At 60.3% G+C, this 43,333-nt stretch carries 51 protein-coding genes and 1 tRNA gene (1 of these 52 cut by a window edge); 28 read left to right on the forward strand and 24 right to left on the reverse strand.

Features of this window, described 5'->3' with window-relative positions:
• Positions 1-1,409, forward strand: partial view of an L-aspartate oxidase gene (gene nadB / locus DXT77_RS18930; RefSeq protein ID WP_119428751.1) — the 3' portion only. It extends 208 nt beyond the left edge of the window; the window shows 1,409 of its 1,617 coding nt (coding positions 209-1,617); its start codon lies off the left edge, out of view; its stop codon occupies positions 1,407-1,409.
• On the opposite strand, the gene DXT77_RS18935 is transcribed toward nadB, so the two are convergent.
• A complete protein-coding gene (locus tag DXT77_RS18935; RefSeq protein ID WP_119428752.1) occupies positions 1,378-1,830 on the reverse strand; it encodes a protein YgfX in 453 nt (150 codons plus the stop codon). The two genes, nadB and DXT77_RS18935, sit on opposite strands and share 32 nt — an antisense overlap.
• The gene (locus DXT77_RS18940; RefSeq protein ID WP_065257636.1) at positions 1,814-2,068 is read right to left on the reverse strand and encodes a succinate dehydrogenase assembly factor 2; all 255 of its coding nucleotides are present in this window, start codon (positions 2,066-2,068) and stop codon (positions 1,814-1,816) included. Before DXT77_RS18940 ends, DXT77_RS18935 begins: the two co-directional genes overlap by 17 nt.
• 149 nt (positions 2,069-2,217) lie before the next feature.
• Between DXT77_RS18940 and DXT77_RS18945 the strand changes: the two genes are divergently transcribed.
• Together DXT77_RS18945 and DXT77_RS18950 are read left to right on the forward strand one after the other, a co-directional pair.
• Positions 2,218-3,159: a folate-binding protein YgfZ gene (locus DXT77_RS18945; RefSeq protein WP_119428753.1), complete on the forward strand. Its 942-nt coding sequence runs from the start codon at positions 2,218-2,220 to the stop codon at positions 3,157-3,159.
• A gap of 35 nt (positions 3,160-3,194) precedes the next feature.
• On the forward strand, positions 3,195-4,016 hold the full coding sequence (locus DXT77_RS18950) for an HDOD domain-containing protein (protein WP_119428754.1): 822 nt from the start codon (positions 3,195-3,197) through the stop codon (positions 4,014-4,016).
• A 3-nt stretch (positions 4,017-4,019) separates the two neighbouring features.
• On the opposite strand, the gene DXT77_RS18955 is transcribed toward DXT77_RS18950, so the two are convergent.
• Together DXT77_RS18955 and DXT77_RS18960 are read right to left on the reverse strand one after the other, a co-directional pair.
• Positions 4,020-5,405: a sensor histidine kinase gene (locus DXT77_RS18955; protein WP_119428755.1), complete on the reverse strand. Its 1,386-nt coding sequence runs from the start codon at positions 5,403-5,405 to the stop codon at positions 4,020-4,022.
• Positions 5,398-6,069, reverse strand: a complete 672-nt coding sequence (locus DXT77_RS18960) for a response regulator (protein WP_085710230.1) — start codon at positions 6,067-6,069, stop codon at positions 5,398-5,400. Before DXT77_RS18960 ends, DXT77_RS18955 begins: the two co-directional genes overlap by 8 nt.
• 238 nt (positions 6,070-6,307) lie before the next feature.
• On the opposite strand from DXT77_RS18960, the gene DXT77_RS18965 reads away from it, so the two are divergent.
• The 5 genes from DXT77_RS18965 to DXT77_RS18985 are packed head-to-tail and all read left to right on the forward strand — an operon-like array spanning position 6,308 to position 11,674.
• Positions 6,308-7,600 (forward strand): OprD family porin, encoded by a 1,293-nt coding sequence (locus DXT77_RS18965; protein WP_119428756.1) that lies wholly within the window; start codon positions 6,308-6,310, stop codon positions 7,598-7,600.
• Between the two features lie 39 nt (positions 7,601-7,639).
• Entirely contained in the window at positions 7,640-8,617 is a 978-nt protein-coding gene (locus DXT77_RS18970; RefSeq protein ID WP_119428757.1) for a tripartite tricarboxylate transporter substrate binding protein, read from the forward strand.
• Positions 8,618-8,675: 58 nt separating this feature from the next.
• A complete protein-coding gene (locus DXT77_RS18975) occupies positions 8,676-9,134 on the forward strand; it encodes a tripartite tricarboxylate transporter TctB family protein (RefSeq protein ID WP_119428786.1) in 459 nt (152 codons plus the stop codon).
• A gap of 1 nt (position 9,135) precedes the next feature.
• Positions 9,136-10,650 carry a tripartite tricarboxylate transporter permease gene (locus DXT77_RS18980; protein ID WP_119428758.1) on the forward strand — a complete coding sequence of 505 codons (1,515 nt, stop codon included), beginning with the start codon at positions 9,136-9,138 and terminating at the stop codon, positions 10,648-10,650.
• Positions 10,643-11,674, forward strand: a complete 1,032-nt coding sequence (locus tag DXT77_RS18985; RefSeq protein WP_119428759.1) for an AbrB family transcriptional regulator — start codon at positions 10,643-10,645, stop codon at positions 11,672-11,674. The genes DXT77_RS18980 and DXT77_RS18985 overlap by 8 nt, the downstream gene beginning before the upstream one ends.
• 3 nt (positions 11,675-11,677) lie before the next feature.
• Here the strand turns inward: DXT77_RS18985 and ung are convergent, their stop codons facing one another.
• Positions 11,678-12,373: a uracil-DNA glycosylase gene (gene ung, locus DXT77_RS18990; protein WP_119428787.1), complete on the reverse strand. Its 696-nt coding sequence runs from the start codon at positions 12,371-12,373 to the stop codon at positions 11,678-11,680.
• Between the two features lie 132 nt (positions 12,374-12,505).
• Between ung and DXT77_RS18995 the strand changes: the two genes are divergently transcribed.
• A complete protein-coding gene (locus DXT77_RS18995; RefSeq protein ID WP_119428760.1) occupies positions 12,506-13,618 on the forward strand; it encodes an enoyl-CoA hydratase/isomerase family protein in 1,113 nt (370 codons plus the stop codon).
• A 51-nt stretch (positions 13,619-13,669) separates the two neighbouring features.
• Here DXT77_RS18995 and DXT77_RS19000 read toward each other — a convergent pair whose 3' ends face one another.
• Together DXT77_RS19000 and DXT77_RS19005 are read right to left on the reverse strand one after the other, a co-directional pair.
• Positions 13,670-14,071: a hypothetical protein gene (locus tag DXT77_RS19000; RefSeq protein ID WP_096819427.1), complete on the reverse strand. Its 402-nt coding sequence runs from the start codon at positions 14,069-14,071 to the stop codon at positions 13,670-13,672.
• 178 nt (positions 14,072-14,249) lie between these two features.
• The gene (locus DXT77_RS19005; protein ID WP_119428761.1) at positions 14,250-14,513 is read right to left on the reverse strand and encodes a hypothetical protein; all 264 of its coding nucleotides are present in this window, start codon (positions 14,511-14,513) and stop codon (positions 14,250-14,252) included.
• A gap of 207 nt (positions 14,514-14,720) precedes the next feature.
• Between DXT77_RS19005 and DXT77_RS19010 the strand changes: the two genes are divergently transcribed.
• The 10 genes from DXT77_RS19010 (at position 14,721) to DXT77_RS19055 (ending at position 21,006) form a co-directional block, all read left to right on the forward strand.
• Complete coding sequence (locus DXT77_RS19010) at positions 14,721-16,208, forward strand: sensor domain-containing diguanylate cyclase (protein WP_119428762.1); 1,488 nt, start codon at positions 14,721-14,723, stop codon at positions 16,206-16,208.
• 5 nt (positions 16,209-16,213) lie between these two features.
• Positions 16,214-16,432: a cysteine-rich CWC family protein gene (locus DXT77_RS19015; protein WP_119428763.1), complete on the forward strand. Its 219-nt coding sequence runs from the start codon at positions 16,214-16,216 to the stop codon at positions 16,430-16,432.
• Positions 16,433-16,465: 33 nt separating this feature from the next.
• Positions 16,466-17,158 carry a pseudouridine synthase gene (locus tag DXT77_RS19020; RefSeq protein ID WP_119428764.1) on the forward strand — a complete coding sequence of 231 codons (693 nt, stop codon included), beginning with the start codon at positions 16,466-16,468 and terminating at the stop codon, positions 17,156-17,158.
• Positions 17,159-17,470: 312 nt separating this feature from the next.
• Complete coding sequence (locus tag DXT77_RS19025) at positions 17,471-18,358, forward strand: alpha/beta fold hydrolase (protein WP_085710215.1); 888 nt, start codon at positions 17,471-17,473, stop codon at positions 18,356-18,358.
• A 169-nt stretch (positions 18,359-18,527) separates the two neighbouring features.
• A tRNA-Gly gene (locus tag DXT77_RS19030) sits at positions 18,528-18,601 on the forward strand.
• A 269-nt stretch (positions 18,602-18,870) separates the two neighbouring features.
• Entirely contained in the window at positions 18,871-19,281 is a 411-nt protein-coding gene (locus tag DXT77_RS19035; protein ID WP_039772722.1) for a PaaI family thioesterase, read from the forward strand.
• Positions 19,282-19,504: 223 nt separating this feature from the next.
• Positions 19,505-19,684 carry a type II toxin-antitoxin system HicA family toxin gene (locus DXT77_RS19040; RefSeq protein WP_085710214.1) on the forward strand — a complete coding sequence of 60 codons (180 nt, stop codon included), beginning with the start codon at positions 19,505-19,507 and terminating at the stop codon, positions 19,682-19,684.
• A 34-nt stretch (positions 19,685-19,718) separates the two neighbouring features.
• On the forward strand, positions 19,719-20,126 hold the full coding sequence (locus tag DXT77_RS19045; RefSeq protein WP_085710213.1) for a type II toxin-antitoxin system HicB family antitoxin: 408 nt from the start codon (positions 19,719-19,721) through the stop codon (positions 20,124-20,126).
• Between the two features lie 218 nt (positions 20,127-20,344).
• Complete coding sequence (locus DXT77_RS19050; RefSeq protein WP_085683209.1) at positions 20,345-20,647, forward strand: type II toxin-antitoxin system HigB family toxin; 303 nt, start codon at positions 20,345-20,347, stop codon at positions 20,645-20,647.
• A complete protein-coding gene (locus DXT77_RS19055) occupies positions 20,647-21,006 on the forward strand; it encodes a type II toxin-antitoxin system HigA family antitoxin (protein WP_065257616.1) in 360 nt (119 codons plus the stop codon). Before DXT77_RS19050 ends, DXT77_RS19055 begins: the two co-directional genes overlap by 1 nt.
• Before the next feature lie 80 nt (positions 21,007-21,086).
• On the opposite strand, the gene DXT77_RS19060 is transcribed toward DXT77_RS19055, so the two are convergent.
• Positions 21,087-21,455: a DUF6124 family protein gene (locus DXT77_RS19060; protein WP_119428765.1), complete on the reverse strand. Its 369-nt coding sequence runs from the start codon at positions 21,453-21,455 to the stop codon at positions 21,087-21,089.
• Between the two features lie 518 nt (positions 21,456-21,973).
• Here DXT77_RS19060 and DXT77_RS19065 point away from each other — a divergent pair.
• Positions 21,974-22,702 carry a bifunctional 2-polyprenyl-6-hydroxyphenol methylase/3-demethylubiquinol 3-O-methyltransferase UbiG gene (locus DXT77_RS19065; RefSeq protein WP_119428766.1) on the forward strand — a complete coding sequence of 243 codons (729 nt, stop codon included), beginning with the start codon at positions 21,974-21,976 and terminating at the stop codon, positions 22,700-22,702.
• Positions 22,703-22,744: 42 nt separating this feature from the next.
• Here DXT77_RS19065 and tam read toward each other — a convergent pair whose 3' ends face one another.
• Positions 22,745-23,515 (reverse strand): trans-aconitate 2-methyltransferase, encoded by a 771-nt coding sequence (gene tam, locus DXT77_RS19070; protein WP_119428767.1) that lies wholly within the window; start codon positions 23,513-23,515, stop codon positions 22,745-22,747.
• A 162-nt stretch (positions 23,516-23,677) separates the two neighbouring features.
• Positions 23,678-24,763: a type I restriction endonuclease gene (locus tag DXT77_RS19075; protein WP_119428768.1), complete on the reverse strand. Its 1,086-nt coding sequence runs from the start codon at positions 24,761-24,763 to the stop codon at positions 23,678-23,680.
• A gap of 213 nt (positions 24,764-24,976) precedes the next feature.
• Between DXT77_RS19075 and DXT77_RS19080 the strand changes: the two genes are divergently transcribed.
• Positions 24,977-25,387: a low affinity iron permease family protein gene (locus tag DXT77_RS19080; RefSeq protein WP_119428769.1), complete on the forward strand. Its 411-nt coding sequence runs from the start codon at positions 24,977-24,979 to the stop codon at positions 25,385-25,387.
• A gap of 46 nt (positions 25,388-25,433) precedes the next feature.
• On the opposite strand, the gene DXT77_RS19085 is transcribed toward DXT77_RS19080, so the two are convergent.
• From DXT77_RS19085 to DXT77_RS19120, 8 genes are all read right to left on the reverse strand, one after another.
• Positions 25,434-25,937 carry a DUF4142 domain-containing protein gene (locus tag DXT77_RS19085; protein ID WP_119428770.1) on the reverse strand — a complete coding sequence of 168 codons (504 nt, stop codon included), beginning with the start codon at positions 25,935-25,937 and terminating at the stop codon, positions 25,434-25,436.
• A 75-nt stretch (positions 25,938-26,012) separates the two neighbouring features.
• Complete coding sequence (locus tag DXT77_RS19090) at positions 26,013-26,168, reverse strand: KGG domain-containing protein (RefSeq protein WP_082302357.1); 156 nt, start codon at positions 26,166-26,168, stop codon at positions 26,013-26,015.
• A gap of 117 nt (positions 26,169-26,285) precedes the next feature.
• Positions 26,286-27,635 carry a bifunctional diguanylate cyclase/phosphodiesterase gene (locus tag DXT77_RS19095; RefSeq protein ID WP_085710207.1) on the reverse strand — a complete coding sequence of 450 codons (1,350 nt, stop codon included), beginning with the start codon at positions 27,633-27,635 and terminating at the stop codon, positions 26,286-26,288.
• 77 nt (positions 27,636-27,712) lie between these two features.
• Positions 27,713-28,351 carry a LysE family translocator gene (locus DXT77_RS19100; RefSeq protein ID WP_085729973.1) on the reverse strand — a complete coding sequence of 213 codons (639 nt, stop codon included), beginning with the start codon at positions 28,349-28,351 and terminating at the stop codon, positions 27,713-27,715.
• 60 nt (positions 28,352-28,411) lie between these two features.
• Entirely contained in the window at positions 28,412-28,828 is a 417-nt protein-coding gene (gene fos, locus DXT77_RS19105) for a fosfomycin resistance glutathione transferase (RefSeq protein ID WP_119428771.1), read from the reverse strand.
• A 3-nt stretch (positions 28,829-28,831) separates the two neighbouring features.
• On the reverse strand, positions 28,832-29,551 hold the full coding sequence (locus DXT77_RS19110; RefSeq protein ID WP_119428772.1) for a hypothetical protein: 720 nt from the start codon (positions 29,549-29,551) through the stop codon (positions 28,832-28,834).
• 35 nt (positions 29,552-29,586) lie between these two features.
• Positions 29,587-30,324 (reverse strand): hypothetical protein, encoded by a 738-nt coding sequence (locus DXT77_RS19115; protein WP_119428773.1) that lies wholly within the window; start codon positions 30,322-30,324, stop codon positions 29,587-29,589.
• An 18-nt stretch (positions 30,325-30,342) separates the two neighbouring features.
• On the reverse strand, positions 30,343-31,254 hold the full coding sequence (locus DXT77_RS19120) for a LysR family transcriptional regulator (RefSeq protein WP_178083478.1): 912 nt from the start codon (positions 31,252-31,254) through the stop codon (positions 30,343-30,345).
• A 78-nt stretch (positions 31,255-31,332) separates the two neighbouring features.
• Between DXT77_RS19120 and DXT77_RS19125 the strand changes: the two genes are divergently transcribed.
• The 3 genes from DXT77_RS19125 to DXT77_RS19135 all read left to right on the forward strand — a co-directional run bounded on the left by DXT77_RS19125 (position 31,333) and on the right by DXT77_RS19135 (position 34,452).
• On the forward strand, positions 31,333-31,821 hold the full coding sequence (locus DXT77_RS19125; RefSeq protein ID WP_119428775.1) for a DMT family transporter: 489 nt from the start codon (positions 31,333-31,335) through the stop codon (positions 31,819-31,821).
• A 217-nt stretch (positions 31,822-32,038) separates the two neighbouring features.
• Positions 32,039-33,268, forward strand: coding sequence for an aminotransferase class I/II-fold pyridoxal phosphate-dependent enzyme (locus tag DXT77_RS19130; RefSeq protein WP_372238680.1), 1,230 nt, complete (start codon positions 32,039-32,041; stop codon positions 33,266-33,268).
• 17 nt (positions 33,269-33,285) lie between these two features.
• Entirely contained in the window at positions 33,286-34,452 is a 1,167-nt protein-coding gene (locus tag DXT77_RS19135; protein ID WP_119428777.1) for an MFS transporter, read from the forward strand.
• On the opposite strand, the gene yiaY is transcribed toward DXT77_RS19135, so the two are convergent.
• Entirely contained in the window at positions 34,449-35,597 is a 1,149-nt protein-coding gene (yiaY, locus tag DXT77_RS19140; protein ID WP_114881759.1) for an L-threonine dehydrogenase, read from the reverse strand. The genes DXT77_RS19135 and yiaY overlap by 4 nt on opposite strands.
• Before the next feature lie 154 nt (positions 35,598-35,751).
• Here yiaY and DXT77_RS19145 point away from each other — a divergent pair, with 154 nt between their 5' ends.
• Positions 35,752-36,771, forward strand: a complete 1,020-nt coding sequence (locus tag DXT77_RS19145; protein ID WP_119428778.1) for a DUF4917 family protein — start codon at positions 35,752-35,754, stop codon at positions 36,769-36,771.
• Positions 36,772-36,873: 102 nt separating this feature from the next.
• Here DXT77_RS19145 and DXT77_RS19150 read toward each other — a convergent pair whose 3' ends face one another.
• Positions 36,874-37,416: a helix-turn-helix domain-containing protein gene (locus DXT77_RS19150; protein WP_119428779.1), complete on the reverse strand. Its 543-nt coding sequence runs from the start codon at positions 37,414-37,416 to the stop codon at positions 36,874-36,876.
• 108 nt (positions 37,417-37,524) lie between these two features.
• Between DXT77_RS19150 and DXT77_RS19155 the strand changes: the two genes are divergently transcribed.
• The gene (locus DXT77_RS19155) at positions 37,525-38,307 is read left to right on the forward strand and encodes an aldolase (RefSeq protein WP_115076854.1); all 783 of its coding nucleotides are present in this window, start codon (positions 37,525-37,527) and stop codon (positions 38,305-38,307) included.
• A 26-nt stretch (positions 38,308-38,333) separates the two neighbouring features.
• Entirely contained in the window at positions 38,334-39,215 is an 882-nt protein-coding gene (locus DXT77_RS19160) for a dihydrodipicolinate synthase family protein (RefSeq protein WP_119428780.1), read from the forward strand.
• Positions 39,216-39,358: 143 nt separating this feature from the next.
• On the opposite strand, the gene DXT77_RS19165 is transcribed toward DXT77_RS19160, so the two are convergent.
• Complete coding sequence (locus tag DXT77_RS19165; RefSeq protein WP_119428781.1) at positions 39,359-39,703, reverse strand: YegP family protein; 345 nt, start codon at positions 39,701-39,703, stop codon at positions 39,359-39,361.
• A 22-nt stretch (positions 39,704-39,725) separates the two neighbouring features.
• Positions 39,726-40,307 carry a DJ-1/PfpI family protein gene (locus tag DXT77_RS19170; protein WP_007957909.1) on the reverse strand — a complete coding sequence of 194 codons (582 nt, stop codon included), beginning with the start codon at positions 40,305-40,307 and terminating at the stop codon, positions 39,726-39,728.
• Between the two features lie 169 nt (positions 40,308-40,476).
• Between DXT77_RS19170 and DXT77_RS19175 the strand changes: the two genes are divergently transcribed.
• Complete coding sequence (locus tag DXT77_RS19175) at positions 40,477-41,391, forward strand: DMT family transporter (RefSeq protein WP_119428782.1); 915 nt, start codon at positions 40,477-40,479, stop codon at positions 41,389-41,391.
• Here DXT77_RS19175 and DXT77_RS19180 read toward each other — a convergent pair.
• Both DXT77_RS19180 and DXT77_RS19185 read right to left on the reverse strand, forming a co-directional pair.
• Complete coding sequence (locus DXT77_RS19180; RefSeq protein ID WP_119428783.1) at positions 41,381-42,598, reverse strand: SAM-dependent methyltransferase; 1,218 nt, start codon at positions 42,596-42,598, stop codon at positions 41,381-41,383. The genes DXT77_RS19175 and DXT77_RS19180 overlap by 11 nt on opposite strands.
• An 89-nt stretch (positions 42,599-42,687) precedes the next feature.
• The gene (locus DXT77_RS19185; protein ID WP_119428784.1) at positions 42,688-43,305 is read right to left on the reverse strand and encodes a TPM domain-containing protein; all 618 of its coding nucleotides are present in this window, start codon (positions 43,303-43,305) and stop codon (positions 42,688-42,690) included.
• Positions 43,306-43,333 lie beyond the last annotated feature (28 nt).

Raw genomic sequence — 43,333 nt, forward strand, 5'->3', positions numbered from 1 at the left:
ATGCCGGTGGCGGTTTGTGCCATGAAGATGCGGTACGTTTTACCGTCGAGCACAGCAAAGAGGCGATCCAGTGGCTGATCGATCAGGGCGTACCCTTCACCCGTGATGAACAGTCCGGGACTGAAGACGGCGGATTCGAGTTTCACCTCACCCGCGAAGGCGGCCACAGCCACCGCCGCATCATCCACGCCGCCGACGCCACCGGCGCCGCAATCTTCACAACGTTGCTGGCCCAGGCAAAACAGCGCCCGAACATCGAGTTGCTGGAACAGCGAGTCGCCGTCGATCTGATCACCGAACGCCGCCTGGGCCTGGACGGCGACCGCTGCCTCGGCGCCTACGTGCTCAATCGCAAGACCGGCGAAGTCGACACCTACGGCGCCCGATTCGTGATTCTGGCGTCCGGCGGCGCCGCCAAGGTCTACCTCTATACCAGCAACCCCGATGGCGCCTGCGGTGACGGCATCGCCATGGCCTGGCGTTCGGGTTGCCGGGTAGCGAACCTGGAATTCAATCAGTTCCACCCCACCTGCCTGTATCACCCGCAGGCCAAGAGTTTCTTGATCACCGAAGCCTTGCGTGGCGAAGGCGCGCATTTGAAGCTGCCCAACGGCGAACGCTTCATGCAGCGTTTCGATCCGCGCGCCGAACTGGCACCACGGGACATCGTCGCCCGGGCCATCGACCATGAGATGAAGCGCCTGGGTGTCGATTGCGTCTATCTCGACATCAGCCACAAGCCCGAAGCCTTCATCAAATCGCACTTTCCGACCGTCTACGAGCGCTGCCTCGGATTCGGCATCGACATCACCAAACAGCCAATCCCGGTCGTCCCGGCAGCCCACTACACCTGCGGCGGCGTGATGGTCGACCAACAGGGCCGCACCGACGTGCCCGGGCTGTACGCCATCGGCGAAACCAGCTTCACCGGCCTGCACGGCGCCAACCGCATGGCCAGCAACTCGCTGCTGGAATGTTTCGTTTATGCCCGTTCGGCAGCCGCGGATATTCTCGAACAGCTGTCCGACATCGCCATTCCCCGCGCCCTGCCCGCCTGGGATGCGAGCCAGGTGACCGACTCCGATGAAGACGTGATCATCGCGCACAACTGGGACGAGCTGCGGCGCTTCATGTGGGACTACGTCGGCATCGTGCGCACCAACAAGCGCCTGCAACGGGCACAACATCGCGTGCGACTGCTGCTGGACGAAATCGACGAGTTCTACAGCAACTATAAAGTCAGTCGCGACCTGATCGAGTTGCGTAACCTGGCACAAGTAGCGGAACTGATGATTCGCTCAGCCATGGAGCGCAAGGAGAGCCGAGGCTTGCATTACACCCTCGACTACCCGGATCTGCTGCCCGAGGCGCTCGACACTATTCTGGTACCGCCCACCTACGCCGGCTGAACTTGAGGCGTACCCGCAGGCGTCGGTGCAGATCCGCCGCCTGCGCATCCCGGGGCACGCAGATCGACCTGACCCGACGCTCGCCGCGCAACCGAAAGCGCAGCACCACGATCAATGGCAGCGCCAGGCTGTCCGGGCGCAACTGCACCGGCTGCCATCCATCGGCCTGATTCCACAATTGCCAGCCATCGGCGTCACGACGCAATCCGCAGAATGCCTTGGGATGACTCAGCAGAATCTGCCGGGGCAACACCCACGCCGCATGGCACAGGCAGCCGATCGCACCGAGCAGGCTGACCCAGAAAGGCATGACAAGCAGAAACAAGGCGCACAGGGCGAACGCCTGGGCCAGGAGATACGCCGCCAGCAATTGCCGTGAGGCCTGCCAGCGGCATTCGAACGTGTTACTTGGGCTGGACACGATCCAGAATCATGCGAACCATGCGTTGCAGCTCGGGATCTTCCGATTCGCTGCGTTCCATGAACCAGCCGAACATATCCTGATCCTCGCATTCCAGCAGGCGGACATACAGCGCGCGATCCACCTCGTTCAGATTCGAGTAGACCTCTTTCACGAACGGCACCAGCAACACGTCAAGCTCAAGCATGCCGCGACGGCTGTGCCAAAAGAGGCGATTCAGTTCAACTTGTTCGACCATGGAGCGCTCCTCAAATAGGCCGCAAGTATACAGGCCCGAGACGGGTCGAACAGTCGGCTTTGGTCGGGCACCACCGATCCTTTATGAACTACCCATTTCAACACCACCCCCTTATGATGTGCCCCAGTCTATTTACCCTGCGATGACCCATGGCCGATTCTGCTTTTTTCTGCACCCTGTCTCATGAAGGCGTTCTCGCGGTTCGCGGCGCGGATGCCGGCAAATTCCTGCAAGGCCAGTTGACCTGCAATATCAATTACCTGAGTGACGACCGGGCCAGCCTCGGCGCCCGTTGCACGCAGAAAGGCCGGATGCAGTCGAGTTTCCGCATTGTGCTCGAGGGTGACGGCGTGCTGCTGGCGATGGCCGGCGAACTGCTGGAGCCACAACTGGCGGATCTGAAAAAGTACGCGGTGTTTTCCAAATCGAAACTGACCGACGAAAGTGCCTCATGGGTGCGCTTCGGTCTGGAGCATGGGGACGCAGCCCTGAGCAGCCTGGGTCTGGAACTGCCGGCGGACACCGACAGCGTGGTTCGCCACGAAGGGCTGATCGCGATTCGCGTCTCCCCCGGCCGTGCCGAACTCTGGGTGCCAGCCGATCAGACCGACGCCATCAAAGGCAAGCTGTCTGCACAACTTACCGAAGCCGAACTCAATCAATGGCTGCTGGGCCAGATCCGTGCCGGTATCGGCCAGGTCATGCCGAGCACCCGCGAACTATTCATCCCGCAGATGCTCAATCTGCAGGCCGTCGGCGGCGTGAGCTTCAAGAAAGGCTGCTACACCGGCCAGGAAATCGTTGCGCGCATGCAGTACCTGGGCAAGCTCAAGCGTCGCCTGTACCGCGTGCAACTGGACGCCAGCGAATTGCCGGAGCCTGGCACCCCGCTGTTCGCCCCGAGCCACGGCAGTTCCATCGGCGAAGTGGTGTTGGCCGCCCGCGCCGAGAAAAATATTGAACTGCTGGCGGTGTTGCAGGCCGAAGCTGCCGACGCAGGCGATTTGCATCTGGGCACGGCCGAAGGTCCGGCGCTGCACTTGCTCGACCTGCCTTACGAACTGGATCGCGACCGCGAAATCCAGCGTTGATCGCAGCATTTGTTGCAACACCCTAGAGAAATGACATGAGTGATCTGGCGGATAAGGTCCAACAGGATTTGGTTGAGGCCATCGATAACGATGACCTGGTTCTGCCAACGTTACCGGAAGTGGCCCTGCAGATTCGCAAGGCCGCCGAAGACCCGGATATCAGCGTCAGCGACTTGAGCAAAGTGATCGGCCGTGACACGGCGCTGTCGGCGCGCCTGATCAAAGTGGTCAACAGCCCGCTGCTGCGCGCCACCCAGGAAGTCACCGACCTGCACACCGCGATCACCCGGCTGGGCGTCAACTACAGCAGTAACCTGGCGATCGGTCTGGTGATGGAACAGATCTTCCACGCCCGCTCCGAAGTGGTCGAACAGAAAATGCGCGAAGTCTGGCGCAAGAGTCTGGAAATCGCCGGGGTCAGCTACGCCCTGTGCCGTCGCTATACCCAACTCAAGCCCGATCAGGCTGCGCTGGGCGGACTGGTGCACCAGATTGGCGTGCTGCCGATCCTGACCTATGCCGAAGACCATTACGAACTGCTGTCCGACCCCGTCAGCCTCAATCATGTGATCGACCACATTCATCCGCTGATCGGCGACAAGTTGCTGCGGGTCTGGGAATTCCCGGAACGACTGGTTGAGTTGCCGGGGTTGTATCAGGATCTGAAACGCGAATCGCAGCAGGTCGACTACGTGGATCTGGTGCAAGTGGCCAGCCTGTATTGCCACAAGGACAGCGATCATCCCCTCGCCCGGATCGACCCGCTCAGCGTTCCGGCCTTTCGCAAGCTCGGGATCGACATCGACAACAAAGCGTTGTGCGCGGATCTGGAAGAATCGCGGTCGATGTTCTACTGAGTCTCAACCCGCGATAAAACTCACCCGCACCTTCAACCCCACCTGCTCGCCGTCATGCAGCGTGATCTGCGCCAGATGCGCGCGGCAGATTTCCCCGACGATCGCCAGACCCAGGCCGGAACCGGCGACCTGCTGATTGCGTCGGTAAAAACGCTCGAACACCCGGTCACGCTCATCCAGGGGAATGCCCGGGCCGTCGTCTTCAACCTCCAGCACCGCCGGCGACTTCACTCGCAGAATCACGTTGCCCCCCGACGGCGTGTGCGCCAGCGCGTTGTCCACCAGATTGCTCAGCAGTTCGTTGAGCAAGGTCGGCTCGCCGCGCAGCCAGACCGGTTCGTCCGCTTCCAGTGCCAACGCCACGCCGCGCGCATGAGCCAGCGGCGCCATGGCCATGCCCAGCTCCCGGGCCAACTGGCTCAGATCCAGTAACTGCGCACCGCCCTCGGCAATCGCCCGGGCGCCGTTTTCCACCCGGGCCAACGACAGCAACTGGTTGGCCAGATGGGTCAGGCGATCAGTACTTTGCGCCGATGATTCCAGCGTGTCGCGCCAGGTCTGCGGCTCGCTTGAGCGCAGGCCCAACTCAAGACGCGCCTTGAGCGCCGCCAGCGGCGTGCGCAGTTCGTGGGCCGCATCGGCGATGAATTGCGCCTGCCGCTCGAACTGTCCGCGCAGACGCTCGGTAAAGTGATTGAGCGCCCGCACCAGCGGCCACAATTCGTGCTGCACTTCCACCAACGGCAAGGGCCGTAGATCGTCGGGCTGACGCTCTTCGACCGCGGTGCGCAAACGCTCGATCGGACGCAATGCCGCGCTGACGGCAAACCACACCAGCAACAATGCTCCGATTGCCAACATGCCCAATCGCAGCAAAGTGTCGGCCGCCAGACTGCGGGCCATGCTGACGCGTGCTTCGTCGGTTTCGGCGACGCGGATTTCCGCCATACCGTTCATGTTCGGCTCGGTCACCGCTTTCAACAGACTGACGACGCGCACGTTCTGCCCCTGATACGTGGCGTTGTAAAAGCGCGCGAGTGCCGGATAGCTGTCGGTTCGCGGCGTCCCCGGCGGCGGGCCCGGCAGGTTTTCGTAGCCGGAAATCAGTTTCTGATGGATGTCGTTGACCTGGTAATAGATGCGTCCCGCACTGTCGTAGGCGAAGGTGTCGAGGGCCACGTAAGGCACGTCGGCACTGAGGCTGCCGTCACGCTGCGAAAGGCCGGCGGCGATGGTCCGGGCCGACGCCAGAAGTGTGCGGTCATAAGCGGTGTCGGCGGCTTCGCGACCGTTCCAGTAAGCGCTCAGGCCGCTGGCCAGCATCAACACCACCAGCAGCAGTGCAAGGTTCCACAGCAACCGCCAGCGCAGACTGCTGGGCTTATGCATCGCGGCTTTCCAGCAGATAACCCAGGCCACGGAAGGTCACGATGGCCACCGCATGGCCATCGAGTTTCTTGCGCAGGCGATGCACGTAGATTTCGATGGCGTCGGGACTGGCTTCTTCGTCGAGCCCGAAGACCTGGGAAGCCAGTTGCTCCTTGCTCATCACCCGACCAGGGCGGGCGATCAGCGCTTCGAGCACCGCTTGTTCGCGGGACGTCAGTGTCAGCAGTTCTTCACCGAGTGTGAAGCGCCGGGTCTCCAGGTCATAGGCCAAAACGCCACAGCGCTGGATGCGTTCGCCGCCAAGCACACTGCGACGCAGCAGGGCTTTGACCCGCGCCTCAAGCTCGGTCAGTTCGAACGGTTTGGCCAGATAATCGTCGGCGCCGAGGTTGAGCCCGTGGACCCGATCCTTGACGTCGCTGCGTGCGGTTAGCATCAGCACCGGCAGGTTCTTGCCCCGGGCCCGCAGACGCGCCAGCACTTCGAATCCGTCCATGCGCGGCAGGCCGACATCGAGGATTGCCATCGCGTATTCCTCGCTGCCCAGCGCCAGGTCGGCGGCCACGCCATCGTGCAGCACGTCCACGGTCAGACCGGTGCTTTTGAGCGCCTGGGCGACGCTTTCGGCCAGTTGCAGGTGGTCTTCGACGAGCAGAACACGCATGGATCTCTACCTCATTCAGGGATGGCCGGCGCCATTCTTTGCCGCGGAGTTTACAGCCGCAACCGCCGCTGTGAAGCCCGAAAACGCGTTAAACCCCGCTGAAAGGTTAGCGAAAGGTTTGGCCGATAGAGTCGGGTTACGGAATGTTTCGGCTTCCGTCGCTGCTGCCACACAGCGATACGAAAAACGCCTCGAAGCGTTTTCGACCAATAAGAACAATAAACGGAGTACACCCCGCATGCCGTCCTTGCAGACCAAGGCTCCTACGCCTGTCCGTCCTTCCCGTTTCAGCCACACCGCCCTTGCCAGTGCCGTCGCCCTCGCCGGTTTTGCACCGATGAGCTACGCCGATTTCATCGAAGACAGTTCCGCCACCTTCGAAACCCGCAACATGTATTTCAACCGCGACTTCCGCGACGGCACCAGTGCCCAGCAGTCCAAGCGCGACGAGTGGGCCCAGGGGTTCATGCTCAATCTGCAATCGGGCTACACCGACGGCACTGTGGGGTTCGGTGTCGATGCGTTGGGGATGTTGGGGGTCAAACTCGATTCGAGCCCGGACCGCACCGGCACCGGCCTGCTGCCGACCCACGATGACGGGCGCGCGGCAAACGAATACTCCAAGGTCGGCCTGACCGGCAAAGTGAAGATCTCCGCCACCGAACTGAAAATCGGCAGCCTGATTCCGGAACTGCCGATCCTCAAGCCGAACGACGGACGCATCCTGCCGCAGACTTTCGAAGGCGGTTTGCTGACCTCCAAAGAGATCAAGAACCTGACCTTCACCGGTGGACGCCTGGAGAAAGCCAAGGACCGCGACAGCACCGATTTCGAGGACATTGCCCTCAACAACAAGAACGGCCGTTTCGCCGGCACCGTCGCCGGCAAGCACTTCGACTTTGCCGGCGTGGACTACAAGTTCACCGACAAGATCACCGGCAGTTACCACTTCGCCCAGCTCGACGACGTCTACAACCAGCACTTCTTCGGACTGGTCGCCTCGCGGCCGATGGGCCCGGGCACCTTCGCCACCGACCTGCGTTTCGCCGTCAGTGACGATCAGGGCGCAGCCCGTGGCGGCAAGATCGACAACCGCTCCCTCAATGGTCTGGTCAGTTACGCCCTGAGCGGCCACAAGTTCACTGCCGGTTATCAGCACATGTCCGGCGACAGCGCGTTCCCGTATGTCGATGGCAGCGACCCGTACCTGGTCAACTTCGTGCAGATCAACGACTTCGCCGGCGCCGAAGAACGCTCCTGGCAGGCCCGTTACGACTTCGACTTCGCCAGACTCGGCATCCCCGGCCTGAGCTTCATGAGCCGCTACCTGAGCGGTGACAACATCAAGCTCAAAAACGGCGATGAGGGCAAAGAGTGGGAGCGCAACACCGAGATCAAATATGTAGTACAAAGCGGCGCCCTGAAGGACGTTGCCATGCGTTTGCGTAATGCCACTTACCGTTCCAACTACTCCGCTCGCGATGCCGATGAAGTGCGTCTGCTGGTGAGCTATAGCGTTGCCCTTTGGTAATTCAGTACGTCCATAACAACAACTCCCAAGGAGACATAGATGAACTTATCACTGCGTAAAGTCGCTCTGGCCGCTGGCGTCATGCTGTTCGCCGGTCAACTGATGGCTGAACCGAAACGTCCGGAATGCATCGCCCCGGCCTCCCCCGGCGGCGGTTTCGACCTGACCTGCAAACTGGCGCAAAGCGCGCTGGTCAACGAAAAGCTGCTGACCAAACCGATGCGCGTGACGTACATGCCCGGCGGCGTCGGCGCGGTGGCGTACAACGCCGTCGTGGCGCAGCGCCCGGCGGACGCGGGCACGCTGGTGGCCTGGTCCAGCGGTTCGCTGTTGAACCTGGCACAGGGCAAGTTCGGCCGTTTCGATGAAACCAATGTGCGCTGGCTGGCGGCCGTTGGCACCAGCTACGGTGCCATCGCGGTGAAAAGCGATTCGCCCTACAAGACCCTTGATGATCTCGTTCAGGCACTGAAGAAAGATCCGAGTGCCGTGGTCATCGGTTCCGGCGGCACCGTCGGCAGTCAGGACTGGATGCAGACCGCACTGATCGCCAAAGCCGCCGGGATCAACCCGCGCGACCTGCGTTACGTTGCCCTCGAAGGTGGCGGCGAGATCGCCACCGCCCTGCTCGGCGGCCACATCCAGGTCGGCAGCACCGACATCTCCGACTCCATGCCGCACATCCAGAGCGGTGACATGCGCCTGCTGGCCGTGTTCGCCGAAAACCGCCTCGACGAGCCGGAAATGAAAGGCATCCCGACCGCTCGCGAGCAAGGCTACGACATCGTCTGGCCGGTGGTTCGCGGTTTTTACCTCGGGCCGAAAGTCAGCGATGAAGACTACGCCTGGTGGAAAGGCGCCTTCGACAAACTGCTGGCTTCCGACGAGTTCGCCAAGCTGCGTGATCAGCGTGAACTGTTCCCGTTCGCCATGACCGGACCGGAGCTGGACACCTACGTGAAGAAGCAAGTCGCGGATTACAAAGTGCTGGCCAAAGAGTTCGGCCTGATCCAGTGATCGTCTCTGTCTAGCGGCCATGGCCTCGCGCATCGAGGTCGTGGCCCAGGAGTTCCTCATGCTGATTCAACGCATTTTTGCCTCGGTGTTGCTGCTGGCCTGTGCCGGCCTGGCACTGATGGCGTGGCCCTATCAGGCTGCGTTTTCCTACGAGCCGGTTGGCCCGCGGGCGTTTCCCCTGCTGATGCTTGGCCTGATGAGCCTGGCGCTGCTGTACATGGTGTTTCGCCCGGCACCGATCAAACACAGCGAAGACGAGCCGCCGCTGGATCGTGAAACCCTGACCAAGATCTCGATCTGCGTCGCCCTGCTGCTGGTGTTCGCCGGCTTGTTCGAACCGCTGGGCTTCATCCTCAGCAGCATTCTGATCGGCATCCCAATGGCGCGCCTGTATGGCGGCCGCTGGTTGCCCAGCATCGTGGTGACCACGCTGATGGCCATCGGTCTGTACCTGCTGTTCGACCGTCTGATGGACGTACCGCTGCCCCTCGGCCTGCTCGACGTTCTGGAGAACTGATATGGATACGCTCGGATATTTGGGACAGGGCTTCGGCGTCGCGCTGAGCCCGTACAACCTGGTCACCGCGCTGACCGGTACGCTGATCGGCACCGTGGTCGGCCTGTTGCCGGGCCTGGGCCCGATCAATGGTGTGGCACTGTTGATTCCGATCGCCTTCGCCCTTGGCCTGCCGCCGGAGTCGGCGCTGATCCTGCTGGCGGCGGTGTACCTGGGCTGCGAATACGGCGGCCGGATCAGTTCGATCCTGCTGAACATTCCCGGCGAAGCCTCCACCGTGATGACCACCCTCGATGGTTACCCGATGGCCCGCCAGGGTCTGGCCGGGGTCGCGCTGTCGCTGTCGGCGTGGAGCTCGTTCATCGGTGCGTTCATCGCCACTTGCGGCATGGTGCTGTTCGCCCCGCTGCTGGCGAAATGGGCGATTGCCTTCGGGCCCGCGGAATATTTCGTACTGATGGTGTTCGCGATTGTCTGCCTCGGCGGCATGGCCGGCGACCGACCGCTGAAGACGTTCATTGCGGCGTTGATCGGTCTGTTCTTGTCCAGCGTCGGCATCGACGCCAACAGCGGCGTGTACCGTTTTACCGGCGACAACATTCACCTGACCGACGGCATTCAGTTCGTGGTGCTGGTGCTGGGCCTGTTCTCGATCAGCGAAATCCTTCTGCTGCTGGAGAAAACCCATCGCGGCCAGGAAGCGGTGAAAGCCACCGGGCGGATGATGTTCAACTTCAAGGAAGCGGCGTCGGTGTTCGTGGTGAACATCCGTTGCGGCCTGCTCGGTTTCATCATGGGCGTATTGCCCGGCGCCGGCGCGACCCTGGCCAGCGCCGTGGCCTACATGACCGAGAAACGCATCGCCGGTACCGACGGCAAATTCGGTGAAGGTGACAAGCGCGGTCTCGCCGCCCCGGAAACCGCCATCGGCGCATCCGCCTGCGGCGCGCTGGTGCCGATGCTGACCCTCGGCGTTCCGGGTTCGGGCACCACGGCGGTGATGATCGGCGCGCTGTCGCTGTACAACATCACCCCGGGCCCGCTGCTGTTCCAGCAACAACCGGACATCGTCTGGGGCCTGATCGCCTCGCTGTTCATCGCCAACATCATGCTGGTGATCCTGAACATCCCGATGATCCGCATCTTCACCCGCATCCTCGCCGTGCCGAACTGGGCGCTGGTGCCGGTGATCGCGATCATTACCGGGATCGGCGTGTACGCGGTGCATGCAACCACGTTCGACCTGTTCCTGATGGTCGGCATCGGCATCTTCGGCTACATCCTGCGCAAGCTGGATTTCCCGCTGTCGCCAGTCCTGCTGGGGTTCATCCTCGGTGGCCTGATGGAGCAGAACCTGCGTCGTGCGCTGTCGATCTCCAACGGTGCGCTGGAAATCCTCTGGTCGAGCCCGATCACCTTCGGTGTCTGGGTGCTGACCGCACTGATGCTGGCGTTCCCGCTGCTGCGCATCTGGCGCCGTCGCTCCGCTGCCCGGAACGCGATTGCCGATGTTTGATCGCTCCTCGTTGAAACAGTGGTGGGGAACCCCGCTGGTCGGTCTGCTTGGCGGTTTCATCGCCAGCCAGATCGGCTGGCCGCTGCCGTGGATGGTCGGCTCGTTGCTGGCGATCATCCTGGTGCGCTGCCTGACCCCGTGGCAACTCACCGAAATCCCTGGCGGCCGCAAGTGCGGCCAGTGGATCGTCGGGATCGGCATCGGCCTGCACTTCACCCCGCTGGTAATGGAACAGGTGCTGAGCCACTTCGGCCTGATCTTCTTCGGGGCGCTGGTCACCAGCCTGTCGGCGGTGGTCGGCGTGTGGCTGATGCGCCGCACCGGCGAGGATCGCGCCACGGCGTTTTTCTCCAGCATGCCCGGCGGTTCCGGCGAGATGGTCAACCTCGGCGCACGCAACGGCGCGATGCTCAGCCATGTCGCGGCCGGGCAGAGTCTGCGGGTGCTGGTGGTGGTGCTGTGTGTGCCGGCGGCGTTCAAATATCTGCTGGGCGATGGAGCCCCGATTTCTCACGCCGGCAGCGTCGACTGGCGCTGGCTGGCGATTCTGTTTCCGGCGGGCGGCTTGCTCGCGTGGCTCTGGCAACGCCTGCGCCAGCCCAATCCGTGGCTGTTCGGGCCGTTGCTGGTCAGCGCGGCGGTGAGCATCGGCTGGGATCTGCATATCGGTCTGCCCAACGGCGGGAGCCAGATTGGTCAGTGGCTGATCGGCAGCGGACTGGGCTGCCACTTCAACCGGCAGTTCTTCCGCCGCGCGCCGTCGTTCATGGGGCGCACGTTGATCGGTACGGCGCTGACCATGTTGATAGCGACACTGGCGGCGTTGGGACTGAGTGCAATGACCCATCTGGATCTGCGTTCGCTGACCCTGGGCATGATGCCCGGCGGGATCGCCGAGATGAGCCTGACGGCGGAAACCCTGCAACTGTCGGTGCCGCTGGTGACGGCGATGCAGGTGATGCGGCTGTTGTTCGTGTTGTTTCTGGCGGAACCGTTGTTCAAATACTGGAACCGCCAGCCCTGAGTTTCAGACCACCGACGGCAGGCGCCACTCGATCGGCGCTTCGCCGTTCTGCTCGAGGAACTTGTTGGTACGACTGAAGTGCCCGCAACCGAGGAAGCCGCGATAGGCCGACAGCGGCGACGGGTGCACCGAAGTCAGCACCAGATGCTTGGTGGCGTCGATCAGCTTCTGCTTGCTCTGGGCATGGGAGCCCCACAGCATGAACACCAGATGCGGCTGCCGCTGGCTGACCACTTCGATGATCCGGTCAGTGAAAAACTGCCAGCCCTTGTCCTTGTGCGCGTTGGCATTGGCGCGCTCGACGGTCATGGTGGTGTTGAGCATCAACACGCCCTGATCGGCCCAGCTCTGCAGATAGCCATGGTTGGGGATGTCGATGTTCAGGTCGCGCTTCAACTCTTTGTAGATGTTGACCAGCGACGGCGGCGCCGGCACGCCCGGTTGCACCGAGAAGCACAAGCCGTGGGCCTGGCCCGGGCCGTGGTACGGGTCCTGGCCGAGAATGACCACTTTTACCTTGTCCAGCGGCGTCGAGTTCAGTGCATTGAAAATCAGCGGTCCCGGCGGATAGATTTCCTTGCCGGCCGCCCGCTCCTGCTGCAAAAAAGTGCGCAACTCTGCCATGTAGGGCTGGTCGAACTCAGCACGCAATGCCTCCTTCCAGCTCGGTTCGAGTTTGATACGGTCGTCAACAGTCATGGTCATACCCGGCAAAAACAATGGGGCGAACCCTAGGAAAGCCGACCACGCTTGTCAATTGATCTGACGCAGATCCGGCACTTTCCCACACAGCGATCATACTGATCGTTCAAATTCCCGATCGAGGTCACGATGAATCTGCACTTCGAAGAACTGACCAGCACCGACGGCGCGCGCATCGGCGTGGCCACTCTGGATGCCGAAAAGTCGCTCAATGCGCTGTCCCTGCCGATGATTCACGCCCTGAGCGACAGACTGAACGCCTGGGCCAAGGATCCACAAATCGTCTGCGTGCTGCTGCGCGGCAATGGCGCCAAGGCCTTCTGTGCCGGCGGCGAGGTGCGCAGCCTGGTGGAAGCCTGTCGCGCCCATCCCGGCGAGGTGCCGCCGCTGGCCGCGCAGTTTTTTAACGCGGAATACCGTCTCGACTACAGCCTGCACACCTACCCGAAACCGTTGATCTGCTGGGGTCATGGTTATGTGCTCGGCGGCGGCATGGGCCTCTTGCAAGGTGCGCACATCCGGATCGTCACGCCGAGCAGTCGTCTGGCGATGCCGGAGATCAGCATCGGCCTGTACCCGGATGTCGGTGCCAGTTGGTTCCTGTCGCGCCTGCCGGGCAAGCTCGGTTTGTTTCTCGGACTGACCGGCGCGCACATGAATGGTCGCGATGCGCTCGATCTGGACCTGGCCGACCGCTTCCTGCTCGACGAGCAGCAACAGGAACTGATCGATGGTTTGCTGCAACTGAACTGGCAGGAACAGACCGCGATGCAGCTCAACAGCCTGCTCAAGGCGTTGCAGCAGGAAGCTGTGGCGCAAATGCCTGAGGCACAATGGCTGCCGCGTCGTCAGGCAATCGATGATCTGCTGGATGTCAGCGACGTGACCTGTGCCTGGAAAGCCATCAGCCTGCAACGGGACAGCAACGACCTGTTGATTGCCCGGGCAGCGAAAACCATGAGCGAAGGTTCGCCACTGACCGCGCATCTGGTCTGGGAACAGATCGTCCGCGCTCGCCACTTGTCACTGGCCGAAGTCTTTCAGATGGAATACACCCTGAGCCTCAATTGCTGCCGGCATCCGGAGTTCAGCGAAGGGGTTCGCGCGCGATTGATCGACAAGGATCACAAACCGCACTGGCATTGGCCGGACATCACGCGGGTCCCGGAAGCGGTGGTCGAGGCGCACTTTCACAAGGTCTGGGAGGGAAGGCATCCGTTGGCGGATCTCTCCAGTTACTGAAATTCGGGCATAAAAAAAGCGGCGCTCAATGCGCCGCTTTTTTGCGGGGGGTTACCAGCGGTTACCGCGCCAGTGATCGCCGCGTCCGCTGTGACGGTCATAGTCGCCACGACCGCGGTGATCGTCCCAGCCACCACGACGGTGGCCATCCCAGCGTCCGCGATCATCGCCGTGCCAGCGGCGGCTCTCGTAGTAGCGCGGGGCCGGTTGGTAGTACCGGGGCGCCGAGTAATAACGTGGCGCCGGTTGGTAATAGCGTGGTGCTGGCTGGTAATAACGCGGGGCCGAGTAATAGGTGCTGCCACCGCTGTAATAAGTGCCACCGCTGTTGTAGTACGACGGAGATTGGGAGGTGTAGACCTCTGAGGTGTAGTAGCCGTCTCCGTAGGAGTAAGGGACGCAACCGCCAATCGAAAAAAGCATCACGGCAAGCAGTAGAATTCGGCGATACATGGCGGCCTCCTGGACCGCGGGTAGCCACACCAGCGACGCTGGCAGGCGACAGTCTTTCATTCGGCGACTGACGAAACATCTGACAGCGTTTTCGGAATCTGGTGCGTTTCAGTAACAACTTGAAACAAGTGATTCATGAAATCTTGTTCATCCGCAAACGCTGCCATTCAGCCGCTGATTAGTGGTGTCCACCGTGGTATCCACCGCCGTGATAACCCCGTCCGTAACCGCCGCGATAGCCATAGCCGCCGTAGTAATAGCGGCCGCCACCGTAGTAGCGCGGGCCGTAATAGCCACCGTAGTAATAGGGCGAGTAATAGCCGGGATAGTAATAAGGCGGGGAGTAAACGTCGTAGCCGCCACCGTAGTAATAACAGCCGGACAGCCCCAGACCGAGCACCGCTCCCAGCAGCACCCGACGCAGCAATTTTGCAGTACTCATGACGGCCTCCTGGAAGACCTGTGACAGCAGTCGGCACAGACCGGCTGACAACAGATTTGACTGGCTGACCGCTGCCGAGTGCCAACGTCCAGCGCCCGTCGGATCAGCGGCGCAACAGGCTGCTCATTTCAGGCAAATATGCCGCAACCTTTTCCCCGTCACTGCCACTAGAATGCTGCCATCGGGCCACCGTCAACGGAATTGCCAATGCCGCTCAGATCTGCGTTTTACTCCCAACGTTCGCTGGTATTGACGCTGGTCGCCCTTCTCGGCGCAGGCTTCCTCGCCACCTCGCTGCTCAGCTACTACGCCTCGCGGGCCTCGATCCGCGACAACATCGTCAACACGGAACTGCCGCTGACTTCCGACACCGTCTATTCGGAAATTCAGAAAGACCTTGTCAGACCGATCCTGATTTCCTCGATGATGTCCCGCGACACCTTCATGCGCGACTGGGTCGTGAACGGCGAGAAAGACAGCGATCAGATGACCCGCTACCTCGACGAGGTCATGACCCACTATGGCGCCTACACCGCGTTCTTCGTCTCCAACAGCAGTCACACCTACTACCACGCCAAGGGTGTGCTCAAGCAGGTGAAGATCGACGAGCCGCGCGACGCCTGGTATTTCCGTGTGCGCGACATGAAAGATCCCTACGAGATCAACGTCGACCCGGACCTGGCCAACAAAGACAACATGACCTTTTTCATCAACTACAAGGTCTTCGATTACAACGATCGCTTCATCGGCGCCGCCGGCGTGGGACTGACCGTGGATGCGGTGATCAAGCTGATCGACAAGTACCAGCAGCGCTATCAACGCAGCGTTTACTTCGTCGACACATTTGGCCGACTGGTACTGACCGGCGCCGAAGGCGGGCCGGAAGGTGCGCGGGTCGGGAAAAGCCTGACGGATCTCGACAGCATGAAAGGTCTGGTCAGCCAGCTACCCAAGCCCCACAGCGGCAGTTACGAATATTCCGCCCACGGCCAGGGACATTTCCTCAACGTGCGGTTTATTCCGGAGCTGAACTGGTACCTGTTCGTCGATAAACGCGAAGACGGTGCACTGAGCGAGATTCGCCAGTCGCTGTACCTCAATCTGCTGATCTGCCTGCTGGTGACGTTGATCGTGCTGGCACTGGTCAATCGCCTGATCAAACGCTATCAGGACAAGATCCACGCCCAGGCAACCCTCGACAGCCTGACCGAACTGCCCAACCGCCGGGGCTTCGATCTGCTTGCCGTACAAGCCCTGCACGAAGCCCACCGCGAGCCGAAACCGCTGACGGCGTTGCTGCTGGATCTGGATCACTTCAAGGTGTTGAACGACACCTACGGACACATGGCCGGCGATCAGGTTTTGATCGGTTTCGCCCGGGACCTGCAAAGCTGCCTGCGGCATTCCGACATCGTCTGCCGTTGGGGTGGTGAGGAATTTATCGTTCTGCTGAAGGACACTGACGGTGAGACCGGTCAGAAGATTGCCGAGAAGATCCGCCAGCACGTCGAACAGCATGAATATGCCTACAACGGTCACACCCTGAATCTGACGGTCAGCATCGGAGCCACCACCCTGCAACGGGATGACACCTTGCACAGCCTGCTGTCCCGGGCCGATCATGCGATGTACCGGGCCAAACAGACCGGCCGCAATCGCATCTGCGTGGAAATGCATCAATCGACCTATGCCTGAGCCCCATGAACAAACCTGACCTCTGCCCGGCCTGCGGCGCACGCAACGACTGCACCCTGGCCGACCCGCGCACCGCCGACCGCGCCTGCTGGTGCTACGGCGTGTCCATTGACCCGGCGGTGCTCGAAGCCCTGCCCGCAGAACTGCGCAACCAATCCTGTCTGTGCCCGAGTTGCGCCCGGGTCGAGGCGCAACTGCAAGCGGCAAAGCCATCGATCCCGTAAGATGCGCGCCCCGCTCTCTGCCGATTCCTGATCATGCGTGTCGACCGTTTCCTCAGTAACCTGCCCCGCTTCAATCGCAAGCAGGTTCGCCTGTTGCTGGTGGAAAAGCGCGTGCGCATTGACGGAAAAGTCGTCAGCGATCCCCACAGTGAAGTCCTGGAATTCAGCCGCGTCGAAGTCGACGACGAAGTGCTGCAAACGGGGAAACCGGCGCGCTACTTCATGCTGCACAAACCCCGGGGCTGCGTCAGCGCCACCCGCGATCCCGAGCATCCGACCGTGCTCGACCTGATCCTTGAGCCGGACAAGGACGACCTGCACATCGCCGGGCGTCTGGACTTCAACACCACCGGGCTGATGCTGATCACCAATGACGGCAGCTGGTCTCGGCGCCTGACCCAGCCGCAAACCAAACTGCCGAAGGTCTATTACGTCGAGACCGAACAGGACATCGGCCCGGAATATGCGATCAAGTTTGCCGAAGGGATCTACTTCGCCTTCGAGGACCTGACCACCCAACCGGCGCAGCTGGAAGTGCTCGGCCCACGAACGGCACGGCTGAGCATCGTCGAGGGTCGCTACCATCAGGTGAAGCGCATGTTCGGTCACTTCAACAACAAGGTGCTGCGCCTGCACCGCGAATCCATGGGCCTGCTGCACCTGGATAACGCGCTAAAACCGGGCGAATACCGCGCCCTGCGCACCGAAGAGATCCATTTGTTCTAAGCCGCCGACCGCTCAGCAGAAGTTGTCGAACAATTTACCAACGGCACTTGCGCGATCCGGATCCCCCTGCTTGAATCAGGACGTCGGCCAAATTGTGACCGATGAGTCACACATTGCATCCAAGAAACCTTTTGCCGGTAGAGAGCCCTCAGGGCTCCGCCTCAGCCGGCAGATTGCCCGCCAATAACAATACCCGTCGACCTGCCGTTCCGGATCGACATGGGCTCCAAAATTCCAGGCGTATGCCTACCTGTCACAAAGCTCGTGCAATCTCTATTTGCGCGCATACCCGCTTGCCAGGAGTCTTATGACATGAGGCCAGAAATCGCTGTGCTGGATATACAGGGTCAGTATCGGGTTTACACGGAGTTCTATCGCGCAGACGCCGCGGAAAAGACCATTATTCTGGTCAACGGCTCGATGGCCACGACTGCGTCGTTTGCACAGACCGTGAAAAATCTGCACCCGCAATTCAACGTGGTTTGCTACGACCAGCCCTACGCGGGCAGGTCGAAAATCCACAATCGCCACGAGAAACATCTGACGAAAGAAGTCGAAGGCCTGATCCTGCTGGAGCTGATCGACCACTTCGCCGCCGAACATGTGCTGTCGTTTTCCTGGGGCGGCGCCGCGACCATGGTCGCTCTCGCGCACCAGCCCCGGCGCATCGAAAAAGCCGTGATCAGCTCGTTCTCTCCGGTGGTCAACGCGCACATGCTCGACTACCTGGAGCGCGGCGTCGAATGCCTCGGCAAACGCGACGGCGACCGGGTCGGCCATCTGGTCAACAACACCATCGGCAAGCACCTGCCGTCACTGTTCAAGCGCTTCAACTATCGCCACGTCAGCAGCCTCGCCGAGCACGAATACGGGCAGATGCACTTTCACATCAGCAACGTGCTGAACAGTGATCGCCAGTGCTACCTGAACGCGGCGAAAAAGATCAACGTGCCGGTGCTGTTCATGAACGGCGAATGGGACGAATACACCGCCGCCGAAGATGCCCGGCTGTTCGGCAACCACGTGGCGCAAAGCACCTTCACCACCCTGCAGGCCACCGGGCACTTCCTCGACATGGAACACAAGTCCGCTTGCCGGGACAGCCAGAACGCCCTGCTCGGCTTCCTGAAACCTGCACAGCAGCCTATCAGCCGAACGCGTCACCCGTTTACTCAGGATCACCATGCATTGGCCGTTTGAAACAGTGTCGTCGCGAGCAAGCCTGCGGGTCTGAGATAAAGCCGTCCTCCAGCCCGCAGCGCTTGCCCGCGATTGACCGATCCGGCTCTGATTCAGGCTTTTCCGCTCGCCACACGCAAAGAAAACTTCAAATCCGTGGCCGAGTCTGGTACAAAGTCAGCCGCTCTGAGCGGGTGTCGTATAATGGCATTACTCCAGCTTCCCAAGCTGATAACGAGGGTTCGATTCCCTTCACCCGCTCCAATCGAATTCATGTCCTGCGTCGTGGTTTGACGGGGGATGCGCAAACAGAAAAACCGGCCTTGATGGCCGGTTTTTTTGTGTCTGGGGTTTGAGTTTTCATCGGTAAATCCAAAGATCGTTACCGTCGGCGCCATCGTGATCAGCTTATCGCTGCAAATTCCGCATACGTATGATCCTTCTCCGACGGCGAAGTCAGGTTTAAACCCTCATAAGCAACGCTCCGTTTTCAGGCCAAAGAAGCCGGTAACCAACCGGCACAGGGATTGACCATGAACGACACTGCTATTCCCGAGGGCTTCACTCCGCTGACCCGCAGCAGTCCGCTGCTCGACTTGCTTGGCCCGATCTATACCAGAGGCAGCGGCCTGCAACTTGAAATCGGTCTGCGGACAGACTCACGACATGCCAATGGACGGGGCACGTTGCATGGCGGTGTATTGGCGACATTGGCGGACGTCGGCATGGGTTACGCCATGGCATTCTCCAGCGACCCTCCCCTGCCATTGATCACGGCGAGCATGACCCTGGACTATCTCAGCGCGGTGCAGATCAATGAGTGGCTCGAGGTACGCGTTGAGCACTCCAAGAAAGGACGGCAACTGGCGTTTGCCACTGTCGGGTTGCATGTCGGTGATCGAATGGTTGCCCGTGCCAGCGCAGTGTTCGCTGTGCCGCAGTAGTACCCCACCCGAATCCAAGCGGTCTTGATGACCGGTTTTTTGTGCCAGTTTCATTTCGCAGCAACGGCCTGCAATACACTCCCCATCCCGCTGAAGTATCCCCCCCTAGACTCCTTCGTGAACACCAGCCCCATCAAAGGACGATGACCGCTCGGTGGTGATAGTGTTGATCGAGAAAAAATCGTGGGTATAGTACCCACCAAGCACACCACAAGGAGGTGTTGTGAACAGCCGTTTTCTAATTGGCCAGCTCGTCGCAGACGGTTGGTATCTGGTGCGCATCAGGGGCAGTCACCATCACTTCAAGCATCCGACCAAACCTGGTCTGGTCACAGTGCCTCACCCGAAGAAGGATCTGCTCAAGAAAACGGCCATCAGCATTTTGCAACAGGCGTTGCTTTGACTCGTTCGGTCAACTGCGCCGTGGAGGACGACATATGCTTTACCCGATCGCGATTTCAGTGGGTGATGAAGGGCATGCCTGGGGAGTGGAGGTGCCGGATATTCCGGGCTGCTTCTCCGCTGGAGATGACCTGGACGACGCAATGGCCATGGCTCGCGAAGCCATCGAAGGCCATTTCGAGATTCTGGCCGAGGACGGTTCCCCGATCCCGCCAGCCAACAAGGTCACGCTGCATGCCGCCAATCCAAAATACGCTGGCTGCACGTGGGCGTTGGTGGACATCGATGTAACCAAATACCTGGGCAAAGCCCAGAAACTCAACATCACATTACCGGGCTACCTGCTGAACCGTATTGATGAATACGTGTTGCACCACCCGGAAGAGAAAAGCCGCTCCGGATTCCTGGCCTCGGCGGCGCTCAAGGTGTTGCAGCAAGGTTGAAGCTAAATTGAGAAACCGGTCCTGATGACCGGTTTTTTAATGTCCGTTTTTGATGAGCCCTCAGGCCGTCATTCCTTGATAAATAATTCAGATCACATGCTTCAACGTGGGCCCCTACGCTTACGACAAAGCGACTCACCCGCTTTGCTCAATGGATATCAGAGATTGCATCTCTGTTAGGCGAAGACTACTATCTCCCAAAACGGGAGGAGGCATGGATGCGGATAATTGCAAGAGCAACCTTGCGGGAATTTTGGGAGAGCAATCCAGCTCATCTTGATTCCCAGACCCCGCTGGTTGAATGGTATCGCCATATGGAAAAGGCCCTCTACCGCACGCCACAAGAGATCAAGGCCGAGCTCAGAACAGCCAGCATCCTCAAGGGTGCAAGGGTTGTCTTCAATATCGGTGGAAACAAATATCGAGTGATTCTGGCAATTGATTACCAGCGGCAGCTTGGCTTCATCCGGTTCGTCGGCACCCATGCCCAGTATGACCAGATCAACGCGGAGACCGTGTAATGAACATCAAGCCAATTCGTAGCCAGGAAGATCTGGCTGCGGCGTTGACACGAGTAGAACAGCTCTGGGGAGCCGAGATCGGCTCGGCTGAAGGTGATGAACTGGAAATCCTCGTGCTACTCATCGAGAAGTACGAAGAAGAACATTACCCAATACCGCCGTCTGATCCGATTGAGGCAATTAAATTTCGCATGGAACAGCAAGGCCTGACTCCGCGTGATCTGGAGCCTTTCATTGGTACCAGCGGACGCGTGTCAGAAGTACTGAACCGCAAACGAAAATTGAGCCTGTCGATGATCAAACGCCTTCACGATGGATTGCGAATTCCTTATGAAAGTTTGCTTTCGGGCGTTTCCTGACAGAAATCATCCAGGGATACGAAAACCAAAAAACCGGTCGCGATGACCGGTTTTTTTATGCCTGCCAGAACAGCTGCAATTCAGCGCTTCACCTCAACATGATCCAGCGCCTGATTCACCGCCAATTCCCCCAGCATCACGACCTGCGCGATCCCCAGTGCTGTCTTGCGATGGGACGGATCGAGCACGGCGGCGAAGTTGCTGAGCATTTCGCTGGCCGAGCCCAGGGATTCGCAGGCGTTGGCGAGCAGGGATTCGGTGTTGTAGGCCGGGTTGGCGAGGAACATCGGTTCAGGCTGGTTGGTCGTGCCCATGACATGGGCGCCGGGGCAGAGGTAGTGATCGAGGGCGCGGTTGGCGGCGTCGTTGAGTTTTCTGGAGTCGATTGAGGTGTAGGGGGAGGTTGGATCGGTTTCGACTTCGGGTGGATTCGGCGTTGGTTTGAACATGATTTCATCTCTCAAAGTACAAGTTTGAGCTGACCCATTCGGTTCCACGCGAAAGGAGGCAGCTGTACGCAGGTTGGAACCCGGGGAGAGACAACCCGGCAGACCCGAAGGTCTCCCGCGCACAGCCGCCATAACAGAGTGCACACATTCAAGGTGCGCAGCATACGTCATGAATAACGATTGTACGTTCCAACTCTCCTCGGGGTTCCAATCCCGATCGCCGATTCATCAGCGACCGTCACAGGCTAGAGCCCGCACTTCCGACGGACAACCTGAAAACCGTGTGGGAAGGATCAGCAAACTGGACCCACTCTTTAAACATCCCGAATCGAAAAACCGCGTTTACAGATCCCCAACACTCCGTCGGTTCTCACGCTCGCCATGACCCGCTAGCATTTCCCCATCACCCACCACCCTCCCCCTGCGCGGCCATCGACGAATACGCGCCATCACGTTTCGAGGGACTTCAAATCGTGGCCGTTGAGCCACCCGAATCAAATTCAGACGAGCACCAAACCATGACCCAGAACATCTACGACGACCCCGATTTTTTCCAGGGCTACAGCCAGATGAACCGCTCCATCGGCGGCCTCGATGCCGCGCCGGAATGGCCGGCGCTGAAAGCCTTGTTGCCCTCCCTGCACGGTTTGCGGGTGGTGGATCTGGGCTGCGGCTACGGCTGGTTCTGCCGCTGGGCCAGCGAACAGGGCGCAGCCGAAGTGCTGGGGCTGGATGTCTCGGAGAAAATGCTCGAACGGGCGAAGGAAACCACCTCGGCCGCGAACATTCGTTATGAGCGTGCCGACCTGGAACAGCTCGACTTGCCTACGTGCACATTCGATCTGGCCTACAGCTCGCTGGCCCTGCACTACATCAAGGACCTCTCGGGGCTGTTTGCCAAGCTGCATGCGGCGCTGAAACCCGGTGCGCACTTCGTGTTTTCCATCGAGCACCCGATCTTCATGGCGCCGCGCAACCCGGGCTGGCTGGTCGACAGCGAGGGCAACAAGCGCTGGCCGCTGGACAGTTATCAGATGGAAGGCGAGCGGGTTACGAACTGGCTGGCGGACGGAGTGATCAAACAGCATCGTACGGTCGGCACGCTACTCAATGCGTTGATCGGCGCAGGCTTCACGATTCAACACGTCAACGAATGGGGCCCGAGCGATGCAGAAGTGGCCGCACAACCGGCGCTCGCCGAGGAGCGCGAACGGCCGATGATGATGCTGGTCGCCGTACAGCGCTGACCGCAAAAGGAAAGGGCCGATCCAATCGGCCCTTTTTTCATTTCAACGTGTGGCGACGATGAACAACCGCGGAAACGGCAACAACACCGAACCATCCGCCAGCGCCGGATAAGCCTTCGCAACCTCCGCCAGATAGTGCGCCAGATACTCCGCCCGCTCCGCTTCCGTCAGCGGGCTGAGGAACGGAATCAAACCGCTGCCCTTGAACCACTCGACCACGCCTGAAGCCCCGCCCGCCAACTGATGGTGATAGGTGGTGCGCCACACATCGACCCGCGCGCAATGCGGACGCAGCATCGAAAAATAAGCACTGGCATCCGACATCTCGGTCCGCTGCCCCGCCGCGCCTGCCAGTTTGCTGGCCCAGGGCCCGTTGGCAGCAACCTCGCGCATCAACCGATGGGACGGCTCGTTAAGGTTGTCCGGCATCTGAATCGCCAGACTGCCACCCTGCGCCAACTTGCCCGCCAGCGCCGGCAACAACGTCCCGTGATCCGGCACCCACTGCAACACCGCGTTGGCGAAGATCACATCGAACGGCCCTGCATCGGCCCACTTATCAATGTCCGCCACCTCGAACTGCAACTGCGGCAGACGCTTGCGCGCGGCCTCGATCATGTCCGGCGAGCTGTCGAGCCCCTGCACTTTCGCCCCCGGAAAACGCTCCACCAGCAGCTCGGTCGAGTTGCCGGGACCACAACCGATATCGACCACGGAGCGCGCCTCCCCCGTGGGAATCGCCGCCAGCAAGTCACGGGCCGGGCGGGTGCGTTCATCTTCAAAAGCGACGTATTGCTTGGCGGACCAGGTCATTGCGTTCTCCTGTCAGGACTTTTGCAGTGGTTCGCTACGATACATCGACTCCCTGTGCATTCCCTATCCGACTTAAGACGCGGCGGCATTGAGTGTTTCTTTTCGAGGACCTCGCTTCCATAAAAAAACCGGCCGATGGCCGGTTTTTTGAAAGACTCCACACTAGTCGTAATAGCCAACTGTCTTCTTCAACTGCTCCGAATACTCGTAGATATCGTCTACCGAGCTAATGGGATGGCGAGTTTCGTTTTTCTCTTCGTCGAAAATGCCAATGTACTTTTGCGAACGATTGAAGTGCAGGCGACAAATCGGTTTTCGGTTGTTGTCATCGAGCAAGATTCCGAAGTAACTCTGGGTGTCACGCTGTACGATTCGTTTGGCATCGACAATTGATCGAACGACTGCCCGAACAATGTGATAACCCTCCAGCTCTTCCAGAGTGGTCATGATCTTGTCGTCTGACTCATCACGAGACTCGACCGGATCTGTTCCACTGGCTACCGTCGGAATAGATGCCAACGCCGGCTGGATCGCTCCACTCATGGCGGACTTGAGACGGTCATTGATCTGATCATTCAGGAACTGTACGACTGCCTTTCTCGTCAGCTCATGAAACTGATCCCGCACCTTCTGCGTAATAACCCCGTCGTAGACTCGGGAAGCGAAAACTTTAACGAAGTCGTCATCCGGTTTGCTGACCTGCGAGGCGATGACCTTCTTGATCTGGCTGACGTACTTCAACTCACCTGCGGCATTGATGATCGACTCGACGTCGAATGCGGACTTGGTGAGTTTGATGAGTTCTGGCACCGAATACTCATCGATATCCAGAAGATCCAGTTCAAGGAAGGGCTTCTCATCCATCTTGTTCGGCGCATCCAGATCGGTGAAGAACTTGTAGACCTGGCCATTGGTGAGAATGGAAATTCTGGCACTGGTGACGTGGAAATAACGGAACAGCTGCGAGGCGTGATTGATGTGCAAGGGCTCGCCGATCTTCTTGCACTCAATGAGGATCTGCACTTCGCCTTCTTTCATGATCGCGTAATCGATTTTTTCGCCCTTCTTCGTGCCGATGTCGCAGACAAACTCCGGCGTCACCTCTGTCGGGTCGAATACGTCGTAACCCAGAACCGTACTGATGAAGGGCATGACAAACGCATTTTTTGTTGCCTCTTCAGTCTGAATTGCAGCGCTCTGCAACCGGACTTTGGCGGCAAGACTGGCTAATTTTTCGAAGAATTCCATGAGCGGCCTCTGACTGGGTTTCTATCCGTGCACTCGCATGCTGGCAAATTGATTGCCATTTGATCGTAGACGCAAACCCAGACAATGAAAGTCTTCCCGCTAAAACCCTGATGCAGGGCAATCATTTCCCATCGACCGCAAGCATCGGTAGACAGAATTTTCCTCCCTCCCCCGCTGTCTGAATTTCAAGCTCCCTCCACAAGGAACACCGCCATGAAATTCGCAAAGATTTCCCAGACGCTCGCACTCTGGGCCGGCAGTCCGAAGACGTTCATGGGGGCTTTGATTCTGATCGGGCTCTGGGGGTTGAGCGGGCCGATTTTCGACTACAACGACACCTGGCAACTGATCATCAACACCTCGACCACGATCATCACGTTCCTGATGGTGTTCCTGATCCAGAACACCCAGAACCGTGATACCGACATCCTGCATCTGAAAATCGACGAGCTGCTGCTAGTGACCAAAGAGGCGCAGAACGCGATGCTCGGGCTGGAAGCGCTGGACCTCAAACAGCTTGAGGCATTGCGCAAGCACTACCGGATGCTGGGCGAGGGTGAAGTTTTCAATCTTGAGGGGCTAGGCGACAAGAGCAAACCAAAGCAGGATCTGAACGAATGTTGAAGCAAACAAAAACGGCGCCATGAGCGCCGTTTTTATTGCTGCGGTTTCAGCGACTGGCTTGCAGCGCCCGCGCCATTTCCAGGTGGCTTTGAAGCTTCGGCAGGGTCTCGTCGGCGAAAGCCTTGATCTCCGGCACTTCGGTTGTCTGAGCTTCCTGCTGGATCTGTTCGATGGCTTCTTCCGTGGCTTTGACCTGGCTGGCGGCGTATGCCTGATCGAAAGACGCGCCGTCCTTCACCTCCGGAATCAGCGCCTTGGCCTTGTCGGCGATTTCTTCACGAGGGGCGATGGGCAGGTCCAGTTTCTTGGCGATTTTCGCCAGATGCTGGTTGGCCGTGGTGCGGTCGTTGATGACCACGATGGTGTAATCCTTGACCTCTTTGGATTCGGCCTTGCTGTGGGCCTGGCGGCTGGCCTCGATGTCGGCCATGCCTTTGGCCGAGGCTTCGTTGATGAAGTCGGCGGGCGACTGGGCAAATGCGCTGCCGGCACTCAGGCCCAGCAGGGTGACAAAACCGATGTGGCGTACTCGGGTGGCCATCCGGCTCATGGTCGCGCCCTCCTTCTCGGCAAATTCAAGCGGGAGCTTGCGCCCCCGCCTCTCAATCAAAACAACCTTCGCCGACTACTTCGATTTCTGAGCGGGCTTGCGGCCCATTTCAGTTTTAGGTTCTTTATCGACAGTCGTGGTGGTGGTTTTCCCACCCTTGCGACCGGCTTCAGAGGCCTTCGTTCGATCGTTGGCAAAGTTTCCCGAGTTCGAGTTTCTTGAGTTAGGCATGATTCTCTACCTCTTGGTATTGATCGTAAGCGAGCTGTTGCCCGCCTAAGTTGAGAAAAAGGCAGCCCTCAAAGGTTTAGAAAAGTTGCCGTTGCCGCGACGAACGGCGGCCGCCAGTCAGATGTCCCGCGCCCGATGATTTTCCCGTTTGGCGGCGTACATGGCCTGATCGGCGTGGCGAAACAGTTGCTGCTCGTGATGGCCATGCTCGGGAAAACGGGCGACACCGATGCTCGGCTCAATGTGCAGGTTGTGCCCATCCAGACGCATGGGTTGCACCAGCACCTGTCGGATTTTTTCCGCCACGCTGTCGGCATCGTCGGGGGCGTGGACGCTGTGCAGCAGCACCACGAACTCGTCACCGCCGATCCGCGCCACGGTGTCGGTCTCGCGCACGCAGCCCTTGAGGCGGTTGGCCACGGTCTGCAGGAGCATGTCGCCAACACCGTGGCCGAAGGTGTCGTTGACTTGTTTGAAGCGATCCAGATCGACATACAGCAGCGCCATGTGCCCCGAGGTTTCCCGAGCGCTGGCCAGTGCAGCCTTCAGTCGATCACGCAACAATTCGCGATTGGGCAATTGGGTCAGTTGATCGTATTGCGCCATGCGCCGCAGGCGGGCGTGCAACTGCTGGCGTTCGATGGCGGTGGCGACCTGGGCGCAGACGTATTGCAGCAGTTCCTTGTCGCGCTCGGTGTAGCGCTCGCCGCCGGGCAGGCTTTTGACGATCAGGGCGCCGATGGTGCCGTTTTTTGAATTCAGCGGCACACCGAGCCAGCACGGTGATTGCTGCCCCGCCACCAAGGCTTCGAAGCCTGCCGGGGCCTGCGGGCAATCCGGGGTCAGCAGGATCGGCTGGCCGCTGCGGATCACTTCGGCGCACAGCCGACCGGTCACGGTGCCGGGTTGCTCCGGTTGCAACTCGTCATCGTCGACGTGGTAGGGGAAATTCAGTTTTGCGCAGTGTTCGTCATACAGCGCCACGGAGAAATTCAGCGCCGGCAGCCACTCGCCGATGATCGTGTGGATACGTTTGAACAGCGCCAGCAGATCCTCCGCCGCATGGGCCGCTTCGGAGATCGCATACAACGCGGCCTGACGGGACTCGGCGAGTTTGCGCTCGGTAATGTCCCGGGCCACGGCGATGCGCAGTTGATCGACTTCCGACCAGCGTGCCGACCAGAGGATGTGCACAAGGCTGCCGTCCTTGCGCACGTAGCGGTTTTCGAAATTGTGCTTGGGCTCGCCGCCCATGATGTCGCTGGCGGCGGCCAAGGTGCGTTCACGGTCGGCGGGATAGACGTAGTCGATCATCGACTGGCCGATCAGCTCGTCAGGGGTGTAGCCGAGAATCCGCTCGCAGGCTGCGCTGACAAAAACGAAGCGACCTTGTTTGTCGACCGCACAAACGGCGTCCAGCAACAGATCGATGTAACTCGCCAAGGGCGCAGAATTTCGGCTTTCCATGGTTCAGCGTGGGTGTCCGGGCAATGCAGCACTGATCAACCGTCCCTGACCTCGACCTCGCATCCCGGCGATTTTTTTCAAGTCTTGCTCGGCATCAGCCCCGGCAACGCGTGCACCAGAGCATTGATGGCGAAACCGATGAACATTACCCCGCACAACCGGGTGATGGCCAGTTCATGGCGTTGATACAGCGTACGCACCTGACGGGCGCCGACAACGCCAATGAGAATAGCGTAGGCGAGCAATCCGCCCAGGAAGCTCAAGGCGATCAGCATCGGCAGCATCGACCAGTTGAGCAGTTCGGCGCGGCTCGACAGCAACGCGGTGAACGTCGCCACCGCCACCGGGTAGGCCTTGGGGTTGGTCAGGCCGAACAGGATGCCGTGCCAGAACGGCTGACGCGCCGCGCCCTGGGGTTGATCGCCGTTGCTGCGTTTGGCCCGCACCGCGCGCCAGCCGAGCCAGAACAGGTACAGACCGCTGAGTACACCGAGCACATCGAAGGCGGTGCTGCCGATTTCCCGGGCGCCGACAATCGCGATCAGCGCGGTGCTGCACCAGATCACATCGCCCAGCAGATGCCCGCACAGGAATCCGGCCCCGGCCCGACGACCGCGCGCGGCGCCAATGCCGAACACCGCCAGCACACCCGGTCCCGGCGTGATGCCGTAGATGAAACCCGAGGCCAGCACGGCCATAAGCAACGATGGAGTCATGGAAAACCTGCAAGCGCCGGAAAACGTGGCCGCCAGTCTATCCCAGCGGTTTGTGAATATTCACGACTCGTTGAAAAAACGCATCCCCGCGTAGGGCTTTTGCCGACACGCGGCCAGTCGCGAGGCCAGATCGCCGACATGGGCTTCGAGCTTGTGGCCGTCCGGATCGAGGAAGTAGAACGACGAACCTTCGCTGCGGTTGTCGCGCCACTCCTGCACGTTCGCGGCACGAAGCTGTTGCACGAACAGCGGGAAATCCGCCGCGCCGAGGCTAAAGGCGTAGTGGGTGTAGTCGGCGGCGGGCTCGGGTTGGCGTTGCGCATCGAGCGACAGGCACAACCACAGGCCCGGGAGCGACAGGTAGGCACCGGCGTCCCACGTGGCTTCGGCTCGCAGCTTGAGGACATCGCGGTAAAACGCCAGGCTACGGTCCAGATCGGTGACGGCGAGGGTCAGGTGGTTGAGACCGGTAAGCATCTGTCAGTAACCTCGCAGGTCTTCGGGGAGGGTGTATTGCTTGCCGTCGTAGGTCAGGGTGATTTGGGTGTTTTTCAGATCGGTGGTTTTGGAAACACACTCTTTGCCTGACTGGGTCGAGGTGTACACCACACCACTTGAGGAAACGATCAGGTCAGCGAAGCCATTATGGCTGGATGGGCCGATTTCCACGGTCCTGAGGATTTTCGTGTCTTTGGTATCGCACTCACCGCTACCCTCACCAAATTCCTTGCGAATAACCAGACCTTCCAGCACCGGCCGCAATTTGCTGCCTTCGCGTACATACAGCGCCAGATCGGTTTTCGCGTAGGGATTGGCTCTTGAGAGATGGTCGGCGAAATCCGAACGCAGGCCAAAAGCGCGAACGTCCGACGCCAGACGGTATCGAGCGGTATCGATCTTCAAGTCATCGAAGCTGATCGCGTCGGAGTTGTAGGCGCCAGGCTTGACGTAGGTTGCCAGCGGTTTGGCATTGGCAGCGTTCAGGAGCGACAGTTCCAGGTCGAACACGCCGTCGTGGTCACCTTCGGAGTCGGACACGAATGTGGATTTTGCCGAGATAGCCTTGTCCGGGAAAGCTGGCCACACTTTGCAGCGTGACAGGGAATGCCCGTCGAACTTTTTCACCTCACAGGCGGCGTGGGCCTGGTTGGTAATGGCAAGAAAGCCGAGGGCGATGAGAAGTCGGGTCGGGGTGAGCATTGTTCTTCCTTGAAATAAGTCGCGTTGGCTCTGTATCACTCGATGGCCTGGAAACCTTTAGGCAAGACGTAGGATTTTCCGTCGTAGTGAAGGGTTGTCAGCACAGGTTTACCGGTTGTGGTTTTCTCTTCACAAGTGCCTGGATCACCTTTTCCAACAACTCCCGTCGTCACCGATTTGACGATCAGATCGGCGTAACCATGAGAACTGGTCTTTCCAATTTCGATAGTGCGCAGGGTACTGGCGCGTTCGCCCGCACAATTTCCATCCCACTCTCCGTTGTAGCGATACATCACAAGCCGATCCAGAACTGGCCGTAACGTGTCGCCCTCTTTCACGTAAAGGGACAGCGAAGTCTCATCCATGGGATTGATGCGGGAAGAGCCTTTGAAAACGAACCGTACACCAAAAGCCCGAATTTCAGGGGTCAATTTGTAGCGCGCGGTATCGAACTCCACACTTTCCAGCGCGAAGGCATCGGACAAGAATGCAGAAGGCTTGTAATAGGTGGCCAGAGGTTCTGAAACCTCGACCGAAACGACAGAAAGAGCAAGGTCGTAACTACCGACATCACCGGTTTTGCCATACACCGGATCCGGCTCAAACTTCGAAACCGCATTCAGCGTCAGTCCGGGATAAGCCGGCCAATCCTTGCAAACAGAAAAATCCCGCGGGTTCGCCACCGGCGCAGGCACACAATCAGCCAACGCCTGCCCCGCCAGCAACGCCCCACACAGCGTCAGCCCCAACATCACCCCAGACTTCACTGTCACGCCCCGCTCCTTAAAGTTTCAGCCGCGCACTATCCCCTCCCCGATCCGCCGATTCAACCAGTTCAACGCCTGATCCCCGCCCCGCCGCTTGTGCCATGCCGAGACAAAGGTAAATGGTGCGATCTCGAACGGCGGCGGCACGATGATCAACGAGTCGTCATCCACATCCTTCAGCGTCCGCGAGGCCACGGTCAGGATCAGATCTGTGCCGCTGATGAACTGCGGCGCAACGCTCCAGTGCGGCAGGCTGACGGCAACGCGGCGGCGCTCGCGCAGGGCGGTCAGGGTACGTTCGATTTCCGGCGTGCCGCTGCCGCGCATTTCCAGCAGGACGTGGGGACGGGAAAGGTAGGTTGGCAGGTCGAGAACACCTGAGGCGGGAAGGCTTTGGCGATCCAGCAGGCAGACATAACGCTCTTCGAACAGCGGCGTGCTGCACAACTCGCCGGGCAATTCCGGGAGCACACCGGCAGCAAGATCAATGTCGCCGTTGAGCAGCCCTTCGACCATGCCCTCGCGGCTGGCGTGTCTGATTTGCAGATCAATGCCCGGAGCCTCCGCGCGCAACGTGCGGATCAGGCCGGGCAAGATGATCGCCGCCCCATAATCCGACATCGCAAGCCGAAAGGTCCGGCGGGCGCTGGCCGGGTCGAAAGTGTTCGGCGCCAGCAGCGATTGCACCTGAGCCAGGGCTTCGGCCAGCGGCGCAACCAGTTCCAGCGCCCGTGCGGTGGGCGCCAGTCCCGCACCGGCCCGCACCAGCAGCGGATCCCCAAGCAAGTCGCGCAACCGGGCCAAAGCATGGCTGACCGCCGGTTGACTCAAGTGCAGACGCTCGGCCGCACGGGTGACGTGCTGCTCGCTGAGCAAGGCGTCGAGGATCACCAGCAGGTTGAGATCGATGCGCCGAAGATCATTCATTTGATGCATGTTCCGCATGACAAAACAGAATTTAAATCTGCGCGACGAATACCCTAGAGTCCAGCAAAACCTTGCTGGAGAACGATCATGAGTACGTTGCAGTGGGCCGGCCTGTTGCTGCTGGCGGCAGTGGCCGGGGCTGTCGTCCCGTTTCAAAGTGCAATCAATACCAATCTGGCCCGAGGGTTGGGCCATCCCTTGTGGGCGACTTTGGCGTCCTTGCTGGTCAGCGTGCTGGTGTTGTTGCCGGTGATTATCGCGCTGCGCTTGCCATTGCCATCGCTGGCATTCATCGGCAAGGCGCCGCTGTGGATGTGGGCCGGTGGCGCGTTCGGGGTGTGTTTTGTGGCACTGGCGGTGGTGCTGGTGCCGAAACTCGGGGCATCGGGTTTTGTCGCGCTGGCACTGGCCGGACAGGTGCTGGCATCGATGGTGCTGGATCACTTCGGGTTGTTCGGGCTGCTGGAGAAGCAACTTACGTTGCCCCGGGTATTCGGCGCAGTGTTGCTGATGGCGGGCGTGGTGCTGATCCAGTTTTCCCCGGCGCTGGAAAAAAGCGCCACCGCCGCGGGATAACAGGGCAACGGCAAGCCCTTCACTACCAGGGTTGTCGGGCATTTCACCGCCTTACAACCCTGCGGGGTATCGCCCTACAAGCAAAACTCCAACAGCCCTCAGCGCTATCGGATATGGCCGATTCTGACCCGAAGTCGCGCTCTGTAAAGTCTGGCAACACACACAAATTGCAACACCCCATGGATTGCCATGCTCAAGGAGAGCTGCTTTGAACCATCTGCCCGATACCACCGCCCATACCTTCACCAACTACCGCAAAGTCATCGCGCTGGCCGACCACGACTGGGAGGCCGCCGAAGCCGGAAAAATCGCCGCCCTCAATGTCGAAGTCAAAGGCTGCAACCAGTTGCTCGATCAGCACGGGCGCCAGTTCCATCATTTCTGCACCACGTCCTATCTGGGTCTCGATCACCATCCCGCCCTGCTGGAAGGCGCCATCGCGGCGTTACGGGAAACCGGCACACTGCGCGTTGCCAATTCGAAAAACCGCTGCAAACTGGCGCTGCTCGACCGATACGAAAGCGAGCTGTCGCAATTGTTTGGAGCCGTGTGTCTGAGCACTCTGTCCTGCAGCGCCGCGAGTGCGGGGATCCTGCCATTGCTGGCCAGCGGCGCGTTTACGCACAACCGTCCACCGGTGATGGTGTTCGATCGTCTGGCTCACTATTCGATGAATCACCTGAAGGCCAGCTGCGCCGATGAAACCCGCGTGCTGACCTGCCCCCACAACGACATGGATTTTCTCGAAGCGGTGTGCCAGCGCCACACCACCGTCGCCTATATCGCCGACGGTGCCTACAGCATGGGCGGCGTGGCCAATCTGGACGGTCTGCTGTACCTGAAAGAACGTTACGGCCTGTTTCTATATCTCGATGACTCCCACGCGTTGTCGGCGGTCGGCAGCAATGGCGCCGGTCTCGTACGGCCGAGAATGCCGACGCTGGATGAGGACTGCCTGATCGTCGCGTCACTGGCCAAATCGTTCGGGGCCAGCGGTGGTCTGGTGATGCTCGGGAATGAGCGGCAGCGGAAACTGATCCAGCGTTACGGCGGGCCGAGCAACTGGTCGCAAAGCCTCAATTGCGCGGCCATCGGTGCAGGCCTTGCCTCGATCCAGCTGCATCGCAGTGCAGAGCTGCGCGCGTTGCAGGTTCGGCTCCAGGCCAATATTCGCCTGTTCGACAGTCTGTTGAGCACCGAACAGCACGGCAGCTCCATGGCCATTCGCCTGATTAACTGCGGCGAGGCCGCGCTGGCCACTCGCATCGCCATTGAACTGGCCGAACACGGCTTTTTCACCAGCGCCGTGTTCTTCCCGGTGGTGGCTCAAGGTAAAGCCGCAATCCGCGTGACCCTGCGCGCCGACATGGAATCGACACTGATCCATCAATTCTGTGATTTGATCACCGGACTGTTACTGACTCACCGCGGCCATCGCGACCGCTGAACCTTCACGGACGACTCATGACCCCCGGCCTCATCCTGCTCATCACCTGCTCCACCGTGTTCCTCGCCCAGTTGGGCATGAGCATTTACCTGCCGGCGTTGCCGCAGATCGCCGGCCATTTGCAAGTCGATGCAACGCAGGTGGCCTGGGGCTTGTCGCTGTACCTGATCGGCATGGCATTGCCAATGTTGCTCTGGGGCAGCCTTGCACAACGGATCGGGCGCAAACCGGTGTTGCTGGCGGCGCTGGGGATTTACGGGCTGGCGAACCTGGCGTTGCCGCTGGGTTCGACGCTGGAGTCGTTCCTGCTGTTGCGACTGCTTCAAGGGATCGGCGCCAGTGGCATTTCGGTGATGGCGCGGGTGCTGATCCGAGACAGTTTCCGGGGCGATCTGCTGGCGAAAGCGTTGTCGTGGATTTCGATTTCGTTTGTGGTCGCGCTCGGGATCGGCCAATACGCCGGCTCGCTGATTCAGGTGACGCTGGGCTGGCAGGCGATTTTCTATCTGCTGGGTGCGGTCAGCCTGTTGATGGCCGCGATTGTCTCGCGCCTGAACTTTCCGGATCTCGTCGAAGTCCCCGCAACCGTGTCGCCCTGGGCGGTCTACGGAAGGATTCTGACTCACCGGGCGTTTCTTCTGCCGGCGCTCGCGGGTGGTCTGGGTTATGGCGTGATCATCGCGTTCAACAGCGCTGCGCCGTTGATTCTGCAAGGCCCGTTCGGTTGGTCGACGACCGACTACGGGCTGCTGGGCTGGCCGATCAGTGCGGCGTATTTTCTGGGGGCGCTGGCGGTCAATCGCTTTGTGCTGCGTACCGGTCAGCATCGGTTGATGGCGTCGGGTGTGGGCCTGGTGATGGCCGGAAGCGGGGTGATGCTGGCTGGCAGCCTGTTGGTCAGCTCCCTTGCCTGGTTGCTTTGGTTGCCTTACTGCGTCGCCGTGTTCGGCCAGTCGCTGAACTATCCGATCAGCCTGTCACGGGCCAATGATGGAGCGCCGATTGCCGGCGCTTACGCAATGGCCCTGAGTGGTTTCATTCATCAATTGATGGCCGCGTTGATCGGCGCGGTGGCCAGCCTGTTGGCCGGTCCACACGCGTGGCCGCTGTCGCTGCTGTGTTGCGTTCTGGCGGCGGGCGCGGTGCTCTGCACGAGGTTCACGCCCGATCGTCAGTCCGCTTAAAACGCGCTGCGGAAAATTTCCTCGATCTGCCGCTGATCCGCCGCCCGTGGATTGGTGAAACCGCAGGCGTCTTTCAGGGCATTGGCGGCAAGAACAGGGATGTCGGTGCATTTGGCGCCGAGGTCACGCAAGCCGCCGGGGATGTCGACGTCTTTGGCCAGGCAACGGATTGCGTCAATCGCGGCTTTTGCGCCCTCCTCCGGACTAAAACCACGGATGTCGGCGCCCATGGCGTGGGCCACATCGGTGAGGCGATCAGCGCAGACCAGCGCGTTGAACGTCTGCACATGGGGCAGCAACACCGCGTTGCACACCCCGTGAGGCAGGTCGTAGAAACCGCCCAACTGGTGCGCCATCGCATGCACGTAACCGAGGGATGCATTGTTGAACGCCATGCCGGCGAGAAACTGCGCGTACGCCATGTTTTCCCGCGCCGCCAGATCGCTGCCGTCGCGTACCGCCAGACGCAGGTTGTTGCTGATCAGGGTCATCGCCTTCAGCGCACAGGCGTCGGTAATCGGGTTGGCGGCCGTGGACACGTAGGCTTCGATGGCATGGGTCAGCGCGTCCATGCCGGTGGCGGCGGTCAGGCTTTTCGGCATGGCGACCATCAGCGCCGGGTCGTTGACCGACAGCAGCGGCGTGACATTACGGTCGACGATGGCCATTTTCACATGGCGGGTTTCGTCGGTGATGATGCAGAAGCGGGTCATCTCGCTGGCGGTGCCGGCGGTGGTGTTGATGGCAATCAGCGGCAATTGCGGCTTGGCCGATTGATCGACGCCTTCGTAGTCACGGATCTGTCCGCCGTTGGTCGCGCACAGGGCGATGCCCTTGGCGCAGTCGTGGGGTGAGCCGCCGCCGAGTGACACGACGAAATCACAGCGACTGTCCTTGAGCAGCGCCAGCCCGGCCTCGACATTGGCGATGCTCGGGTTGGGTTTGGCACCGTCGAAGATCACCGAATCGATGTCCTGCATCGCCAGTTTCTCGGCGATCATCGTCGCCACGCCAGCCTTGGCCAGGCCCGCGTCGGTAACGATCAGCGCCTTGCGAAAACCATAGTTGCGGATGGCATTCATGGCTTCGTCGAGGCAGCCGCTGCCCATGATGTTTACGGCGGGAATGAAAAAGGTGCTGCTCATGGCGCGTCTCCTGACAGGGGCCGGATCGACTCCTGCGATCCGGCGGATGCATACAGGATCGACCGATCGGTCACGGCGGATGTTGATCTGGCTCAATGCCCGCTCGTGATAAAGTCGCCGCCCATCTGCCCCTTGTTTTGAGACGTGCCTTGCAATGACCGATTTTCTGGATGTCGACGCCACCCTCGAAGACTGGAACGCGTTACGCGCCACCACCAACTTCAGCGGCTTGCTGGTGGGCAACGGCGCCAGCCGCGCGGTGTGGGACGATTTCGGCTACGACTCGCTGTTCGAAAACGCCCGCACGGTGGAAGAAAAGCCGCTGAGCCCGTCGGAGCTGAGCGTGTTCGATGCGATGCAGACGCGCAGTTTCGAGCAGGTGCTCGGCGCGCTGAAAACCACCAGCCGGGTCAACAAGGCACTGGCCGTCAGCTCGGCCGCGCCGCGCAATCGCTACTACGCGATCAAGGAAGCGCTGATCAACGCCGTCCACGATTTGCACATTCCGTGGCGACTGGTCGAAGCGTCGACCCTGACGATCCTGAACCGCGAGCTGGCCAGTTATCGCACGGTGTTCACCACCAATTACGACCTGCTCAACTACTGGGCCCTGCAACACCGGGGCGAGGCCATCGACGACCTGTTCAACGGCCCGGACGCCAGCTTCGATCTGTGCGAAAGCAGCACCGACAAGCCGCGTCTGCTGTACCTGCACGGAGGTCTGCATCTGGTGCGCAACCAGGACGGCAGCGCCCGCAAACTGACCGCGACCGAAGGCACGCTGCTCGGCAGTTTCGCGATCAACAACACCCTCAAGACCCTCGACGACGTGCCGCTGTTCGTCAACGAAGGTCCGAGCGCGGACAAGCTCAAGACCATCCGCAGCTCCGATTACCTGTCGTTCTGCTACGACCAGTTGCTCGAACATGGCGACAGCCTGTGCATCTTCGGCCACGCCCTGGGCGAGCAGGACAGCCACATCGTGCGTGCCCTGCGGCTGGCGAAACCGAAAACCGTGGCGATCTCGATCTACCCGCGCAGCGCGGCGTTCATCCAGCACCAGAAGCGGCATTACGCGAAGGTGTTCGAGGGCACGGGCGCCGAATTGCGGTTCTTTGACTCCAAGAGCCATGCGCTGGGCCATCCGAAGCTTTCGGTGCCGGTCGAGGTCTAGTGGAGACGCTTATGGCGTCATCGCTAGCAGGCTAGCTCCCACAGCTGGAATGCACTTCCCGGTGGGAGCTAGCCTGCTAGCGATGGCGTCCGTCCAATCAACTCAGTCTTCGCTGCTGTGCACGACTACCAGCAGTTGTGCCTGCTCCTCGCCCACCGAGCGGATCCGGTGCGGTTTCTGCGCATTGAAGTGCAGCGCGTCGCCCCGCTCCAGCAGTACCCGTTCGTTCATGAAGTCCACTTCGACCCGGCCTTCATGGACGAACAGAAACTCCTCGCCCAGATGCTCCTTGAAGGTCTTGTCGGTGAATTCAGTCGGCGGATAGATGATGAACGGCAGCAGGCTGCGTTCGCTGACCTGATGGGCCAGCACCGCGTAACCGGGGCTGTGATCGTTGGCCGCCAGTGACTGGCGTTCGTGGCTGCGCACCAGGCTGTAGCTGTCGAGGCTGACGTTGTCTTCGGAGAACAATTCCTCGACTTTCACGTTCAGTGCTTTCGCCAGTTTCAGCGCGGCGGCAATCGACGGCGTGTTCAACCCGCGTTCGACTTTCGACAGGTAACTCTTGGTCATGCCGGATTTCTCGGCCAGGGCCTCAAGGGTTATGCCAAGTTTTTTTCTCAATAATTTCAAACGGATAGACATGCGAAGCGATTAATCCAGCAAAGGAAAGACGATTTGTCCTTGCCAATGACACAAAGTGTCATATAGCCTCTTAAGTGTCATCCATGGCAACCACCACAGGACACGGATATGGCGAAGACATTAGCACTACCCAAAGACGAACTGGTCAAGCAAGCGCTGACCCAGATGCAAAAAAGCCTGGCGGATAATACGTGGACGGACCGGCAAAAGCTGGCCCTGACCTGCCGGATCCTCTTCGAGAACGGCCACGATTCGGGCCTGGCCGGGCAGATTACCGCCCGTGGCCCGCAGCCGGGCACTTACTACACCCAGCAACTGGGGCTGGGGTTCGATGAAATCACCGCGAGCAATCTGCTGCTGGTCAACGAAGACCTGGAAGTGCTCGAAGGTCACGGCATGGCCAATCCGGCCAACCGATTCCACAGCTGGGTGTATCGGGCCCGGCCAGACGTGAACTGCATCATTCACACCCATCCGACGCACATTGCCGCGCTGTCGATGCTGGAAGTACCGTTGCAGATTTCCCACATGGACTTGTGCCCGCTGTACGACGACTGCGCGTTCCTTGAAGGCTGGCCGGGCGTCCCGGTCGGTAACGAAGAAGGCGAACTGATTGCCGGGGCATTGGGCGACAAACGGGCGATCCTGCTTTCCCATCACGGTCAGCTGTCGACCGGGGCGACCATCGAGGAAGCCTGTGTCATCGCGCAATTGATCGAGCGCGCCGCCAAACTGCAATTGCTGGCCATGGCCGCCGGGACGATCAAACCGATCATTCCCGAACTGGGTCGCGAGGCCCATGACTGGGTGTCGAAGCCCAAACGCCACGCCGCTGCCTTCAACTACTACGCCCGGCAGAACCTGCGCCAGCACGCCGATTGCCTGAACTGAACACCTCATCCTTGCGGAGCACTCTCATGTCCAATATTCACGGCATCATCGGCTACACCATCACACCGTTCGGCGCCAACGGCGAAGGTCTTGACCTGCCGGCCCTCGGCCGTTCGATCGACCGCCTGATCGCCGGCGGCGTACACGCCATCGCGCCGCTGGGCAGCACCGGCGAAGGCGCCTACCTGAGCGATGCGGAGTGGGATCAGGTCGCCGAATTCAGCCTCAAGCACGTGGCCAAACGGGTGCCGACCGTGGTCAGCGTGTCCGACCTGACCACCGCCAACGCCGTGCGCCGCGCCCGTTTCGCCGAAGCCCATGGCGCCGACGTGGTGATGGTGCTGCCGGCGTCCTACTGGAAGCTCACCGAAGCGGAAATCCTCGCCCATTACCGCGCCATCGGCGACAGCATCGGCGTGCCGATCATGCTCTACAACAACCCGGCCACCAGCGGCACCGACATGTCGGTGGAGCTGATCCTGCGCATCGTCAACGGCGTGGAAAACGTGACCATGGTCAAGGAGAGCACCGGCGACATCCAGCGCATGCACAAGCTGCAATTGCTCGGCGAAGGCCGGGTGCCGTTCTACAACGGCTGCAACCCGCTGGCGCTGGAAGCCTTCGCGGCCGGGGCCAAGGGCTGGTGCACGGCGGCGCCGAACCTGATTCCGCAGCTCAACCTGGATCTGTACGAAGCCACGCTGGCGGGAGACCTGGGCAAGGCGCGGGAGCTGTTCTACCGCCAGTTGCCGTTGCTGGACTTCATCCTCAAGGGCGGCTTGCCGGCGACGATCAAGGCCGGGCTGCGTGACACCGGGCTGGAAGTGGGTGATCCACGCCTGCCGGTGTTCCCGCTGAGCGAGGCCGGGCGTGATCAGTTGCAGGCCATTCTCAAAACCTTGCGCTGATTTCAAGCCACATATCAACCTTGTGGGAGCGAGCCTGCTCGCGATGACGGTTAATCAGTCGACATCTTTGTCGGAACTGATGACCTCATCGTCGGATCGCCGCCCGGAGCAGGCTCGCTCCCACATTTGGATCTTCAGTGAACTCAGAGGACAGGCAGGGTTTTGTCCTTGATCACCTTGGTCGCTCCATTGGCCTTCACGGCAGCAATGCCCTTGGCACACGCGGCGTCCGAAGAATAGGACTCGCTGCTACCGATGATCTGGTGATTGGCCGCCTTGAGGTTGAAGTAGGGATGGCCGTCCTTCGTCGTTTTCTTCTCGTAGCGCTCATCCAGCGGACTGTTGCCCTGCACCGCAGCGATACCGTTTTCGGCGGCACTGTGAGAGGTGTACAACTCGCTGGTCAGAATGGTTTCGGCATTCGCCGCTTTCAGCACGAACCTGAACTGGCCGTTGCTGCTTTTGCTCAACTCATACCATCCGGACATGCTGCGTCTCCTTATCGATGGGTCACAGGGTGATTTTAGTCCCGAGCAACCCCAGGAACCCGGCCAGCCATTTCGGATGCGCCGGCCAGGCAGGCGCGGTGGCCAGATTGCCCTGGACATGGCCGTCCGTGACCGGAATATCGATGTAGGTGCCGCCGGCCAGCCGCACTTCCGGGGCGCAGGCCGGATAGGCGCTGCATTCGCGTCCTTCGAGAATCCCCGCCGCCGCCAGCAGTTGTGCGCCATGACAGACGGCAGCAATCGGCTTGCCGGCCTTGTCGAAAGCCCTCACCAGTTCCAGGACTTTTTCGTTCAGCCGCAGGTATTCCGGCGCACGACCACCGGGCACCAGCAGTGCGTCGTAATCCTTGGCGTCAACCTTGGCAAAGTCGAAGTTCAGGGCGAACTGGTGACCGGGTTTTTCGCTGTAAGTCTGATCGCCTTCGAAATCATGAATCGCGGTGCGCACGGTCTTGCCGGCGGCTTTATCCGGGCACACGGCGTGCACGGTGTGCCCGACCATTTGCAGGGCCTGGAACGGCACCATCACTTCGTAGTCTTCGACGTAATCGCCAACCAGCATCAGAATCTTTTTCGCGGCCATGGACAGGACTCCTCTGGTGAATGCACAGGAGTATTCAAAGTAGTCCAAGAGCCGCGCCAGCGTCCGCAAACTGTATGGATAACTCTGCGCCTGACTGTAACAGCACGATTGGCGCGCTTTGTGGCTAGATGAATGCACCTCCCTGCCACCTTCGAATCTGGTTGCCATCATGTCTTCGCGCGAAAACACCGGCATGGCCCTCGGCCTGCTCGGCGTTGTGATCTTCAGCCTCACCCTGCCCTTCACCCGCATCGTGGTGCAGGAACTGCATCCGTTGCTCAATGGCCTGGGCCGGGCACTGTTCGCGGCGATTCCAGCGGCATTGCTGTTGTTGTGGCGACGGGAAAAGTGGCCGACCTGGCAACAGGTCAAAGGCCTGAGCCTGGTGATCGCCGGGGTGATTCTCGGTTTCCCGGTGCTGTCGGCGTGGGCCATGCAGACCTTGCCGGCGTCCCACGGCGCGCTGGTCAACGGTTTGCAGCCGCTGTGCGTGGCGCTGTATGCCGCGTGGCTGTCCCATGAACGTCCGTCGAAAGCCTTCTGGGCCTGCGCCGCGTTGGGCAGTGCATTGGTGCTGGGTTATGCGTTGTACACCGGCGCCGGCAGCATTCAGGCCGGTGACTTGCTGATGCTGGGTGCGATTGCGGTGGGTGGTCTGGGATATGCCGAGGGCGGGCGTCTGGCCCGGGAGATGGGCGGCTGGCAGGTGATCTGCTGGGCGCTGGTGTTGTCGACGCCGTTGCTGATCGGCCCGGTGCTGTATCTGGCATTGCAGCATCAGGGCGCGGTGTCGACGAAAACCTGGTGGGCTTTCGGTTATGTCGCGCTGTTCTCGCAATTCCTGGGGTTTTTCGCGTGGTACGCCGGGCTGGCCATGGGCGGCATTGCCCGGGTCAGTCAGATCCAGTTGTTGCAGATCTTCTTCACCATCGCGTTTTCCGCGCTGTTCTTCGGCGAACACGTGGAGCCGATCACCTGGCTGTTCGCCTGCGGGGTGATCGCGACAGTGATGCTCGGGCGCAAGACCGCGGTGCGCCCGGCTCAACCGGGCACGTTACCGGCCGGGGTTCAGTTCAAGCCTTGAGCGGCAGCAAACCATCGGCGAGCAGCAGCGTTTCGAGGCAGTGCTCGCTGATGTGGTAGAACGCCTTGAGTTCCTGAATCTTCACCAGCAGCTGGGCCGGGTCCACCGGCTCGGCGCGCTTCACGGCGAGGATCATCTTGTTCTTGTTGGTGTGTTCCAGCGAGATGAACTCGAACACCTTGGTCTCGTAACCGCAGGCTTCGAGGAACAGCGCACGCAGGCTGTCAGTGACCATTTCCGCCTGCTGGCCCAGATGCAGACCGTATTGCAGCATTGGCTTGAGCAGCGCCGGGCTCTGGATCTGCAGGCGAATCTGTTTGTGGCAGCACGGCGAGCACATGATGATCGAGGCGCCGGAACGGATGCCGGTGTGGATCGCGTAGTCGGTGGCGATGTCGCAGGCATGCAAAGCGATCATCACTTCCAGCTCGCTCGGCGCCACGCTCCGCACATCACCGCACTTGAACACCAGCCCCGGGTGGTCGAGTTTCTGTGCGGCGGTGTTGCACAGCTTGACCATTTCTTCGCGCAGTTCGACGCCGGTGACTTCGCCCTCGGCCTTCAACGTGTTGCGCAAATAGTCATAGATGGCGAACGTCAGGTAACCCTTGCCCGAACCGAAATCCGCCACCCGCACCGGTTTGTCCAGGGCCAGCGGCGACGACGTCAGCGCGTGGCTGAAGACTTCGATGAACTTGTTGATCTGCTTCCACTTGCGCGACATCGCCGGGATCAGCTCGTGTTGCGCATTGGTCACGCCCAGATCCTTGAGGAACGGACGGCTCAACTCGAGGAAGCGGTTTTTCTCGCGGTTATGCTCGGCGGACGGCACCTCACGCAATTGCTGGGGTTTGCTCATGAACAGCGAGCTCTTGCCCTTTTTGCTGTATTCGAGCTGGGCTTCGTCGGTCAACGTGAGCAAATGCGCATTCTTGAACGCCGTCGGCAGCAGCTCGGCAATCATCGCCACCGCCTCGTCCAGCGGCAGGTTCTTGGTGATGTCGCGGGTCTTGTAGCGATACACGAACGACAGGTTCGGCTGCGCCTTGACCGTCACCGGTTTGATGATGATCCGCTGCAGGTCCGCTTCTTCGCCGACGTACTTGGCCAGCACCAGTTTGATGAAACCGTTCTGTTCGAGGCTGGTTTGCAGCAGCTCGATGAACCGGGCGTGGTGATCGGGGGTGGAAACGGCGGTGGCAGACATGCAGAAAACGGCCTCGGACGGGCAAATCGGGAATGGCCGCTAGTTTAGGGGGGATGGCGTTCGAGGGCACGGCTAATTTCCCGAACGGCTTATCCCAGCACCACCAGGCGATTCGGCAACTCATTCCTCACCTGCGTCACCGGCACATGCACCTTGAGCAACTCGCCGCACGCCTCGATGCAGGTCACGAACCCCTGCAACGTCTGGCCCTGGCGCACCTGCTCGGTAAACGCCGCGACAATCGCGTCCCAGCTCTTGTCGTCCAGCCGTCTGGAAATCCCTTCGTCCACCAGAATCTCCACATAGCGCTCGGCCTCGCAGACAAAAATCAGCATGCCGGTGCTGCCCACCGTGTGATGCAGGTTCTGTTCGAGAAACTGCCGCCGCGCCAGGTTCGAGGCGCGCCAGTGGCGGACATGGCGCGGGATCAGATGGGTGGTGACTTTGGGCAAACGAAACACCAGGCACAGCACGACAAAACTGATCCACTGCACCAGCAACAGGCTGTGCATGGTCAGCCACCCGGTCAGGTAATGCAGGATACCCGGCACAACCAGCGCCAGCAGGCTGGCCCACAGCAACGGAATGTACGCGTAGTCATCGGCGCGGGCCGCGAGCACCGTCACCAGTTCGGCGTCGGTGTCGCGCTCGACCCGGGCGATGGCCTCGGCGACCTTGCGTTGTTCGTGTTCAGTCAGTAATGCCATGTCGTGAAGCTGTCTCTTATACACATCT

The organism is Pseudomonas sp. 91RF (assembly GCF_003576265.1).
Classification (GTDB): domain Bacteria; phylum Pseudomonadota; class Gammaproteobacteria; order Pseudomonadales; family Pseudomonadaceae; genus Aquipseudomonas; species Aquipseudomonas kribbensis.

Coding starts and splice junctions, on each gene's coding strand:
- DXT77_RS18940 (WP_065257636.1), bottom strand. CDS start 2,068: ATGGTCGAACAAGTTGAACTGAATCGCCTCTTTTGGCACAGCCGTCGC.
- DXT77_RS18945 (WP_119428753.1), top strand. CDS start 2,218: ATGGCCGATTCTGCTTTTTTCTGCACCCTGTCTCATGAAGGCGTTCTC.
- DXT77_RS18950 (WP_119428754.1), top strand. CDS start 3,195: ATGAGTGATCTGGCGGATAAGGTCCAACAGGATTTGGTTGAGGCCATC.
- DXT77_RS18955 (WP_119428755.1), bottom strand. CDS start 5,405: ATGCATAAGCCCAGCAGTCTGCGCTGGCGGTTGCTGTGGAACCTTGCA.
- DXT77_RS18960 (WP_085710230.1), bottom strand. CDS start 6,069: ATGCGTGTTCTGCTCGTCGAAGACCACCTGCAACTGGCCGAAAGCGTC.
- DXT77_RS18965 (WP_119428756.1), top strand. CDS start 6,308: ATGCCGTCCTTGCAGACCAAGGCTCCTACGCCTGTCCGTCCTTCCCGT.
- DXT77_RS18970 (WP_119428757.1), top strand. CDS start 7,640: ATGAACTTATCACTGCGTAAAGTCGCTCTGGCCGCTGGCGTCATGCTG.
- DXT77_RS18975 (WP_119428786.1), top strand. CDS start 8,676: ATGCTGATTCAACGCATTTTTGCCTCGGTGTTGCTGCTGGCCTGTGCC.
- DXT77_RS18980 (WP_119428758.1), top strand. CDS start 9,136: ATGGATACGCTCGGATATTTGGGACAGGGCTTCGGCGTCGCGCTGAGC.
- DXT77_RS18985 (WP_119428759.1), top strand. CDS start 10,643: ATGTTTGATCGCTCCTCGTTGAAACAGTGGTGGGGAACCCCGCTGGTC.
- ung (WP_119428787.1), bottom strand. CDS start 12,373: ATGACTGTTGACGACCGTATCAAACTCGAACCGAGCTGGAAGGAGGCA.
- DXT77_RS18995 (WP_119428760.1), top strand. CDS start 12,506: ATGAATCTGCACTTCGAAGAACTGACCAGCACCGACGGCGCGCGCATC.
- DXT77_RS19000 (WP_096819427.1), bottom strand. CDS start 14,071: ATGTATCGCCGAATTCTACTGCTTGCCGTGATGCTTTTTTCGATTGGC.
- DXT77_RS19005 (WP_119428761.1), bottom strand. CDS start 14,513: ATGAGTACTGCAAAATTGCTGCGTCGGGTGCTGCTGGGAGCGGTGCTC.
- DXT77_RS19010 (WP_119428762.1), top strand. CDS start 14,721: ATGCCGCTCAGATCTGCGTTTTACTCCCAACGTTCGCTGGTATTGACG.
- DXT77_RS19015 (WP_119428763.1), top strand. CDS start 16,214: ATGAACAAACCTGACCTCTGCCCGGCCTGCGGCGCACGCAACGACTGC.
- DXT77_RS19020 (WP_119428764.1), top strand. CDS start 16,466: ATGCGTGTCGACCGTTTCCTCAGTAACCTGCCCCGCTTCAATCGCAAG.
- DXT77_RS19025 (WP_085710215.1), top strand. CDS start 17,471: ATGAGGCCAGAAATCGCTGTGCTGGATATACAGGGTCAGTATCGGGTT.
- DXT77_RS19035 (WP_039772722.1), top strand. CDS start 18,871: ATGAACGACACTGCTATTCCCGAGGGCTTCACTCCGCTGACCCGCAGC.
- DXT77_RS19045 (WP_085710213.1), top strand. CDS start 19,719: ATGCTTTACCCGATCGCGATTTCAGTGGGTGATGAAGGGCATGCCTGG.
- DXT77_RS19050 (WP_085683209.1), top strand. CDS start 20,345: ATGCGGATAATTGCAAGAGCAACCTTGCGGGAATTTTGGGAGAGCAAT.
- DXT77_RS19055 (WP_065257616.1), top strand. CDS start 20,647: ATGAACATCAAGCCAATTCGTAGCCAGGAAGATCTGGCTGCGGCGTTG.
- DXT77_RS19060 (WP_119428765.1), bottom strand. CDS start 21,455: ATGTTCAAACCAACGCCGAATCCACCCGAAGTCGAAACCGATCCAACC.
- DXT77_RS19065 (WP_119428766.1), top strand. CDS start 21,974: ATGACCCAGAACATCTACGACGACCCCGATTTTTTCCAGGGCTACAGC.
- tam (WP_119428767.1), bottom strand. CDS start 23,515: ATGACCTGGTCCGCCAAGCAATACGTCGCTTTTGAAGATGAACGCACC.
- DXT77_RS19075 (WP_119428768.1), bottom strand. CDS start 24,763: ATGGAATTCTTCGAAAAATTAGCCAGTCTTGCCGCCAAAGTCCGGTTG.
- DXT77_RS19080 (WP_119428769.1), top strand. CDS start 24,977: ATGAAATTCGCAAAGATTTCCCAGACGCTCGCACTCTGGGCCGGCAGT.
- DXT77_RS19085 (WP_119428770.1), bottom strand. CDS start 25,937: ATGAGCCGGATGGCCACCCGAGTACGCCACATCGGTTTTGTCACCCTG.
- DXT77_RS19090 (WP_082302357.1), bottom strand. CDS start 26,168: ATGCCTAACTCAAGAAACTCGAACTCGGGAAACTTTGCCAACGATCGA.
- DXT77_RS19095 (WP_085710207.1), bottom strand. CDS start 27,635: ATGGAAAGCCGAAATTCTGCGCCCTTGGCGAGTTACATCGATCTGTTG.
- DXT77_RS19100 (WP_085729973.1), bottom strand. CDS start 28,351: ATGACTCCATCGTTGCTTATGGCCGTGCTGGCCTCGGGTTTCATCTAC.
- fos (WP_119428771.1), bottom strand. CDS start 28,828: ATGCTTACCGGTCTCAACCACCTGACCCTCGCCGTCACCGATCTGGAC.
- DXT77_RS19110 (WP_119428772.1), bottom strand. CDS start 29,551: ATGCTCACCCCGACCCGACTTCTCATCGCCCTCGGCTTTCTTGCCATT.
- DXT77_RS19120 (WP_178083478.1), bottom strand. CDS start 31,254: ATGCATCAAATGAATGATCTTCGGCGCATCGATCTCAACCTGCTGGTG.
- DXT77_RS19125 (WP_119428775.1), top strand. CDS start 31,333: ATGAGTACGTTGCAGTGGGCCGGCCTGTTGCTGCTGGCGGCAGTGGCC.
- DXT77_RS19135 (WP_119428777.1), top strand. CDS start 33,286: ATGACCCCCGGCCTCATCCTGCTCATCACCTGCTCCACCGTGTTCCTC.
- yiaY (WP_114881759.1), bottom strand. CDS start 35,597: ATGAGCAGCACCTTTTTCATTCCCGCCGTAAACATCATGGGCAGCGGC.
- DXT77_RS19145 (WP_119428778.1), top strand. CDS start 35,752: ATGACCGATTTTCTGGATGTCGACGCCACCCTCGAAGACTGGAACGCG.
- DXT77_RS19150 (WP_119428779.1), bottom strand. CDS start 37,416: ATGTCTATCCGTTTGAAATTATTGAGAAAAAAACTTGGCATAACCCTT.
- DXT77_RS19155 (WP_115076854.1), top strand. CDS start 37,525: ATGGCGAAGACATTAGCACTACCCAAAGACGAACTGGTCAAGCAAGCG.
- DXT77_RS19160 (WP_119428780.1), top strand. CDS start 38,334: ATGTCCAATATTCACGGCATCATCGGCTACACCATCACACCGTTCGGC.
- DXT77_RS19165 (WP_119428781.1), bottom strand. CDS start 39,703: ATGTCCGGATGGTATGAGTTGAGCAAAAGCAGCAACGGCCAGTTCAGG.
- DXT77_RS19170 (WP_007957909.1), bottom strand. CDS start 40,307: ATGGCCGCGAAAAAGATTCTGATGCTGGTTGGCGATTACGTCGAAGAC.
- DXT77_RS19175 (WP_119428782.1), top strand. CDS start 40,477: ATGTCTTCGCGCGAAAACACCGGCATGGCCCTCGGCCTGCTCGGCGTT.
- DXT77_RS19180 (WP_119428783.1), bottom strand. CDS start 42,598: ATGTCTGCCACCGCCGTTTCCACCCCCGATCACCACGCCCGGTTCATC.
- DXT77_RS19185 (WP_119428784.1), bottom strand. CDS start 43,305: ATGGCATTACTGACTGAACACGAACAACGCAAGGTCGCCGAGGCCATC.